The sequence below is a fragment of the Paraburkholderia sp. FW306-2-2C-D06C genome (assembly GCF_058781505.1).
In genome coordinates this window covers 1-57,671 of sequence record NZ_JBYSWU010000019.1, presented here as the reverse complement: position 1 = coordinate 57,671, position 57,671 = coordinate 1, and the positions used below count along the sequence as shown (strand labels likewise).

General features: G+C 61.4%; 51 protein-coding genes and 2 pseudogenes (1 of these 53 running past the window's edge). 10 read left to right on the top strand and 43 right to left on the bottom strand.

What is annotated here, in order from left to right; genetic code table 11:
* The 11 genes from AC3WLT_RS16550 to AC3WLT_RS16500 all read right to left on the bottom strand — a co-directional run.
* On the bottom strand, positions 1–380 hold the 5' portion of the coding sequence (locus tag AC3WLT_RS16550) for an enoyl-CoA hydratase/isomerase family protein (protein ID WP_492592780.1). The gene continues 400 nt to the left of window position 1, outside the view; 380 of the gene's 780 nt are visible here — the first part of the coding sequence; its start codon is at positions 378–380; the stop codon falls past the left edge of the window.
* 64 nt (positions 381–444) lie between these two features.
* The gene (locus AC3WLT_RS16545; protein WP_492592779.1) at positions 445–1,338 is read right to left on the bottom strand and encodes a crotonase/enoyl-CoA hydratase family protein; all 894 of its coding nucleotides are present in this window, start codon (positions 1,336–1,338) and stop codon (positions 445–447) included.
* Positions 1,339–1,380: 42 nt separating this feature from the next.
* The gene (locus tag AC3WLT_RS16540; protein ID WP_492592778.1) at positions 1,381–2,913 is read right to left on the bottom strand and encodes a class I adenylate-forming enzyme family protein; all 1,533 of its coding nucleotides are present in this window, start codon (positions 2,911–2,913) and stop codon (positions 1,381–1,383) included.
* Between the two features lie 35 nt (positions 2,914–2,948).
* Complete coding sequence (locus AC3WLT_RS16535; protein WP_492592777.1) at positions 2,949–3,752, bottom strand: 2-oxo acid dehydrogenase subunit E2; 804 nt, start codon at positions 3,750–3,752, stop codon at positions 2,949–2,951.
* A gap of 51 nt (positions 3,753–3,803) precedes the next feature.
* On the bottom strand, positions 3,804–4,034 hold the full coding sequence (locus AC3WLT_RS16530; RefSeq protein WP_154558364.1) for a biotin/lipoyl-containing protein: 231 nt from the start codon (positions 4,032–4,034) through the stop codon (positions 3,804–3,806).
* A gap of 20 nt (positions 4,035–4,054) precedes the next feature.
* A complete protein-coding gene (locus AC3WLT_RS16525) occupies positions 4,055–5,077 on the bottom strand; it encodes an alpha-ketoacid dehydrogenase subunit beta (protein WP_492592776.1) in 1,023 nt (340 codons plus the stop codon).
* Complete coding sequence (locus tag AC3WLT_RS16520; protein WP_492592775.1) at positions 5,074–6,060, bottom strand: thiamine pyrophosphate-dependent dehydrogenase E1 component subunit alpha; 987 nt, start codon at positions 6,058–6,060, stop codon at positions 5,074–5,076. The genes AC3WLT_RS16525 and AC3WLT_RS16520 overlap by 4 nt, the downstream gene beginning before the upstream one ends.
* A gap of 17 nt (positions 6,061–6,077) precedes the next feature.
* A complete protein-coding gene (locus tag AC3WLT_RS16515) occupies positions 6,078–7,784 on the bottom strand; it encodes an FAD-dependent oxidoreductase (protein ID WP_492592774.1) in 1,707 nt (568 codons plus the stop codon).
* Between the two features lie 2 nt (positions 7,785–7,786).
* Positions 7,787–9,145 (bottom strand): aromatic ring-hydroxylating oxygenase subunit alpha, encoded by a 1,359-nt coding sequence (locus AC3WLT_RS16510; protein ID WP_492592773.1) that lies wholly within the window; start codon positions 9,143–9,145, stop codon positions 7,787–7,789.
* Positions 9,146–9,303: 158 nt separating this feature from the next.
* Positions 9,304–10,233: an electron transfer flavoprotein subunit alpha/FixB family protein gene (locus AC3WLT_RS16505; RefSeq protein WP_492592772.1), complete on the bottom strand. Its 930-nt coding sequence runs from the start codon at positions 10,231–10,233 to the stop codon at positions 9,304–9,306.
* A gap of 2 nt (positions 10,234–10,235) precedes the next feature.
* On the bottom strand, positions 10,236–10,985 hold the full coding sequence (locus AC3WLT_RS16500; protein ID WP_492592771.1) for an electron transfer flavoprotein subunit beta/FixA family protein: 750 nt from the start codon (positions 10,983–10,985) through the stop codon (positions 10,236–10,238).
* A 346-nt stretch (positions 10,986–11,331) separates the two neighbouring features.
* Here AC3WLT_RS16500 and AC3WLT_RS16495 point away from each other — a divergent pair, with 346 nt between their 5' ends.
* On the top strand, positions 11,332–12,126 hold the full coding sequence (locus tag AC3WLT_RS16495; RefSeq protein ID WP_492592770.1) for a glucose 1-dehydrogenase: 795 nt from the start codon (positions 11,332–11,334) through the stop codon (positions 12,124–12,126).
* Positions 12,127–12,205: 79 nt separating this feature from the next.
* Here AC3WLT_RS16495 and AC3WLT_RS16490 read toward each other — a convergent pair whose 3' ends face one another.
* The 19 genes from AC3WLT_RS16490 to AC3WLT_RS16400 all read right to left on the bottom strand — a co-directional run bounded on the left by AC3WLT_RS16490 (position 12,206) and on the right by AC3WLT_RS16400 (position 34,965).
* A complete protein-coding gene (locus AC3WLT_RS16490) occupies positions 12,206–14,674 on the bottom strand; it encodes an efflux RND transporter permease subunit (protein ID WP_492592769.1) in 2,469 nt (822 codons plus the stop codon).
* Between the two features lie 21 nt (positions 14,675–14,695).
* On the bottom strand, positions 14,696–15,772 hold the full coding sequence (locus AC3WLT_RS16485; RefSeq protein WP_172160963.1) for a WD40/YVTN/BNR-like repeat-containing protein: 1,077 nt from the start codon (positions 15,770–15,772) through the stop codon (positions 14,696–14,698).
* A 99-nt stretch (positions 15,773–15,871) separates the two neighbouring features.
* Positions 15,872–17,233, bottom strand: coding sequence for a DUF1329 domain-containing protein (locus AC3WLT_RS16480; RefSeq protein WP_172160961.1), 1,362 nt, complete (start codon positions 17,231–17,233; stop codon positions 15,872–15,874).
* Positions 17,234–17,272: 39 nt separating this feature from the next.
* Complete coding sequence (locus AC3WLT_RS16475; protein ID WP_172160959.1) at positions 17,273–18,916, bottom strand: DUF1302 family protein; 1,644 nt, start codon at positions 18,914–18,916, stop codon at positions 17,273–17,275.
* 467 nt (positions 18,917–19,383) lie between these two features.
* The gene (locus AC3WLT_RS16470) at positions 19,384–20,610 is read right to left on the bottom strand and encodes a cytochrome P450 (RefSeq protein ID WP_492592768.1); all 1,227 of its coding nucleotides are present in this window, start codon (positions 20,608–20,610) and stop codon (positions 19,384–19,386) included.
* Positions 20,611–20,921: 311 nt separating this feature from the next.
* Positions 20,922–22,055: an acyl-CoA dehydrogenase family protein gene (locus AC3WLT_RS16465; RefSeq protein WP_492592767.1), complete on the bottom strand. Its 1,134-nt coding sequence runs from the start codon at positions 22,053–22,055 to the stop codon at positions 20,922–20,924.
* A 9-nt stretch (positions 22,056–22,064) separates the two neighbouring features.
* Complete coding sequence (locus AC3WLT_RS16460; protein ID WP_492592766.1) at positions 22,065–23,282, bottom strand: acyl-CoA dehydrogenase family protein; 1,218 nt, start codon at positions 23,280–23,282, stop codon at positions 22,065–22,067.
* A 53-nt stretch (positions 23,283–23,335) separates the two neighbouring features.
* Positions 23,336–24,205: a MaoC/PaaZ C-terminal domain-containing protein gene (locus AC3WLT_RS16455; RefSeq protein ID WP_492592765.1), complete on the bottom strand. Its 870-nt coding sequence runs from the start codon at positions 24,203–24,205 to the stop codon at positions 23,336–23,338.
* Between the two features lie 19 nt (positions 24,206–24,224).
* Positions 24,225–25,031: an enoyl-CoA hydratase gene (locus AC3WLT_RS16450; RefSeq protein WP_492592764.1), complete on the bottom strand. Its 807-nt coding sequence runs from the start codon at positions 25,029–25,031 to the stop codon at positions 24,225–24,227.
* A 27-nt stretch (positions 25,032–25,058) separates the two neighbouring features.
* The gene (locus AC3WLT_RS16445) at positions 25,059–26,225 is read right to left on the bottom strand and encodes an acyl-CoA dehydrogenase family protein (protein ID WP_172160947.1); all 1,167 of its coding nucleotides are present in this window, start codon (positions 26,223–26,225) and stop codon (positions 25,059–25,061) included.
* Between the two features lie 35 nt (positions 26,226–26,260).
* The gene (locus AC3WLT_RS16440; RefSeq protein ID WP_492592763.1) at positions 26,261–27,415 is read right to left on the bottom strand and encodes an acyl-CoA dehydrogenase family protein; all 1,155 of its coding nucleotides are present in this window, start codon (positions 27,413–27,415) and stop codon (positions 26,261–26,263) included.
* A gap of 31 nt (positions 27,416–27,446) precedes the next feature.
* On the bottom strand, positions 27,447–28,646 hold the full coding sequence (locus AC3WLT_RS16435) for an acyl-CoA dehydrogenase family protein (RefSeq protein WP_492592762.1): 1,200 nt from the start codon (positions 28,644–28,646) through the stop codon (positions 27,447–27,449).
* A 71-nt stretch (positions 28,647–28,717) separates the two neighbouring features.
* The gene (locus tag AC3WLT_RS16430) at positions 28,718–29,860 is read right to left on the bottom strand and encodes a CaiB/BaiF CoA transferase family protein (protein WP_172160941.1); all 1,143 of its coding nucleotides are present in this window, start codon (positions 29,858–29,860) and stop codon (positions 28,718–28,720) included.
* A gap of 2 nt (positions 29,861–29,862) precedes the next feature.
* Positions 29,863–30,717 (bottom strand): SDR family oxidoreductase, encoded by an 855-nt coding sequence (locus AC3WLT_RS16425; RefSeq protein ID WP_172160939.1) that lies wholly within the window; start codon positions 30,715–30,717, stop codon positions 29,863–29,865.
* 99 nt (positions 30,718–30,816) lie between these two features.
* Positions 30,817–31,668 carry an enoyl-CoA hydratase/isomerase family protein gene (locus AC3WLT_RS16420; protein WP_172160937.1) on the bottom strand — a complete coding sequence of 284 codons (852 nt, stop codon included), beginning with the start codon at positions 31,666–31,668 and terminating at the stop codon, positions 30,817–30,819.
* Between the two features lie 17 nt (positions 31,669–31,685).
* Complete coding sequence (locus AC3WLT_RS16415) at positions 31,686–32,492, bottom strand: enoyl-CoA hydratase/isomerase family protein (RefSeq protein WP_492592761.1); 807 nt, start codon at positions 32,490–32,492, stop codon at positions 31,686–31,688.
* Between the two features lie 12 nt (positions 32,493–32,504).
* On the bottom strand, positions 32,505–33,305 hold the full coding sequence (locus tag AC3WLT_RS16410; protein WP_492592760.1) for an enoyl-CoA hydratase/isomerase family protein: 801 nt from the start codon (positions 33,303–33,305) through the stop codon (positions 32,505–32,507).
* Between the two features lie 82 nt (positions 33,306–33,387).
* Complete coding sequence (locus AC3WLT_RS16405; protein WP_492592759.1) at positions 33,388–34,539, bottom strand: thiolase family protein; 1,152 nt, start codon at positions 34,537–34,539, stop codon at positions 33,388–33,390.
* 60 nt (positions 34,540–34,599) lie between these two features.
* Complete coding sequence (locus tag AC3WLT_RS16400) at positions 34,600–34,965, bottom strand: Zn-ribbon domain-containing OB-fold protein (protein ID WP_492592758.1); 366 nt, start codon at positions 34,963–34,965, stop codon at positions 34,600–34,602.
* 397 nt (positions 34,966–35,362) lie between these two features.
* On the opposite strand from AC3WLT_RS16400, the gene AC3WLT_RS16395 reads away from it, so the two are divergent.
* From AC3WLT_RS16395 to AC3WLT_RS16375, 5 genes are read left to right on the top strand one after another with little or no spacing between them, the layout of a single operon-like run.
* The gene (locus AC3WLT_RS16395) at positions 35,363–36,526 is read left to right on the top strand and encodes an acyl-CoA dehydrogenase family protein (RefSeq protein ID WP_492592757.1); all 1,164 of its coding nucleotides are present in this window, start codon (positions 35,363–35,365) and stop codon (positions 36,524–36,526) included.
* A gap of 54 nt (positions 36,527–36,580) precedes the next feature.
* The gene (locus AC3WLT_RS16390) at positions 36,581–37,057 is read left to right on the top strand and encodes a MaoC family dehydratase (protein WP_492592756.1); all 477 of its coding nucleotides are present in this window, start codon (positions 36,581–36,583) and stop codon (positions 37,055–37,057) included.
* Between the two features lie 2 nt (positions 37,058–37,059).
* Positions 37,060–38,313: a CaiB/BaiF CoA transferase family protein gene (locus AC3WLT_RS16385; protein ID WP_492592842.1), complete on the top strand. Its 1,254-nt coding sequence runs from the start codon at positions 37,060–37,062 to the stop codon at positions 38,311–38,313.
* 43 nt (positions 38,314–38,356) lie between these two features.
* Positions 38,357–39,121 (top strand): SDR family oxidoreductase, encoded by a 765-nt coding sequence (locus tag AC3WLT_RS16380; RefSeq protein ID WP_492592755.1) that lies wholly within the window; start codon positions 38,357–38,359, stop codon positions 39,119–39,121.
* A 42-nt stretch (positions 39,122–39,163) separates the two neighbouring features.
* Complete coding sequence (locus tag AC3WLT_RS16375) at positions 39,164–39,940, top strand: enoyl-CoA hydratase-related protein (RefSeq protein ID WP_492592754.1); 777 nt, start codon at positions 39,164–39,166, stop codon at positions 39,938–39,940.
* A 160-nt stretch (positions 39,941–40,100) separates the two neighbouring features.
* Here the strand turns inward: AC3WLT_RS16375 and AC3WLT_RS16370 are convergent, their stop codons facing one another.
* The 5 genes from AC3WLT_RS16370 to AC3WLT_RS16350 all read right to left on the bottom strand — a co-directional run bounded on the left by AC3WLT_RS16370 (position 40,101) and on the right by AC3WLT_RS16350 (position 46,020).
* A complete protein-coding gene (locus AC3WLT_RS16370) occupies positions 40,101–41,261 on the bottom strand; it encodes an acyl-CoA dehydrogenase family protein (RefSeq protein WP_492592753.1) in 1,161 nt (386 codons plus the stop codon).
* A 77-nt stretch (positions 41,262–41,338) separates the two neighbouring features.
* Positions 41,339–42,550 carry an acyl-CoA dehydrogenase family protein gene (locus AC3WLT_RS16365; protein WP_492592752.1) on the bottom strand — a complete coding sequence of 404 codons (1,212 nt, stop codon included), beginning with the start codon at positions 42,548–42,550 and terminating at the stop codon, positions 41,339–41,341.
* Between the two features lie 26 nt (positions 42,551–42,576).
* A complete protein-coding gene (locus AC3WLT_RS16360) occupies positions 42,577–44,490 on the bottom strand; it encodes an AMP-binding protein (RefSeq protein ID WP_492592751.1) in 1,914 nt (637 codons plus the stop codon).
* A gap of 90 nt (positions 44,491–44,580) precedes the next feature.
* The gene (locus AC3WLT_RS16355; RefSeq protein ID WP_492592841.1) at positions 44,581–44,994 is read right to left on the bottom strand and encodes a carboxymuconolactone decarboxylase family protein; all 414 of its coding nucleotides are present in this window, start codon (positions 44,992–44,994) and stop codon (positions 44,581–44,583) included.
* A gap of 24 nt (positions 44,995–45,018) precedes the next feature.
* Positions 45,019–46,020, bottom strand: coding sequence for an NAD(P)H-dependent flavin oxidoreductase (locus AC3WLT_RS16350; RefSeq protein WP_492592750.1), 1,002 nt, complete (start codon positions 46,018–46,020; stop codon positions 45,019–45,021).
* A gap of 251 nt (positions 46,021–46,271) precedes the next feature.
* Between AC3WLT_RS16350 and folE the strand changes: the two genes are divergently transcribed.
* Positions 46,272–46,904, top strand: coding sequence for a GTP cyclohydrolase I FolE (gene folE / locus AC3WLT_RS16345; RefSeq protein WP_492592840.1), 633 nt, complete (start codon positions 46,272–46,274; stop codon positions 46,902–46,904).
* Positions 46,905–47,188: 284 nt separating this feature from the next.
* Here folE and AC3WLT_RS16340 read toward each other — a convergent pair whose 3' ends face one another.
* The 7 genes from AC3WLT_RS16340 to AC3WLT_RS16310 form a co-directional block, all read right to left on the bottom strand.
* Positions 47,189–47,494: a hypothetical protein gene (locus tag AC3WLT_RS16340; protein WP_492592749.1), complete on the bottom strand. Its 306-nt coding sequence runs from the start codon at positions 47,492–47,494 to the stop codon at positions 47,189–47,191.
* 633 nt (positions 47,495–48,127) lie between these two features.
* The gene (locus AC3WLT_RS16335) at positions 48,128–48,916 is read right to left on the bottom strand and encodes an SDR family NAD(P)-dependent oxidoreductase (RefSeq protein ID WP_492592748.1); all 789 of its coding nucleotides are present in this window, start codon (positions 48,914–48,916) and stop codon (positions 48,128–48,130) included.
* Between the two features lie 300 nt (positions 48,917–49,216).
* Positions 49,217–50,116, bottom strand: a complete 900-nt coding sequence (locus tag AC3WLT_RS16330; protein ID WP_492592839.1) for a LysR family transcriptional regulator — start codon at positions 50,114–50,116, stop codon at positions 49,217–49,219.
* A gap of 875 nt (positions 50,117–50,991) precedes the next feature.
* Positions 50,992–51,726 (bottom strand): IS6 family transposase, encoded by a 735-nt coding sequence (locus AC3WLT_RS16325; RefSeq protein WP_492592747.1) that lies wholly within the window; start codon positions 51,724–51,726, stop codon positions 50,992–50,994.
* A 177-nt stretch (positions 51,727–51,903) separates the two neighbouring features.
* Positions 51,904–52,623, bottom strand: coding sequence for an IS6 family transposase (locus AC3WLT_RS16320; RefSeq protein WP_492592838.1), 720 nt, complete (start codon positions 52,621–52,623; stop codon positions 51,904–51,906).
* Positions 52,624–52,785: 162 nt separating this feature from the next.
* Positions 52,786–53,421 carry a 2OG-Fe(II) oxygenase gene (locus AC3WLT_RS16315; protein ID WP_492592746.1) on the bottom strand — a complete coding sequence of 212 codons (636 nt, stop codon included), beginning with the start codon at positions 53,419–53,421 and terminating at the stop codon, positions 52,786–52,788.
* An 84-nt stretch (positions 53,422–53,505) separates the two neighbouring features.
* Entirely contained in the window at positions 53,506–53,931 is a 426-nt protein-coding gene (locus AC3WLT_RS16310) for a tetratricopeptide repeat protein (protein ID WP_492592745.1), read from the bottom strand.
* 133 nt (positions 53,932–54,064) lie between these two features.
* On the opposite strand from AC3WLT_RS16310, the gene AC3WLT_RS16305 reads away from it, so the two are divergent.
* Positions 54,065–54,388, top strand: a complete 324-nt coding sequence (locus tag AC3WLT_RS16305) for a hypothetical protein (protein ID WP_492592744.1) — start codon at positions 54,065–54,067, stop codon at positions 54,386–54,388.
* Between the two features lie 408 nt (positions 54,389–54,796).
* On the opposite strand, the pseudogene AC3WLT_RS16300 reads toward AC3WLT_RS16305, so the two are convergent.
* Positions 54,797–55,677, bottom strand: a pseudogene (locus AC3WLT_RS16300) (LysR family transcriptional regulator).
* Between the two features lie 150 nt (positions 55,678–55,827).
* Here AC3WLT_RS16300 and AC3WLT_RS16295 point away from each other — a divergent pair.
* Complete coding sequence (locus AC3WLT_RS16295) at positions 55,828–56,859, top strand: NAD(P)H-quinone oxidoreductase (RefSeq protein ID WP_492592743.1); 1,032 nt, start codon at positions 55,828–55,830, stop codon at positions 56,857–56,859.
* Between the two features lie 489 nt (positions 56,860–57,348).
* Positions 57,349–57,671, top strand: a pseudogene (locus AC3WLT_RS16290) (hypothetical protein); the annotation flags it as partial.

Genomic DNA, 57,671 nt, shown 5'->3' with positions numbered 1-57,671 from the left:
GTGTCCGACACCAGAAGCTGGTCGGCGCACAGCGCAAAACTCCATGCAATGCCGACCGCGACGCCTCGCACCGCCGCGACCACCGGCTTATTGAGGTTGTAGAGCTTCAGGGCAACCTGCTGATAAACAGCCATCGATTGGCGCGCGTGCGACACGCTCATCGGCGGCGGCGCTGCGCCACTGCCCTTGATGTCCGCTCCGGCGCAAAAGGCCCGCCCTGCACCCGTCAGAATAACCGCACGGATTTCCGGATCACGTTCGATGCGATCAAGATGCTCGATCAGCATGCTCAGCATGTCGGGCGTCAACGCGTTGAGCTTCTCCGGACGATTCAGACAGAGCGTGGCAACCGCGTCCTTCACTGAAAGTTCGACATCCATGGTTTTCATGTCTTAAGTGAGTCAGCCAGATGGCTCCGGGTCCCCCGCATGGCGCGGGGACGTTTCATTCGCCGCGTGCACGCAGCTTGATCATGCCGTCGCCGAACGGCTCGTCGCGGCGCTTGAGCGCTTCCTTCAGACCATTGGCTTCCATATCGGCCTTGAATTGCGCGCGGCGTGGCCCCTGGCTCTGATGGGCACGCGCGTCGTTCTCGACAGCGAGGCGTTGAAGCGTGCGCGCGCCTGCCAGTTCAAGCCCGAGATTCACAATCCGTTTGTTCGCGGAGAGCAGATCGGCATCGACAAACGACAGTCGGCGCGCGAGTTCCGCAACCTCAGCTTCAAGCTCTTCGACAGGTACGGCGTCCATCACGAGACCGATCTTTGCGGCGTCGCGGCCGGTCAGCGAATCCCCGGACAACAACAGGCGCTTCGCCCACTGCGGCCCAACGTGATAGAACCACATGTGCGCCGGCGGCGAGCCGTTGGCGCGCGTCGCAGGAAAGCCGATCCGTGCGTTGTCCGCGGCCAGCACCATGTCGCAGGCCAGTGCGAGGTCGGTGCCGCCCGCAAGGCAGTTGCCGTGCACCTGCGCGATGATCGGCTTGTGCACGTCCGCCATGACGTTCACGGTTTCCGCCTGCCGTTCCATCGACCAGCAGTCGTCATCGAAGCTGCGCACCGTGCCCCGGTATTCACCCGCATCGACCTGCTCCGCCGCGCGGTCCGAATAGGTGGTGACGAGGTCGTAACCGGCACAGAAATCCTTGCCGGCGCCGCGCAGGACAATCACGTTCACCGACTTCAGATCGTCCGCCTCGAGCAGCGCCTCTTTCAGTTCGCGCAACAGGACACCGTTAATCGCATTACGTTTGTCCGGGCGATTCAGCGTGATTCGCGCCACGCGCTCGGTGACCTCGAACTGAACGCATTCCGTGCTTTGGAGCCATTTGCTCATGATTCACTCTCATTCGAAGAAGGCGGCATGGCTGCCACGCGTTCAGCGGCCGAACCGCTGGCGCAATACAACCTTGCTGATCTTTCCGGTAGGCAGCCGCGGGAGTTCGTCGACGAATTCAACCGATTTCGGGCATTTGTAGCCGGCGATCAGCTCACGGCAAAACGCGATCAGCTCAGCCTCCTGTACCGTCTCGCCCGACCGGAGCACAACAATGGCTTTCACACATTCACCCCATTTTTCATGGGGTGCGCCGATCACTGCCGCGTCGATCACGAACGGATGCTGAAGCAAGGCGTTCTCCACTTCGCGGCTGTAGATGTTTTCACCGCCTGAGATAATCATGTCCTTCTTGCGGTCTACCAGGAAGACATAACCGCTGCTGTCCTGAAAGCCCATGTCGCCGCTGCGATACCAGCCGTCGCGCAAGGCGTCGACTGTCGCCACGCTGTTGTTCCAGTAGCCGGCCAGTTGGGTCGCAGAGCGCAGCCACACTTCGCCGGTCTGGCCCTGCGGCAGGTCAAGGCCGCTATCGTCCACAATGCGCAATTCGATCCCGGGACAGGGATGGCCGACCGACGCCAGACGCCGGACTTCTTCCTCTGTGCCATCTGGCCGCACTTCATGAGAAGGCAACCAGCAGGCGTTGCTCTCGGTCATGCCATACTGGACCGAGAACACCGGGCCCAGCACTTCGATGCCGCGCTCGAGGAGCGGCACCGGCACCGGCGCCGCTGCAGTTGTGATGTTCTCGATACTCGACAGATCGTACGAGGACAATTCGGGCACATCCAGTAACGCCTGCAGCATGGCGGAGACAAGGAACGTGAACGTGATGCGCTCGGCCTGGATCGTCTCCAGCATCGCCTTCGGCTCGAAACTGCGATGCAGTACGGTCGCCCCGCCCAGCCATGCAACCGCGTTCACAAAGCCAATGCCACCCACGTGAAACGCCGGTGTGGTCTGCAGCACCCTCGAGTGTCCGGAAAATTCGGTGACCAGCGCACAGCTTTCCGCCGTGGCGCACATTGCGCGATGCGTGCGGACTACCCCCTTCGGGTGCCCGGTTGTGCCGCTCGTGTAGATCAGATACGCGAAGTCGTCGGGCTGTGAGCGAATCGGCGGCCCGCCAGGCGAGCCGGCTTCCATCGCGGATTCGAATGATGTCGCCCACGCCGGCGCGTCGCCGATGCAGATATAGCATTCAACATCGGGCATCTGCGGACGCAGGGCGTCCACCAGCGCAGCATATTGCGCTTCGAAGACGAGCGCTTTCGGCGCCGCGTCCTTTACGATGTGCAGGATTTCCGCAGGCGCGAGGCGGAAGTTGACCGTGGCGAGCAGAAAGCCAGCCCATTCGCAGGCACGGTAGGTCTCGTAGTACTCGGCGCAGTTCATCGCCAGCACCGCGACCCGGTCCTGCCGACGCAACCCTAGCCGATACAACGCATCCGACAAACGGCGAGCGCGCTCCGCCATTTCGCCGTGAGTCACACGCCGGTCGCCAAACACCAACGCTTCCCTGTCCGTATAGAAACGCGCATTGCGCTCTATCATCTCCCCAAGCGTTTTCATCTCGATCCTGTCGTTGTCGGTTGGGTGTCTGCGGTTCAGGCCGCAAGTGCCTGAGGGTCGGCGAGCAGCGTAGCGATCAAGGCCGTGAAGCGCGCCGCATCCGCACCGTTGATGACCCGGTGGTCGTAGCTCAGTGAAAGCGGCAGGGTCTTGCGCCAATCCACGCCCCCATCGTCCGAAGCTTGAGGCATCAGCCGGGTTTTCGTCACCCCGAGAATAGCCACTTCAGGGGCGTTGATGATCGGCGTGAAACCCGTGCCGCCAATTCCTCCGAGCGAACTGATCGAAAAGCAGCCGCCCGACATCTCCGCCATCGAAAGACCTTTCTCACGCGCCTTCGACGACACCGCCGTCAGTTCTCCCGCCAGCTCCAGAATGCTCTTTTTGTCGCAATCGCGCAGCACCGGCACCAGCAGGCCGAAGCGCGTATCCACCGCCACGCCGATGTGAAAGTACTTCTTCAGCACAAGGTTCTTGCCGTCGCCGTCCAGCGAAGCATTGAACTGCGGAAATGCCTGCAGCGCGCGCACTGCCGCCTTGATCAGGAACACCAGCGGCGTCAGCTTCACCGTCGCGCCACCGTCGTTGTACGCCTTGCGGAAAACCTCGAGATTCGTGATATCCGCGTCATCCTGGTGCGTCACGTGCGGAATCGTCAGCCAGTTGCGCGACAAAAATGCACCAGTCAGCTTCTGGACGCGAGAAACAGGCTTGACCTCGATCTCGCCGAACTCGGCGAAATCGACCTGCGGCCATGGCGGCAGATGCGCACCGATCGGACCGGTCACTGCGGCAGGCGCTGCAACGGGTGCTGGGGAGGAAACGGATTCGACACTCATTGCAGATGCCTCGCTAGACTGTTTCGACCAGGATGAATGACAGGTGCCGGCTCAGACGATTTCCGCCAGCACCGTGCCGACCGGATACACCTCGCCTATCTGGGCGACGATCCGCAACGTTCCCGACGCCGGCGACTCGACTTCCTGCACCGATTTGTCGCTCTCCAGCGCATAGAGGGCCTGGCCTTCGGCGACTGTCGCGCCGTCCTCCAGGAGCCATTCGGTCAGCGTGCCTTCGTTCATCGAAAAGCCCAGCTTCGGAAGCAAAACCTGTGTGGTCATAAGTGCTCTCTTCAGGATATTTAAAGTCCGGATACGGCGCGCGAACCCGTGTCGTCGAGCGTTGCGCGAATCGCGGTCTCGATCTGTGCTGCGCCGGGTACAAAGGCGTCTTCGAGCGGCTTCGAAAACGGCACCGGGCAAAACTGCGAGCCGACCCGCTGCACGGGCGCCTTGAGCTCCCGAAACAGCGATTCATAAATGCGCGAAGCTATTTCCGCGCCGACACCGAACGGCTTGACCGCTTCGTGCACGACAACGGCGCGGCCCGTTTTGGCCACCGAGGTCAGGATCGTCTCCATATCGAGCGGGGAAATCGTGCGCAGATCGATCACTTCGCACGAGATTCCGGCCGTACCGAGCTGTTCCGCTACGCCCAGCACGTCGTGCACGCGGCGGCTATAGGTGATGACCGTCACGTCCGTGCCGTCGCGCACCACGTTGGCCTTGCCAAGCGGAATGCGCACACCGCGCTCCGGCGCCTTGCCCGGGTTCCAGTAGCTTGGCAGGTTCTCGATGAAGAGGCACGGGTCGTCGTCTTCGATACACGAAAGCATCAGCCCATAAGCATCCGCGGGCGTGGACGGCGCGACCACCTTGATGCCCGCGACGTGCGCGAACCACGCCTCCAGATAGTCGGCGTGCTGGCCGCCCGTACCGAAACCGGCACCGGTCATTGTGCGGATCACGAGCGGCACATGCGTCTGGCCGCCCGACATAAAGCGCAACTTCGCCGCGTGGTTGACGATCATGTCCATCGCGACCGTCGTAAAGTTCATCAGCATGATCTCGGCTACCGGACGCATGCCGACGATTGCCGCGCCGATCGCCGCCCCGATGATGGCCTGCTCCGAAATGGGCGTGGACCTGACACGCGACGTGCCATATTTCGACGACAGCCCTTTGGTCACGCCGACAATGCCGCCTTCCTGGCCGTCAGCCACGTCTTCGCCGAGAACGATGACGTTGGCGTCGGCAGCCATCGCATCGTCAAGCGCGAGGTTGACGGCCTGAATCGTATTGATGTCAGTCTGTGTCTGGTTCATGCCGGCACCTCGTCCTTAAAGATGTCGCGCCGCAGTTCGGCAACATCCGGATAGGCGCTCGTCAGCGCGAATTCGACCGCCGCGTCGATTTCGGCGCTGTGCGCTGCTTCCATCTCCGCCAGTTGCGCTTCAGTTGCATGTTTCGCCGCGATCAACCATGCGCGAAACAGCGGCACCGGATCTTTCGCCATCCACGCTGCTTTCTCGTGCTCGTCCATGTAGGCATCCGGGTCGCCGAACACGTGGCCGTGGAAGCGAAACGTATTCGCTTCGATCAGCGTAGGGCCGCCGCCGTCGCGGGCCCGTTCGATGGCCTCGCGCGCCACCCGATGCATCGCAATGGGATCGTTGCCGTCGACCGTGATGCCGGGCATCTGATACGCCACGGCGCGCTGTGCAATGTTCGGTACCGATGTCCCGTATGCGTATTTCGTGTGTTCGGCATAGCCGTTGTTCTGGCAGACGAAAACAACCGGCAGTTTCCAGACCGACGCCATATTCAGCGACTCGTGAAAAGCGCCGATGTTGGCCGCGCCGTCGCCGAAATAGGCGACAGCCACGCGCGGTTCACCCCGAATCTGCGCGGCCAGAGCCAGGCCGTTCGCGATGGGCATCGAACTGCCCACAATGCCGGTCGTCACCATCACGCCGGACGCAGGATGGGTGACATGCATCGGGCCGCCCTTGCCTTTACAGGTGCCGGTGACACGCCCCCCGAGTTCGGCCCAGAGATCCTTGAGCGGCACGCCCTTGGCGATCATGTCATGCACGCCCCGATAGATCGTGCAGATGTAGTCGTCATTGCTCAGGCAGACGGACACCGCCGAAGGAATCGCCTCCTGGCCGCGCGGCGAGTAATAAGGCATGACCAGCTTGCCGGACTTGATCACTGCGCGAAAACGCTCGTCGTTCTGCTTGATGAGTGTCATCCGCCGATAGATATCGATCAGCACTTCACTGCTGGGCGGTTGCTGGACTTTCATGCGAAGGTCTCCTTCGATCACCAGATCGTTTGGGCGCCGCTGGCATGCAGCGCGGCGATGTAACCGAATACGAACGACGCGCCGATGCTGCTGCCCGCGCCGGGATAGCAGCGACCCACCACGGACGCCGTGCAGTTGCCCGTCGCGTAGAGCCCTGGAATCAGCGAACCGTCTTCTTTCAGCACGCGGGCATACTCGTCCGTCACGAGCCCACCGGCCGTGCCGACGTCGCCAGGGTACATACGGACCGCGTAAAACGGCGCCTGTTCGATCGGGCCGAGATTCGGATTCGGCTTGATCGTCGGGTCGCCGTGACAGCGGTCGAAGGCTCGCGAGCCGCGTCCGTAGTCGCTGTCCACCCCCGTCTCGCAGAAACCGTTGAAACGCGTCACGGTGGCCTGCAAGCCGGCCGCGTCGATACCGCATTTCGCCGCCAGCTCTTCGATCGATCCGGCCTTGATCATGTAACCGCTATCGAGCCATTGCTGCGGAATCTGTCCCTGCATCGCCGAACCCCAGGGGTAATACTTGCGCTGACGGCTGTCCATGACGACCCACGCGGGAACGGCTTTACCCGTCTCCTTCTGACGCCGGTACATGCGTTGCCCGATCTCCATGTAGGCGCCGGCTTCGTCGCAAAAGCGCTGGCCGTCCTGGTCGACCATGATCGAAAACGGCAGCGACAGATCGAGGTGATGCATGAAGGGAAGCGGCGAGCCGTCCGGCGCGCGCGCGCCCTCGGGCAAGGTCTCATTGGGACCGAGCGAAGTCACGACCCACCATGCCTCTTCCATGCAATCGACGGCTGCGCCGAGACCCACCGCGGCTTCCAGCACTTCGCCGGTGTCGCCCGGATTGGCGTTCGTCCAATTGCTCGACGACGGTTGCGGCTGATATTTGCGGCGCATTTCGGCGTTATGTGAAAAACCGCCGGTGTTCAACAGCACGCCCTCACGCGCACGCACGCGCATTTCGCGCCCGCTGCGCATGGCGATCACACCCGTGACCCGGCCATCCTCAACGATCAGCTCGCGCACCGGTGTATCGGTCCAGATCGGAATATCGGCCCGCAGCGCCATTTGCAGCATGCGCCCCTGGATCGCCGCGCCGTTCGACACCAGCTCTTTACCCGTGACCTTCTGATAGAGCATGCGACCGGCGAGTTGCATCGCCTTGCGTTTGCCACCCCACGTGCGCTTTAACAGGAACAACTCGGGAAACTCGTTGGAGTTGGCGGGAATCGACGGACCCTTGTAACGCGAGAGCTTCGGCGCCCACTCGCCCAGTTCCTTGATGTCGAACAGTTTCGCCAGCAAAGACCGGCCACGCGGTTCGCCACCGGGCAGCGTGTCGTAGTAGTCCGACCAGCCATCTGCATAGACAAACTGCATGCCCTGCTTCTCCAGAAACTCGGCCATCTTCGGAGCGGTGCGCAAATACGCCTCGCGACGCGCCGGCGATGCGCCTGGACCCTGATAGGTAACCGCGGCATCGAAATATTGCCGCGCGCGTTCGTAGGAGTCGTTCACGCCGTGGCGCTTCATCACGTGGTTGTTCGGCAGCCACCAGACGCCACCCGAATACCCCGTCGAGCCGCCTACCTTGTCCTGCTTCTCGATGATGACAGCCTCTTTGCCAGCGGCCTTGCACGCAAGCGCAGCGCACATCGAACCGCCGCCGCTGCCGACCACCACGAAGTCATAGCTTGCATCCCAGGCAGCCATGTTCAATCCCCCTGCGCAATGAATTCCCGCAGCGCGCGGTGGAAATTGGACACCGATGTCTCCTGCAGCGGGTTCGTACGTGCCCCCTTGAAACCGCGCGATTTCATGCCCTGCTGCACGTTCGTCATGTTCTGGAAGTCCTGCCACAGGATCAGACCGAAATTCTCCAGCGCGTTCTGCTTCCAGTCGTCGACGCCGTGATAGAGCTCGCGCTTGAGAGGCGGCTCCGCACCCGGCGCATAGCGGACCAGCGACCAGATGTCGTAAATGCAGGAATCCGGATTGTCGCCGTCGGGCCGCGCACGGTAGAACAGCGCACCGTCCGGGTAAGGCAGGAAAATCAGATTCGGGAACACGTGCCAGTCGGCGCCCGCACGCCCCATCTGCTCGAACGAGATGTCAGGCCAGCCCGCCCCTTCGGCAACGGCCGCTTCGCGCTGGAACTCCATGGCCTTCGCCAGGACCTCGAACTGGTTGCCGCTTGGCGCCATCTCGGTCAGCAGACGTTTGGAAGCTTCATAGTCGCGCGCCGAGTTGATCGCTTTCAGCGTGTCTTCCATCACCTTGAAGAAACTGACGAGACCTTGCCGCACGTCTTCGGGCATCGGCTTGCCGGTACGCGGCGAGGGAGCGCCGATGAAACGCGTGGCCGTCGCGTAACCGAACATGCCGTGGCGTCCATAGGGAAAGCTGCGAGTCACATCGTCGCCGGCGACATCGAGCAGTTGCGGGTGGGTGGCCGAGACGTGATAGCCCTCATTGAACGCCTCCAGCGCGACCTTCCAGTTGCACGGCAGCCGGATCGACTTGTACCAGCGGTAGCGCATCTTTTCGAACTCGAAGCAGTCCGTGATTTCCGGTACCGGTTCGAGAAATCTGGCGAGCGGCTCCGCGTCGGTATCCATGTTGATGAACACGAATCCGCCCCAAGTGTCCACCCGCACTTCCTGAAGCCGCAGATCGCTATCGGCCATGTCGGGGCAGCCTTCCCAATCGCCGCGATCGAGTACGCGTGCGATGCTGCCATCAAGGTTCCACTGCCAGCCGTGGAAGTTGCAATGAAACTTCGCCGCCTTGCCGCAACCGTTTGTCAGACGCCGGCCACGATGCTGACAAACGTTGTAGTAGGCCTTGATCCGGTCGGCCGCCGTGCGCACCACGATGATCGACTCACCGATCACATCGAACGTGACATAGTCGCCTACCGTGGGAATCTCCTCGAGCCGGCACGCCACCTGCCACACGCGCGGCCACAGGTTGCGCGTTTCCTGGTCGAGGAACTGCTTCGACAGGTAGCTATCCTTGGGGACAAAATCGAGGCGGACCGGATGCTCACCCGAACCGGAATTCGTGTCACGCATTGATATCTCCTTCATGGTTTCGTCGGCTCACACACCGATTCTGGTTTCTTCTTGCCGGCTCACCGCCCATGGGGGCCAGGCGACGCACCGGTCGGTATATATGAACGCCGTTCAAAATACTAGGCTGACGGCGAGAACCTTGTCAATCCGGTCCAACGTCAGCCCAGCGCCGCTGTCAGCGCCGGTACGGCCTCAAAAAGATCGGCGGCGAGGCCGTAGTCGGCAACCTGGAAAATCGGCGCCTCGCTGTCCTTGTTGATCGCGACGATGACCTTCGAATCTTTCATCCCGGCCAGATGCTGGATCGCGCCAGAAATGCCGACGGCGATGTAAAGCTGCGGTGCGACGATCTTGCCCGTTTGCCCGACCTGGTAGTCGTTCGGCGCGAATCCCGCGTCCACCGCGGCGCGCGATGCACCGACTGCCGCACCGAGTTTGTCGGCGAGCGCATCGAGCAATCTGAAGTTATCGCCGTTCTGCATCCCACGGCCGCCTGACACCACGATGCCGGCGGCCGCCAGTTCCGGCCGGCTCGATCTGGTCAACTGCTGGTCGACGAAACGCGCCCGTTCATAAGCTGGCGCGGCCAGCGCCGACTCGACCGGCGCGCTGCCCTGCAATGGTGCAGCATCGAAGGCGGTCGTGCGCACCGTCAGCACCTTCAGCGGATCGGCCGACCTGACGGTGGCGAGCGCATTGCCGGCATAGATCGGCCGCACGAACGTATCGGCCGCCTTGATGGCGACGACTTCGGAAATCTGCGCACAGTCGAGCAACGCAGCAACGCGCGGCATGAAATTTTTGCCGACAGCCGTCGCTGCGGCAATCACATGGCTGTACGGCTGAGCGAGCGACTGCACCAGCAACGCGAGATTTTCGGGGAGCGGATGCGCGTAGGCGGCGGCGTCGACGTGCAATACCTTGCTTACTCCGCTGACTTTCGCTGCATCGGCCACCGCTCCCGCCGCTTCATGACCGGCTACCAGCAAATGAACCTCGCCGCCGATCTGCATCGCGGCAGTGACGGCGTTGAGCGTCGCGCGATGGAGCGTCGCATTGTCGTGTTCAGCAATAACAAGGATGGACATGATCAGATCACCTTGGCTTCGTTGCGCAGTTTTTCGATCAGCGTCTGAACGTCGGGCACCATCATTCCGCTCCTGCGCGCCGGTGGCTCGGTCACTTCCAGTACCGTAAGACGTGGCGTGACATCGACACCGAGTACTTCAGGCGTCAGTGTATCGAGCGGTTTCTTTTTCGCTTTCATGATGTTGGGCAGCGTCACATAGCGCGGACTGTTCAGACGCAGATCCGTCGTTACCACTGCGGGCAGATCGAGCGCGACGCGTTCAAGCCCACCGTCGATTTCACGCGTCACGGTCAGCACACCGTCGGCGACTTCGGTCTTGAAGGCGAATGTCGCTTGCGGCCAGCCGAGCAGGCCAGCGAGTTTCTGACCCGTCTGGCCGGCATCGTTATCGATGGCCTGCTTGCCGAGCAGCACCAGTTGCGGCGCTTCACGCTCGACGATCGCTGCCATGAGCTTCGCGACCGCCAGCGGCTGCAGCTCCGTTGCGGTCTCGATCAGGATCGCCCGGTCGGCGCCCATGGCAAGAGCGGTGCGCAAGACTTCCTGCGACTGCGCGGTGCCAGCGGAAATCACCACGATCTCGGTGGCGACCCCTGCTTCCTTTAGCCGTACCGCCTCCTCCACCGCGATTTCATCGAACGGATTCATGGCCATCTTGACGTTGGCAAGATCGACGCCGGAGCCGTCGGATTTGACCCGGGGCTTCACGTTGTAGTCGATCACACGCTTTACTGCGACCAGTATTTTCAATTGACGCTCCAGACGCTTTTATGAACAATGTTCTATATTCTGAACCTGTTCTTTTGCTGCTGTCAACGACTCCGACGTGCCGGATGCGCTGCGTCACCTCGAAAGCCAGCGCCATTTCCGCAAGATTCTGGTCCGGCACGGCTAGCGGTTGCCGGCCGGATGATCGGCGGCCTGCTGTTTCGAACGTGGCCTTTCCGGACCCTGCCCCGCGTATACCCCATTTCACGGCCGTCAGAATATATCCATAATTTAGAACATCGTTCGCATTTCAAAATTCTCCGCGGATCGACTGACTGCGTGCTCTGTCGCAGGATCGTCGGCAGCGGCTCCCGTTGAAAACTCGTCCATGAAAATGTTCTCTCTCGGTGGTCAGGTTGCGCTCGTCACGGGCGCCTCGCGCGGCCTCGGGCTGGCGATGGCCAGCGCGCTTGCGTGCGCCGGCGCGACGGTGGTGCTCGCCGCCCGCTCGCGTGCCAGTCTCGACACTGCCGCTGCGTCCATTCGTGCGGTCAGCGGCGGTAGCGGCGGCGCGATCGATGTCGAGCCATTCGATCTCACCGATCAGGCCGCCATCGAGGCCGCCGTGCAGAACGTTCTCGCGCGTCACGGAAGGATCGACATTCTGCTGAACAACGCCGGTATCTGCGAGTGGAGCGATTTCCTGAAATCGACGCCGCAGATGTGGCGCCGCACCATGGACACCAACGTCACCGCGGCGTACCTGCTCGCGCAACAAGCTTCCCCGCCGATGATCGAACGCGGACACGGCCGCATCATCAATGTCGGCTCGTACGTTTCCGTACTCGGGCGCGAAAAGCTGCAGGCCTATGTAGCGAGCAAGCACGCAGTGGCGGGTCTCACCAAGTCGCTCGGCGCCGAACTGGGGCGCTACGGAATCCGCTGCAACGGCATTTGTCCAGGCTATTTCATGACCGATATGGCCGAGCCGGTCACGTCGAATGCGCAAATGAAAGAGATCGTCCGTTCGCACATTTCCGTCGGACGCTGGGGGCGCCCTGAAGAACTCGGCGGCGCCGCCGTATTCCTCGCCTCCGACGCCAGTTCCTATATGAACGGCCAAATGCTGATGGTCGACGGCGGTGTCTCGGAGATCCTGAGCTTCCCGATGTCGGTGCTCTAGCCACAGTCAGCGCCGCAGCGTGGCCGGCGCCCGCTTTTTACGCGCCCTTCTTACGCGCCTATTGCGCTCAGCCAGATCATCACGCTCCTTTCGAATTCTCGGCGAGTGCGATCGCGCTGCGTAACTCCGCGTGCCCAGGTCTGGACGACACCTTGCGCAACAGAAAGTGGGACAGTGACGGGATCAGAATCAGCGCGCCGATCATGTTTGTGACGAACATGAAAGTCAGCAGAATGCCCATGTCGGCCTGAAACTTGATCGGCGACCATGCCCACGTGACGACCCCCGCGGCCAGCGTGACGCCCACCAGCGCCACCACCTTGCCGGTGAACTGGACCGCTCGACGGTAGGCGTCCCGCAGCGGCAAGCCGGCGCGCTGATAGTTGAGCTGCACGGACAGCAGATAGAGCGCGTAATCGACACCGATGCCCACGCCAAGGGCGATCACAGGCAAGGTCGCCACCTTCACGCCGATGCCCAGCATCACCATCAACGCCTGGCATAACACCGATGTGATGACGAGCGGCACCAGTGCGACGACCGCGGCGCGCCAGCTACGGAACGTGATCAGGCAGAGCAGGACAACGGCCGCGTAGACCAGCAGCAACATGCGCTCATTCGCTTCCTTGACGACGATATTGGTCGCGGCATCGATACCTGCCGATCCCGCGGCCAGAAGAAATTGATGGTTCGGATCCTTGTGCGCATCCGCGAAACGTTGCGCCGCGTCGAGCACGCGGTTCAGCGTGGCCGCCTTATGATCGGTCAGGTAAGCGATGATCGGCATCGTGTTGCAGGCCGCGCTGATCAGATCGGGACGATCAAGTAAAACCTGGAAGAGCGAGCGATTCAGGATCGACGGCGTGCGATTGATCGTGAACCACTTCGGATAGCCTTCGTAAGCGCCGGACGTAACGAGCCGGGTGAGGGACGCGGCCGAACTCGTGGTCTGCACGCCGCTCAGGTTCTGCAATGCGATCTCGAGGCGATCGACATCGGCCAGCATCTGATAATGATCCGCGTCGCAATTGGGCAGTGACGATTTGCCGATCACCACGAACATGTCGCTCGACAGGCCATAGTGCGCGTTGATGAAGGCATTGTCACGGTTGTAGACCGAGTCCGCCCGCAATTCGGGCGCCCCCGCATCGAGATCGCCGATCTGCAGACGCTGGCTGACCGCAAAACCGGTCACCGCCAGCAGCAAGGTCACGACGATCGCTCCCGACGCCCAGCGCCGTTCGGTGAAACGATCCAGCCAGTCCCACAGGCTCGCGACGCGCGAGCGGCTGCCCGCTTCGGCGGCCTCTTCAATCAGCGTGCGCTGCGCGGCGGCAGGACTCACGCCGACATACGACAGCAGTACCGGCAGTAGCAGCAGATTGGTGAAGACCAGCACGCCCACGCCGATGCTGGCTGTCAGCGCCAGATCCTTGATGACCGGGATATCGATGATCGTCAGGACAGCGAAGCCCACCATGTCGGCCATGAGCGCGGTGAGACCCGCGAGAAAGAGCCTGCGGAAGGTGTAGCGCGCCGCCACGTACTTATGTGTGCCACGCCCCACGTCCTGCAGGATGCCGTTCATTTTCTGCGCGCCATGCGACACGCCGATGGCGAATACCAGGAACGGCACCAGAACCGAATACGGGTCGATGACGAGACCCAGCGCCGTGACGATGCCGAGTTGCCACAGGACCGCGACCAGCGAACATGCGACCACCAGAAACGTGCTGCGCGGACAGCGCGTATAAAAGAAAATCACGCCGAGCGCGATGGTCGCCGCAATACCGAAATACGTCATCACCTGCTTCAGGCCGTCGATCAGGTCACCGATCAGTTTGGCGAAGCCGACCACATGGATGCGAATGTTGCCGTGCTGCTGCGTGCGCACCATGTCGTCGAGCAGATGCGAGAAGTGGGCATAGTTGATCGGATTGCCCGCCGCGTCGCGTTCGAGCAGCGGCACCACGATCATGCTCGACTTCAGATCGTTGGCGACCAGCGAACCGGTGATGCCCGCGCGCGCGATATTGGTTCGCAACGCGTCGATCGCCGCGGGCGAGCCGTTGTACGTCGACGGCATGACCGGGCCACCCGCGTAGCCTTTCTCGGTCACGATATTCCAGCGCACCGCCGGCATCCAGATCGATTTGACCCACGGCCGGTCGACACCGGGCATGAGGAACACCGCATCGTTGATCTTTCTCAGCGCTTCCAGATACGCGGGATCGTAAATGTTGCCCTGCGTGTTCTCGACCACGATCCGCAAGCTGTTGCCGAGCCCCTTCAGGTCGCCCTTGTTCGCCAGGTAGTTGCGGATGTACGCGTTCGACTGCGGAATCATCTTTTCGAAACTGGCGTTGATCTGCAGCCCGATCGCCACCTTGATGCCGAAAAAGACCGACAGCACCGCGCACAGCAGGATCAGGACAAGTCGATGATTGAAAACCAGTCGCTCCAGCGCATTGCCGGAATTCGAGTCGAACGCGCTGCGCTCCCGAACCACGGGCATCGAACTGATCTGCTCATTGCTCTTACCGGCCATCTTGTGCTCCCTATCCCGCAATCACTTGAGTACCGCGATGTTTTTTACGCCGCCGGCGCCCACCACCACAATGCCGCCGCGAGCGAGGCTCGTGCCGTCCCAGAGCGACCAGGGTTGACCCGCCGCATTCGCCGCACTGAAGCTGGCGCCGCCGTCCGTGCTGATCAGCACGCGTCCATCCTGGCTGAACAGCGCGAGCCGCCCGTCGGCCAGGCGCGCACCGCCGAGCAGACTCGCTTCGCCGGGAATGCCGACCTTGGTCCAGGTCTGCCCGCCGTCCGCGCTGCGCAACGCATTGCCACGCAGGCCGTAGAGAATCAGGTTTTCAGGCGTGCCGAAAATGCCGAAAAAGCTGCCCTTGTACGGCACCGGAACCTTGACGAACTGTTGTGAGGTCTCGTCGAGGCGCATGACCAGCCCCTGTTCGCCGACCACGTACAACGCATTGCCGATTCTGCGTATCGCATGCAGGTTCAGAGCATCCTGTTCGTTTTCGGTGTGGTCGAACCACGGTGTCCAACTGACCCCGCCATCCTCGGTTTTGAAGATGATGTTGAATGAACCGATGATGAAGCCCGTGCGTTCGTTATCGAACCAGACCGATAGAAATGGCCGCCCCGGGCCGTCGTTGACAAAGCGCCGCGCTTCCTCGAGTCCGGCTGCGACCTTCGGGTTCGACTGGTCCTGCTTCTGGTAATAGGCCAACATCGAGGCGGCCGCCGACCGGCCGTCGAGCTGCCTGGTCCACGTTGCCCCGCCGTCCGCGGTGTGCAATACGATGCCGTCCTGACCGGTCGCCCAGCCCGCGCGCGGCGAAACGAAATACACCGCGACCAGGTCCGAGCTCACCGGTGCGGGAACCTGGCGCCAGGTCTCGCCATTGTCGTCGGAGAGGACGATCAGTCCGCGCAAGCCGACCGCGACCAGCCGGTCTCCGGCATGGGCCACGGCAAGCAGCGGCGCTGTCTGTGCATGGGGGTTGGTCGTGGCCGGCGTGTCGATCGGATCGGCGAACGCGGCAAGCGCCGGCTGCGAAACGGTCAGCGCGAGGGTCAGCGCGAATGCCGACACTGCCGCGTTCATACAGGTGCTCAGCATTACGTCTCCTTATGCCCGCCCGATACTCGATGGCCGCAGCGGACGAAACCCGCTGCGGCCCTGCCTCTCCAGGCTATGCTGCCGGCAACGCGCGAGGCGTCAGCGGATGCCGGTCGATTGCATTCGTTCAGGCGTGAAGAATCCGTTGGGGAAGTCCACGTTGAAGAAAATACCGGCGGTCTCCGCAGGATGACTGCCCAGTAGATACACGCCGCTGTTGAAGTCGAAGAACCAGTTGCCGAGTGAATACGGGACCTTGGTGTCGTAGGCCGGTACCGTGTCGGCAAAGCCGCCTCGATACAGTTTGCCCGCCTGATCATAGGCATCCATCATGCCACCGCCCAGATCCTCGTCCGTATAGATGATCTTTTTGCTGTAGAGGTGCCGGGCACCGGGTTTGAGCGTCAATTCAAGTATGCGCACGCGGTGCAGCTCCCAGCGGATCAGGTTGGCATTGGGGAAATGCGGTGTCAGCATGTCCTTGTCCGGCGTTGCGTATTGCCACTTGTATCCGTTGTACGGAATGTACATTTCCTTGGTGCCGAGCATCTTGACCTTCCAGCGATCGAGCTTGCCGTACATCAGCTGGATATCGTCCATTGTGATCACGCCCGAGTAGCCGGGGTTAGGCGTATCGTAAGAGAGGTCAGGGGCGACGCGTGTGCGACGCTGGCCCGGCGAATATGCCCAGCCCGGCCAGTCACGCGAACTCGCGGTGTAGTCCCAGAACAGAGATGTTTCGCCCTTCAGGCGTGCGGGCGCGGCGTAATCATTTTGCACCTGGTACCAGACGCCATCCGACTTCTTGAACCCGTCCCGGCCGAGAGTGGGATCGTAGTACGGAAAATAGATGCTGCTTTTGAACGAACCCGTCAGCACCGGGCTGCCTGAGCTGTCCATCAGCCAGGTATTCACGAAGTTCTTTTGCTTGGTGCCGACGTAGCGCATGATGTAATTCCAGAGCGCTTCCTCGCCGGTCTTCGGAATCGGGAAAGGAATACAGCCAAAGGCGCCTTCGATATCCTGTCCGCCGTTCGTCAGCTTGGCCTGCACCGCATTGATCTTGCAATTTTCACCATACCAGTCCGGAAACGACGCGCTGCGATGGGTCGGATAGACCATCATCTTGTAATCGGGAAAGCGCTTGAACAGTTCCTTGGACGACTCGCTCAGCTTGTCCGCGTATTCTTGCCAGTTCTGCGCCGTGATCGTCAGAACCGCCTTTTCGCCGGCAAACGGGTCCATCCACTTGCCGCTATTAGGCTTGAACTCCGCAGGCGCCTTGGCGATGCCGCCCGTGTATGCCGGAATCTGACCGTCCGTGCTGGCTGCGGCGTCCGCGCCGAATAATGTGAGCGTCGTGCCAAGCCTGGCGGCTTCTTCGGTCGATACCGCCGAGTGCACGGTGGAACCATAGGTGGCGGCGATCAACACAGCCGTCAGTAACTTTGGGATGTTCATTTGCGAATGTCCTCTGAGGTACCAGATAGTCGGCTTTGGTTAAAGCGTGGTCTGATAAGTAATCCCGATCCAGCCTTTGTCGGAATACGGTGCGCCGTTCACATTGGTCGCTGTTTTCTTCCAGTTGGTATAACCGGTGTAGGTGAGATTCACAATGTGCTTGTTGTAGATCGTGAATTTCAGTCCTACCTGGTAGATGTTGCTGCCCTGGTTGCCGCCGTCGACAGTCGGCGTATTGCCGTGGATGTTCCATTGTACGAACATCGGCAGGTCGAGATCGACACCGGGAAACACCTGATTCCAGTGCGGTGTGAACGACACGCCGAAGGTATAGAAATTCTTCGTCGAACAACCCAGTGCGACCGCATCGGCAGCCTTCGTGCAGGCGGCGGAGTAACCGGGAGAATTGAAGTTCTGCGCGCCCGACGTCACCTTGATCAGGTGGGCCGCCGCGATTTCCATCGCGAGCGGCGCCTCGTTCCAGAGGAACGACTTGCCGAGGTAGGTGGTCGTGTTGATCAGTGCGTGCAACGTATCGCCGCGCGCGCCTTCGAGCGTGCCCGGCGTGCCGCTGCCGGCGGAAGCCAAAGGCGTATTGCGGCGATACGACACTTCGGCGCCGACCGCCGTGCCGGCAATCGTGCTGTTCACGCCGAGGCCCAGCAGCTGAACCTTGTTCGCGTATATATCCTCGGTTGTGAAATTGTTCGCATTGAACTGAGCAAACCAGGGAGTCTTGTAGCTGAAGCGGCGATAGGTCAACTCCACTGTGCTCGAGAATTTTTCGAAGCGGTACTTGGTTTCGACACCGATATCCCCGATCTTCCCTTGCGGTCCCTTGACGTTGTGGATCGCGAAGTTCGGCCCTGCATACGCGGAAATCGGCGGCCCATAGTCGATGGAGTCCGACCCACCGAAATAGGTGCCGCCTTCCGGATAGCGGTCGTGCGCCCATTCGAATGTGTAGTAGCCGCTCAATTGCATCCGGTCGGTCAGCTGGGCCGACATGGCGACCTGCCCTGTCGGCAGCGACAGTTCCTTCAGCGATGCCCCGGGGCTTTGCGTCGCGGCGATCAGGTTTTGCGGAGCCTGCGACACCGCGACCGAGTTCACGCCGCCCACGCTGCCGATCAGCGATTGACCCCAGATTTGCGCGAGGCGCCCTACCTTGATGTCGATTGGAACGGGGCCCGCATTGACGGTGGTGAATCCGAACGCGTCGCGCACCTCGGCCGATGGTCCGATGTAATACTTTTTGATGTAGCTGGTGTAGTTATTCCCCGGGTAGTTCGCGACACTTGCCAGGCCCGGCCCGCTCTTGTCCTTTCCCGAATAGGCGGCGTCATACCAGCCAGCGACGCTGAACCGGAAGCCTGTCGTCCCCTTGTACTTGAAGTCGAATTCGCTCGTCACGTCGAGCCGCGCAAGTATGGTCTGGTAGCGCCTGAAGGTGTTGTCGCCTTCGTCATAGCTCGGGTTGTTACCGATCGCCGGGTCGATGCCCTGTAGCCGTAACCCGTAGTTCGCGCGAACCGTCGTATCCAGATCCATCTCGATGTCTGGATTGGGCGTAGTAAACGTGAACGCCTGCACTCCGTTCGCAAAACTGCCGCAAACACCAGCCAGCAGCATCACTTCAATACGACGCCGGTAAACGGCCCCGCCTCTGAAAATCCGATTCATTTCTGTCTCCTCCGCGAGGACCTTCACACGAGTTCTATTCGTTGTATTTTTCGAGCCGGCCTGCTTCCCACATTTCAAGCTCAGCCAACAACATGAATGCTGTTCAAAATGGTAAACATCGCACCGTGGGGTGTCAATAGTGTTTTCCAGTAGGGACCTGGACCCTTTCGCACAGGTCGACCGAGGTTCGACCGGCCGATTGAGACGTCAGGAAACCGTCTAAAGTCCCACGAATACGGAATCGATTCGCGCGGCTGGCGAATGCTGATGCCGGCCGCGGCAGCCCCGTCACAACGGGACAAACGGACCTGCCGCGGCCGCCCACCTGGGGATGCCTGACGAAATACCGTGACGAAGGCCGTCGCGCCTGTCAGCGCGAACGCGAGGATCCATGCGCTGCGCCGCTTTTCTTGCGGTGACGGCTGATCCTGACGATCGGGCAGCCGCCGATCGTCAGCCTGTGCTGTTCACTTCACGTCCCAGACCAGCGGCAAATGGTAGAGCGTGCCGTTGACACCGCCATGCACGCCCGCTCTGGCGCCGGGCCTGAGAGAAAAATCGGGGATGCGTTTGAGCCACTCCTGGAGGAACACCTTGATCTCGACGCGGGCGAGGAACGAGCCCGGACAACGATGTGCCCCATTGCCAAAGGTGGAATGAATCGGTGTCGGACGGGTGAAGTCGACTTCGAGCGGGTTCTGGAACTTGCGCTCGTCCAGACCGTGCAAGGTTGTCGGTATGACGATCATGTCGCCGGCCTTCATCTGCACGCCCTGATATTCGAAGTCATGCGCTACCTGGCGTCCCTGGTTGACCACTGGAAAGCGGCGTAACAACTCGTCTACCGCTTTCTGCGTCAACTCCGGGTGGTCGATCAGTTGTTTGCGATGCGCGGGACTTTTCGCTAGGAAGTTGGCAATGAAACCCATCGCGGAGGCGACCGTATCGAGACCACCGATCAGGACGAGCCCGCACAGCCCTTTAAGCTCCTGGTCGCTAAGCTCACGACCGTCAATCGTCGATTGAACGATCCGGCTGATCAGATCGTCTCCCGGGTTCGCACGGCGCTCGGCGATTTTCACGCCAAGGTATTCAAAGATCGCGCCGAGCGCTTCAAGCTTCTGCCCGGCGGAGGCAGGCCGCACCATCTTGTCTGCAAGGCCTAGCAGATAGTCGCGATCTTCCGCGGGCAGCGCCACCATGTTCATGAAAATACCAATGGGCAGGTGCTGCGCAAACTCGGAGACGAACTCACACTCGCCCCGCGGATAAAAGCCTTCGATCAGCTCGATTGCCATTTCACGCGCCTTTTCTTCGAGCTTGCTGATCGCTTGCGGCATGAAGGCGGGCGCGATCAACGCGCGGTAGGCGGTGTGATCGGGCGGGTCGAAAAATATCGGCGGCAGCGGCGCATGACTGACCAACGGCACCGTCAACTGGCGTGACGAAAAATGCTCGTAGTCCTTGAAGATGCGGTAGATGTCGTCGCCGCGCGTCGCGATCCAGTGGCCGCCGTTGCGCGGCGTCCAGAAGATGTCGGGCACGGCGTCGTCGTGGAGCTTCTTGAGCGCGAGATGATAGTCGTCGGCGGCGCCGGGCGGATTGTATATGTCGAAGTCGACCACCAGTTCCGGCGGTACATGCGCGGGAATCGGCGCCGCTTCAGGCGTCGTGCGTTGAGTGGTCTCTGACATTCGATGTCTCCTTCGTGATTCCGGGCCAGCTGGCAGTTCACAAAACCGTCGCGCCAACATGTTTATGAATGACGTTCACATATGTATCATATATTTTCTGCTGCACGAATGACGTCGGCCAGACAAAATATTTTCTATCGCCCAGGAATCGACGTGGAGAGGTTTCGCACCGCATGTGGCAGTCGCGCCATTGCCTGGCAGCGGGAACTCGCTGGACCCGCGATTCTGCTGGAACGACAAGGAAGCGGGTCGATGGGCGAAGCTAAACGGAAGCGCGCGGCTTCGCGCGCGGGACGTATCACGGCGCCGCGTTACAGGTATGTCCCGTAGCGTTCCAGATGGTGCTCGGCGTCACCCCATGTCATGTCAATGCAGGTCAGCCGCTTGAAGTACCACCCGATCGGAAGTTCGTCGGTCATGCCCATTCCGCCGTGCAACTGCACCGCCTGCTGGCCCACGAACCGGCCGCACCGGCCAATCAGGTTCTTGGCGGCGGACACCGCCCGGCGCCGTTCGTCGGCATCCGCCCCGGCCACCCGCGATGCGGCGAAGTACAGCACCGAGCGGGCCTGCTCGACCGCCGTCAGGATGTCTGCCGCGCGGTGCTGAAGCGCCTGGAACTCGCCGATGGGTCTGCCGAACTGAGTGCGCGTGCGCAGGTAGTCGTAGGTCATCTCGGCCAGCCTCGCCATGGTTCCGACCGCTTCCGCGCATAGCGCGAACAGCCCGTGGTCGACGGTCCATTCAAGCAGCGGATGGCCGTCGCCGATTGCGCCTAGCACTGCGTCGGAGCCGACCGGCACGCCCGAGAAGCACACTTCGGCGACCCGCTGCCCGTCCAGCGTAGGAAAGGCCCTGAGCGTGACGCCCGGTGTCTTTGGGTCGATCGCGAACAGCGTAATGCCGGCCGTGTCGGTCTGAGCGCCGGATGTCCGCGCCGACACCAGCAGCAGGTCGGCGCTATCGCCGTGCAAGACCACCCCTTTGCGACCATCGACGACGAAACCCTGGTTCGACGGTCTGGCGGTCGTCGTTATGTTCGACAGATCGAACCGCGCACCGGGCTCGAGGGTGGCCAACGCCGTTTTCAGGCGGCCAGCCGCAAGCTCGGGCAGCCAGCGGTCCTTTTGCGCGTCGGTGCCGGCCTCGCTGATCAACCGTGCGCCAAGCACCGCGGCCGAGAGGTAGGGCTCCAGTACCAGAGCGCGACCCAACGCCTCCATCACGATCATGGTCTCTGCCACGCTCGCGTTCATTCCGCCGTATGCGTCCGGAACGTTGAGCGCGAGGAGGCCCATATCGGCTAAAGTGCCCCAATGCTGTTCGGACCAGCCGCGCGGTGTCGCCGATAGCTTGCGCCGCGCCTCGAATGAATACTCCTTCTCCACGAAGCGGCCCACCAGGTCGGCTAGCATCTGCTGCTCTTCAACGAGCGTGAAATCCATGACGTGTCCTCAGATGCCAAGCACCAGTTTGGCGATGATGTTTTTCTGAATCTCAGTCGAACCGCCGTAGATCGAGATCTTGCGCCAGTCCAGATAGTGCGGCGCCAGCGCGTTGAGCAGTTCGCCGTGCGCCGTGACCTCCGCGTCCTCGGCCCAATCCGGCTCGAGTGCCTGGGGCACGAACGGCACCGCGTAAGGCCCCGCGCATGCCATGATCAGCTCGGTCAGTTCCTGCTGAATTTCCGAACCTCGGATTTTCAGCACCGACGCCTCGGGCCCCAGCGGACGACCGGCTGACTCAGCGGAAATGACCCGCAACAACGACCACTCGTGCGCGATGAGATCAATCTCGACCTTCGCGATCCGGTCGCGAAAGCGGATATCGTCGATCAGCGGCTTGCCGTGCTTCTGTTCGGTCCGCGCGATTTCCTTCAGCCGCAGCATGAAGCGTTTGCAGTTGCCAAGCCCCGCAATATTGGTGCGCTCATGGCCGAGCAGATATTTGGCGATCGCCCAGCCGCGATGCTCCTCACCGACAAGATTGCAAATCGGCACTTCGACGTTCTCGAAGAACACCTCGTTGACGTCATGGCCGCCGTCGAGCGTCTTGATCGGCCGCACGGTAATGCCGGGCGTTTTCATGTCGATCAGAAGGAATGAAATGCCTTCCTGCGGACGGCCATCGCTGTGGGTACGCACGAGACAGAAGATCCAGTTGGCCCACTGTGCAAACGACGTCCATATCTTCTGGCCGTTGACGATATAGAACGGTTCGCCGTCTCGCGGAATGCACTCGGCGCGGGTCTTCAGCGAAGCCAGATCGGAACCGGCGCCGGGCTCCGAATAACCCTGACACCACCAGTCCTCCATCGACACGATGCGAGGCAAAAAATAGTCACGTTGCGCCGGTGTGCCGAATTTCTGCAGCACCGGCCCGACCATCGACGGACCGAACGGCATCTGGCGCGGCGCACCCGCGGTGAAGCATTCCTCATCGAAGATATTGCGCTGCGCAGCGTTCCACCCTGCCCCGCCGTATTCGATTGGCCATGCAGGCGCACCCCAGCCATTGGCCGCGAGGATGCGCTGCCAGCGCACGTAATCTTCGCGCGGCAGATGGCGGAAATTCAGCACGCGATCGCGGATATCCGCGGGCAACTGGGCAGTCACAAATTCCCGCACCGATGCACGAAAGGCCTTGTCTTCGAGACTTTCTCGTAAATCCATACCTACACTCCTTTGACCTTACGCCTGCGCAGGACAAACACCGGGTCCCGTGTTCAGCCGATTTCGACGATGCCGTTGTTCAACACCACCACATCGCGCGCGTCGACTCGCGCACGCAAATACAAACGGGTGCCACTGTCGCGCCAGAACTGGAAACGGATGACTTCGCCCGGATAGACCGGTGAAGTGAGGCGAAGCGCAAGCCGCTTTAGCCGTGCGGCATCATTTCCCGCGCAGGTTCGAATCGCCGCGTACCCGGCGATCCCGTAGGTCGCGAGACCGTGCAGTATGGGTTGTTTAAAGCCAGCCTTCGCGGCCACTTCGGGGTCGGCATGCAGTGGATTCGAATCGCCGGACAGGCGGTAAATCAACGCGGCCTGCGTCGAGGTCCCGAACTCGAATTCGCTGTCGGGCGCGCGCTCGGGAACAGCGGGCAATGCTTCGGGCGGCGCATCGCTCACGCCTGATTCCGCGCTGAAGCCGCCGTCGCCGCGCAGGAACGACACCTGCCGCACTTCAGCGAGCCGCTCGCCGCTTGACGCCTCGATCAGATCGCGCTTGAGCTCGACGATTGCGCCCTTGTCCGCGCCCTTGTCCGAAACAAGGCTCACACGCGTCTTGCTGACGAGAGTGGCGGCAGTCGGCATCGGGCGGAGGAAGCGGACGTCCTGTTCGCCATGCACGACCTTCAGATAGTCGACGCCCGCACGGGGATCGCGCATCCAGGACCGGGGCCACGCAAACGCGGCGGCGCAGGTCGGCATCGCCTGCAGATCCTTCTCGTAGACGTAGCGAAGTTGCGCCGCGTCCAGCGGATCGCCGCCGATGCCAAGACCAAGCGCGTACAGCATGACATCGCGTTCGGTGTACGCCTGGGTGACGTCTTCGATCGGCCAGTTCTTGATGACTTCGTACTTCAGCATGACTTTGCCTCGCAACGTATCAATCGTCGGTGAAATTCGGCTTGCGCTTCTCAAGAAAGCTTGCGATGCCCTCTTGGTAGTCGGCGCATTGATTGGCGATCGGCATGTCCAGCCCGGCAGACATGATCGCTTCATGCGGTGTCTGGAACGGCACCTCCCATAGCTGCGCTTTCATGATGCGCATCGAGCGCGGGGAGCAGTTCTCCGCCAGGTCGCGCGCATAGGCATAGGTCTCGTCCGCCAATGTGCTGGATGGGAACGCGCGGTTCACGAGCCCCATGCGTTCTGCCTCGCCGCCCTTGATCTTGCGTGCGGACAGCAGCAAATCGAGCGCCCGTGCGTGCCCGACGTGATGCGAGAGGATCCACGCCATGCCGTACTCAGCAGTCAACCCGCGACGCGCGAAGGCGGTGGTGATCGTGGCGTCCTCGGCCGCGAAGCGGATATCGCAGAACAGCGCATGGATCAGGCCGATGCCGACCGTCGCGCCGTTGAGCATCGCGATGACGGGTTTCGGTATCGCCGGATAGTACGAGCAGCGCGTCTGCCAGTCGGCACGCTTGCGCATGTCGAACGGACGCGGCAGCTTGGTCATCAGTGCGTTCGGATCGCCGCCAAAGCTATGAATGTCGCCACCCGCGCAGAACGCCTTGCCCGCACCGGTAAAGACGATGACGCGCACGCCGCGATCCGCGCCGGCGGCCTGCATGGCGTCGTAAACCTCGGTGGCCACCGTGTCGTTCCAGGTGTTCATCTGCTCAGGACGGTTCAGCGTGACCGTAGCGATCCGGTCCTTCACGTCATACAGAATGGTCTCGTAGCCCATGGATGTCTCCCTCAATTGGCGCGCCGCTCAAAACGATCGCGGCATGTCCAGCACGTGTTCGGCCACGTAGGACAGAATCAGATTGGTCGAGATAGGCGCCACCTGATAAAGGCGGGTTTCGCGGAATTTGCGCTCGACGTCGTATTCGCAGGCGAAGCCGAAGCCACCGTGCGTTTGCAGACACGCGTTAGCGGCCTTCCATGAAGCGGTTGCAGCCAGGTGCTTGGCCATGTTCGCCTCGGCGCCGCACGGCTCGCGGCTGTCGAACAGTTCGCACGCCTTGTAGCGCATCAGATCGGCGGCCCGCACATCGATATACGCTTCGGCAATAGGAAACTGCACGCCCTGATTCATACCAATGGGCCGGTCGAACACCTGGCGCTCGCTCGCGTACTTCGAGGCGCGATCGACGAACCAGTAACCGTCGCCGATACACTCAGCGGCAATCAACGCACGCTCGGCATTCAGACCGTCGAGGATGTACTTGAAGCCCTTGCCTTCCTCGCCGATCAGGTTCTCTTCGGGAATCTCGAGATTGTCGAAGAATAGTTCGTTGGTTTCGTGATTGACCATGTTCGGAATCGGCCGCACGGTCAGACCGTTGCCGATCGCCTGATGCAGGTCGACCAGAAAACATGACAGGCCTTCTGATTTCTTCTTTACATCGGCGAGCGGCGTGGTGCGGGCCAGCAGAATCATCAGGTCCGAATGCTGCACGCGGGAGATCCACACCTTCTGGCCGTTGACCACATAGCGGCCGTCTTTCTTCAGCGCCAGGGTTTTCAACTTGGTGGTGTCCGTGCCCGTGGTCGGTTCGGTCACGGCCATCGACTGCAGACGCAGTTCGCCGCTGGCGATCTTCGGCAGGTACGCCCGCTTTTGCGCTTCGGAGCCGTTGCGCAGCAGCGTATTCATGTTGTACATCTGGCCGTGGCAAAACCCGGAATTGCCGCCGTTGCGATTGATCTCTTCCATGATCACGGAAGCTTCGGTCAGTCCGAGCCCTGAGCCGCCGTATTCCTGTGGAATCAGCGCGGCCATCCAGCCAGCACGCGTCAAGGCATCGACGAACGCTTCCGGATAAACCCGCTCGTGGTCGATGCGGCGCCAGTATTCGTCAGGGTATTCTTTCGACAGATCGCGCAATGCGTCGCGCAGTTCCCGATGCGGATCAGAGGGGCTGGGTTTGCTCATTTGAAGGGTTCCGGTCACAAGATCCAGCGGCGCACTTAAGCAGCCGCGTCGATCAGTCCGCCCGCGCTGGCGAGCTGGGTCAAATGGTGTTCGGCAGCGCCAAACAGGATGTCGATCACGCTGAGGCGACGCAGGTAATGCCCCACCTTGCATTCCTCGGTCATGCCAATGCCGCCGTGCAGTTGCACGCCCTGCTGGCCGACAAAACGGCCGGCCTGGCCGATCTGCACCTTGGCAGCTGACATGCTGCGTTCGCGTTCCGCGACATCCTGCTCCGCGCTCATCATGGTGGCGAACAGCGCCATGCTGCGCGCCTGCTCGACCATGACCAGCATGTCCACGGCACGATGCTGTAACGCCTGAAACGAACCTATCGCGACGCCAAACTGCTTGCGCACCTTGAGGTATGCAACGGTTTCCTCATACGCGGCCGCCATCGAGCCGACCGCTTCGGCGCACAGCGCGGCAATCGCCTGCGCGACGACCGTTTCGATCAGCGGCAGCGCCTCGCCTGCCACGCCAATCACATCGTCGTCGGTCACGCGCACGCCCGACAGATCGATATCCGCGGCACGCAGTCTGTCTTGCATCAGATAGCCGCGGCGTGTGAGACCCGGCGCGTTCGCGTCAACCAGAAACAGCGCGATGCCGGCGCGGTCGCGGCGCGCACCCGAGACGCGTGCCGACACGATCAGCCGGTCCGCACTGCCGCCGTGAATGACGACGCGCTTTGCACCGTCCAGTAACCAACCCTTTGCATCGCGTCGCGCGCTGGCGGCCACATCAGCGAGGTCGTAGCGCGACTGCGGCTCGGCGTGTGCGAAGGCCATCAGCAATGAACCGTCGGCGATGTGCGGCAGAATCGCTTCGCGCTGGGCAACACTGCCGCCAAGCCGGATACAGCTGCCGCCGAGCACCACCGTCGCCAGATAGGGCTCGGCAACCAGCCCGCGGCCGAACGCCTCCATCACAATCATCGTTTCGACCGGGCCGCAGCCGCTGCCGCCGAACGCTTCGTCGAACGTCAGGCCCAGCAAGCCCATGCTCGCGTAGCGGGCCCACTGTGCGCAACTAAAGCCTTCCGGCTCCGCCAGGTACCGCGCACGCTGTTCAAAGCTGTACTCGTCCTTCACGAGCCGCTCGACGCTGTCCTTGAGCATGCGTTGCTCGTCGGTGAGATCAAAATCCATGGCCGATGCTTCTCCTCGTTTCGATTGGCGCTCAAAGCCCGAGAACGGACTTGGCGAGGATGTTTTTCTGGATCTCGTTCGATCCGCCCACAATCGAAACGTGACGCGCGAAATAATGATTCGGCGCGATGGTCAGCGCCCAGTCCGGCTCGCGGATCGGCTCGCCCAGGCCACGCAGGAAGTCGAGATCGAGCGGTAGCGCGTCGGGGCCGGCCACTTCCAGAAGAAGTTCGGCCGAGCGTTGCTGCAACTCCGAACCCTTGATCTTCAGGATCGACGTCTTCGGGTCCGGCACATGGCTGCCCCGTGCCGAGCTTTCGGCGATCACCCGCATCTGGGTGATTTCCAGCGCCTTGAGTTCGACTTCGATCGCCGCCACGCGCTCGCGGAACTGCGGCTGATCCCACAGCACGCCATCGCCGCACGGCGTGCGTTTCGCGAGGTCTTTGGCGTGCCGGATTCGCATCTTCGACACCCCCACGCGGGCGATTCCGCTGCGCTCGTTACCGAGCAGATACTTGGCGTAGTCCCAACCCTTGTTTTCTTCGCCGATCCGGTTCGCCACCGGTACGCGCACGTTATCGAAGAACACCTCGTTGGTTTCGTGATGGCCGTCGATGGTGATGATGGGGCGCACGGTCAAACCGGGCGTCTTCATATCGATCAGCAAATACGTGATGCCTTGCTGCTTCTTCGCACTCGCGTCGGTCCTCACAAGGCAGAACATCCAGTCCGCGTGATGCGCCGTGGAGGTCCACAGCTTCTGGCCATTGATCACATAATGGTCGCCTTCGCGAACGGCCTGGGTGCGCAGCGCGGCCAGATCCGAGCCGGCGCCTGGCTCCGAAAAGCCCTGACAGAACCAGTATTCGAGACTCGCGATTTGCGGCAGAAAAGCGCGTTTCTGCTCGTCGCTGCCGAACGCAATCAGCACCGGCCCGATCATGTTGACGTTGAACGACAGCGGCTCCGGCGCGGGCGCCATATGCAGCTCTTCCTTGAAGATGTACTGCTGCACCGCGCTCCAGCCCGTTCCGCCCCATGCCTTGTCCCACGCGGGCGTCGCCCAGCCGCGCTGGTACAGAATGCGCTGCCAGCGGCGCAGGTCGGCGGCGGAGTAGCGCTGACCCAGCGCTGCCTTGCGACGGATGTCTTCCGGCAACGCTTCCTTGAAAAAGGCTCTCACCTCGTCGCGGAAGGCCAGCTCTTCATCGGTGTATCGCAGATCCATAAGTGTCTCGTCTCGATTCGTTGCGGCAGCGCGCTCGGCCGTCCATTCTTTTTGTCCCGCTCATCGGTCTCTCAGGCCAACGTCCCCGCTTGCTTCAGTTCGTTGATGGCGTGCGCGTCGAGCCAGACCGACAGCGCGGCATCCAGCGCCGCCGGATCAGGTGCTTCCGGCGGCGTCGGCGGCGCGGGCACAGTCGCCGAAAAACGCGGCGCGGGCGCCGGCTGCACGATTCCATCCACTTCAATGAACGTTCCGCGCGCTTTCAGATGCGGATGCTCAGGCGCTTCGCACCACGACAGGACCGGCGCGAAACACGCATCGGAATGCTCGAGCAGGGTGGTCCACTGGGCGCGGCTGCGAGTCTTGAACTTCAGCGCGAACAAGGCGCGCGCGGCCGGCCAGTTGTGCTGATCGAGCTGGGCGCCCAGCGTGTCCGGCGCGATCTCGAGCAAACCCAGCAGTTGCAGATAGAACTTGTCTTCGATCGGACCCACCGTTATCCACTTGCCGTCGGCGCATTCGTAGACATCGTAGAAATGCGAGCCTGAATCGGTGATATTGGTGCCGCGCTGGTCGCGCCAGATACCCGCCGCCTGCATGCCGAAAAAGGTCGTGGCGAGATTCGCCGTGCCGTCGACGATCGCCGCATCCACTACCTGACCCCTGCCGCCATCGCGGGCATGAAGAATGGCGGCCAGCAGGCCCATCGCCAGATACAGCGAACCGCCCGCGTAGTCGCCAATCAGATTCAGCGGAATCGAGGGCGGCTGGTCGAAGCGGCCGATCGCGTTCAGCACACCCGTGATGGCGATGTAGTTCAGATCGTGACCCGCATACTGCGCAAGCGGCCCCTCCTGCCCCCAGCCGGTAATGCGCCCGTAGACCAGCTTCGGATTGCGCTTAAGACACACTTGCGGCCCGAGTCCCAGACGCTCGGTCACGCCAGGGCGAAAGCCTTCGATCAAGGCGTCGGCATTTTCCACCAGCGTCAGTACGAGTTCGATCGCGGCCGGATCCTTCAGATCGAGCGCAATCGTCTTGCGATTGCGCAGCAGCAGGTTGTAACGCAAAGGACGCTCGATACCCAGCTTGACCGGTTGCCGCCGGTCGATGCGCAGCACCGTCGCGCCGAGATCCGCGAGCAGCATTGCGCACATCGGGCCCGGTCCGATGCCGGCCAGTTCGATGATCTTGACGCCTGCGAGCGGCCCCATACTCAGCTCTTCCTCGCGTGAGCACGCATGGCGTCCCACTGTTCGTCGCTCCAGTCCTGCATGGCGCGGAAGGTGGGGCCGCCTACGCCCTGCATCCACCGGCCGCCGTCGATCACGATCATGTCGCCGGTGATGTAGCCGGAGCCATCCGAGGCCAGGTACGCGTACAGATCGGCCAGTTCGGCATGCTCGCCGAAGCGCCGCAACGGTACGCTGCGATCCTGCGGTTCGACCTGTGAGCCCGGTGGATAGAGTTGTTCCCAAGCCCCTTCGGTCGGAAAGAGACCCGGCGCCACGGCGTTCAGGCGTATCCCCTTCGGCCCCCATTCGACCGCGAGACTGCGCGTCATCGCGAGCACGCCGGCCTTGGCCGCCGCCGACGGGGCAGTGAAAGCCGAACCCGTTATGGTCGGTGTGGAAACCGTGCTGATCACGTTGCCTTTGCGGCCGGCCTCGATCCAGCGCTTGCCCGCCGCGATCGTGCAATAAAAACTGCCGTGCAGCACGATGTCGAGCACCGCATCCACCGCGCGCGCCGAGAGCGTTTCGGTACGCGCGATGAAGTTGGCGGCGGCGTTGTTGAGCAGCAGATCAAGCGGGCTGGACTGCCAGATGGTGTCCATCATCGCTTCGACCGACTCGGCGCTGCGCACGTCGGCGGTGATCGTCGTGACCTGCGCACCGCTGATAGCGGCGCGAAATTCGTCGGCGGTGGCCTCGAGCACTTCCTTGCGGCGCCCGCAAATCACCAGCTCCGCGCCGAGTTCGAGATAGCGCCGGCCAATACTCTTACCGAGACCGGTGCCGCCGCCGGTGATCAGAATCTTTTTGTTCTTGAGCAGATCGGGTGTGAACATGGTCGGTGTACTTCCGTAAAATCCAGTGGCCGGAAACAAGGGGCGACACAACGAACGCAAAGGCGAAACGGCGCACCCGCCGGGACGCTCAGGTGCCGCTCAGGTGCCGGTAAAAACGGGGTTGCGCTTCTCCATGAACGCGGCCACAGCTTCTGTGTGGTCGCCAGTCTGACGCGTCAACGGGTTCAAATCGACTTCCAGCCGCCACGCGTCTTCGATCGAGTTGCCTGCGTTGACGAGGCTCGCCTTCAACAGCGCCAGCGTAACGGGCGGATAGCTGGCGAAGCGCGCAGCCTGCTGGATTGCCGCGTCGAGCGCGCCGCCCGCCTCGGTGGTCTGGTTGACCAGGCCGATGCGCAACGCCGTCGCCGCATCGATCACCTGCGCTTTCAACATCAATTCGCGCGCCTTGCCACCGCCGACCTTCTGCGGCAACGTCCAAAGCAGCCCGGTGTCAGGCAGCAAGCCCACCATGGCGAAGGCGCAGCAATATTTAGCCTCATTGCTGCTCACGGCGAGATCGCACGCGGCAGCCAGTGATAGCCCGGCGCCGAAGCAGGTGCCCTCGACCGCAGCGACGACCGGCTTGGTGCCGGTGTAGATCAATCGGAACAGACGCACGCCCACGGCAATGCGTTCGCGCAGTTCAAGCAGCGTAGGCGTGAGAGCCTGCATTTCGGACAGGTCGCCGCCTGCGCAGAAATGGCCGCCCGCGCCGGTCAGTACGATCGCGCGCGTCGCGGCGTCTTCATGCATGAGGTGCTGGAAGACGTCGATCAGCGCAACGCGCATCTTCATCGAGAACGCATTGCGGCGTTGCGGATAGTTCATTGTGACGACCGCCACATCGCCCTCGTGGCGCACCTGCACGATGTCTTTCAGATCGTCCGTGCCCGGCTGGTCGCCCGCGCCGCTTGCGCCGCCCAGTGCTTCATTTAGCTCGATACTCATAGGAGCCTCCGCAAGCTTCATTGACCGGTAAAGACCGGCGTGCTCTTGTCGAAAAACGCCTGGCATGCGTCCTGGTGGTCTTTGGACTGGCGCAGCACTGGCTGATAGTCGACCTCGGCACGCAACGCCGCATCCATCGTGGTGGCGCCGTCGGTCAGCGCCGCCTTGAGCAGCGCCACGCCAAGCGGCGGATGAGCGGCTAGGCCGCGGGCCACTTCGACCGCGGCAGCGAGTGCCGCGCCCGCCTCGACGACCTCGTTCGCGAGACCCATCTCACCGGCCCTGACGCCATCGATCTCCGCCGCGAGCGACAGCATCTCTCTGGCACGCGCCATGCCGATTTTTTCGGGGAGCGTCCACAGAATGCCGGTGTCGGGAATCAGCCCGATCCGCAGAAAAGCCGCGCAAAAGCGCGCATTCGAGGCCGCCACCACGTAATCGGTGGCCACCGCCAGCGACAGGCCCGCGCCAAACGCCACGCCTTCGACGGCGGCCACGACCGGCTTCGCGCCCGCCAGCATGTCGCGCACCACGACGCACGATTCGGCCAGAATCTCGCGGCTTTGCATGATGGTCCGCTGCGTCATTTCAGAGATATCGGCGCCGGCGCAGAAATGCTCGCCCGCACCGGTGAGCACGATCGCGCGCGAGTCGGGATCGGCCGTCAGCAGGCAGTGCATCGTGTCGCGCAGCGACTGACGCATCTGCCGCCCCATCGCATTGCGGCGGCCGGGATTGTTCAGCGTGACAATCGCCACCGAGCCATCCCGGGTCACTTCGATCGACGCGGACGCGTTGCTCTTATCCGGATGCTTTTCGCTCATGATGTGCGTCCCCTAGTCGGCCACGAATACCGGTTTGCGCTTTTCCATGAAGGCGCTGACGGCCTCGCGATGTTCACGGCTACGGCGCAGGATGGGCTGCAGATTGACCTCGGTTTCGATCGCTTCGTCGAGCGTGCGGATACCGGTCGCCAGCGCCGCCTTGAGATGCGCCGTGGCCACCGCCGGCAGCGCGGCATACAGGCGGGCGACGTCCAGCGCCGCACCAAGCGTCTGCCCGGGCTCGGCGACCTGATTGGCGAAGCCGATCTGCAAGGCTTCCGTGCCGTTGAATTCGCGGGCGCTCAGCATCAGCTCGCGCGCCCGTCCGCCGCCGATGCGTTGCGCGAGAGACCAGTAAAGGCCTGTATCCGGCATCAATCCGACCTTGACGAACGCGCTCGAATAGCGCGCTGCTGATGAGCTGACCACCATGTCGCATGCGGCGGCGAGCGAAAGGCCCGCGCCAAACGCAAAACCCTCGACCGCCGCGACGATGGCCTTCGGCCCTGACACCATCAGCTTGAAGATCTCGAGCGGCAGCTGGTTGCGCTCACGGTATTCGAGCACCTTGCGCGGCTTCATCTCCGAGATGTCGCCGCCCGCGCAGAACGTGTTGCCGGCACCTGTCAGCACGATCGCCCGGCACCCCTCATCGTGGTGCATCAGGTAATGCAGACGGTCGTACAACGTCTCGCGCATTTTCAGCGAAAACGCGTTGCGCCGTTCGAGGTAGTTCAGGGTGACGATTGCGATCGCACCGTCATGCTGGACCTGCACGATCTGTGTCGCGTCGCCGGTGACCTGTTCGCTCATCTGTCTGTCTCCTGTTGACCCGGACTGCTGGGTCGGTGCGCTGCTGACTCCATGGCGCAGGGCACGGGCCCGCTGGCGCCGGTCACAACGTTTCTTCGGTGCCGAGAATCACGGTAGCCTGACTCGACAATACGCCGCCATTGCCATGCGCGACGGCAAGCCGCGCGCCCGGCACCTGGCGCTCTCCAGCACGACCTGTCAGCTGCCGCAGCGCTTCTTCGATCAGAAACAAGCCGTACATGCCTGGATGCACGCATGACAAGCCACCGCCGTTCGTGTTGACCGCCAGACGGCCGCCAGGCGCGATCCCACCATCGGAGACGAAACGGCCGCCCTCGCCCTTCGGACAAAAGCCAAGATCCTCGAGGAAGAGAATCGTGTTGATCGTAAATGCGTCGTACAGCATCGCGACGTCGATCTCGCTGGCGCTGACGCCCGCCATCTCATAGGCGCGTCGCCCTGATTCATTGGCCGCCGTCACGGTCAGGTCGGGCATGTTCGCGATCTCGCGATGCGATGTGGCTGAAGCTGCGCCCAGCAGATACACCGGCTTGTCAGTCAGGTCGCGCGCCCGTTCGGCGCGCACCATCACGACCGCCGCCGCGCCATCGGTTACGAGGCAACAGTCGCGCACGGAAAGCGGGTCGGATACGAGGCGCGCGCCTAGCACATCGTCGACCGACAACGGGGTACGCACGAAGGCTTCAGGGTTGAGTTGGGCCCACTTGCGCGCTGCGACCGCCACCTCGGCAAGATCCCTGCGGGTTGTGCCGTACTGGTGCATATGGCGGGCTGCGGCGAGCGCATACGACGACACAGGGTTCATCGGCTTATAGGGGCTCTCCCACGGCGAAGGGCGGGATGATTGCACCAGTTTGCCCGACGCGCTGCGCTGATTGCTGCCATAAGCAATCAGCGCGACGTCGATCTGGCCGGTGACCAGTGCCATAGCGGCCGTGTGCGCGTAGATTTCGAATGCCGAGCCGCCGCTGCGGTTGTTGTCGGTGAACCTGGGGTGGATGCCGAGATACTCAGCGAATGTCAGGCCCGACAACATGTCGTCGGGCGTGCAGACGAACAGGCCGTCGACATCGCCGGGCGACAGCCCGACTTGTGCCAGCGCATCGACCGACGCCCGCGCCGCGAGATCCAGCGACGACATCCCCGGCGCCTCGCCGATTCCGTATGTCGTGCCTGCCACCAGCGCGGTACGTCCACGTAAGTTGAATTCCATGCGATCTGTCTCTCGTCGATGCAGCCGCTGCCTTGCGCGCATGCTGCCGGTTAGCTGCCCTTAGGCTGGCTCGAAGACGAGCAGCGGCGCGTCGTTCCTATATACGATCTTTGCCTGAACGGGCATGCCAATGCGCACCGCATCCGGCTCGACCCCTTCGACGCAACTGATCATCCGCACCCCTTCGTCGAGGTCGATCAGCGCGACGTTGTAACTCGGCGTGGGTGCCTTCTGCCTCACCACCGTGGTCGAGTAAACCGTGCCGCGTCCGCAGGCTTCGATCCATTCGAGATCGAGCGCGCCCGTGACCGGCTCGGCCACCCGTGGATAGAACACGTGACGGCCGCTGCCGCGACTGCGCTGGATCATCAAGCGGCCTTCGGCCAGAAACCTCTGATAGTCGACTTCGGGACAAACAGACTCCATTTCCCGCTCCTCCAATGAATTCCGCCACGGGCCTTGATGCCGAACCCAGCCGTCACACCAGTTTTCAACCGCAAAAAATCAAATACCCGAACGATGTTCCACATTTTAAACACGCTGAAACCGTCATGTCAATCTCGGCGAACGGCCCTGGCGCGCCGCCTGACAAGGCTCTCACTACAACTGAACCGCGCCCGCGACGCACTACGGGCAAACCCCTGCCCGTTCGATATCGCGCTTGACGAGCCCCAGGTCATCGTTTACTTTATCGAACATTGTTCAGTATGTTGAAGCAAGCAACTAGCATCCGGGAAACGGCTTGAGCGCGCGTTGCATCAATACGCGCCTTCGAAAGCTTTTTACGTGTCGGGCCTCGCACCATTCGCAAGAGACTTACAACGTGACTTATCAACTGACAGACGATCAGATTCAGATCCGCGATCTGATACGGCGCGTCGCAACGGAACGGGTCGCGCCGCGCGCGGACGCAATCGACCGCAGCGCCGAGTATCCGCACGACATGTATGCGTTGCTCAAGGAACTGGGCCTTTTCACGCTGCCGTTTCCCGAAGCGTACGGCGGCGCCGGCAGCGTGATGTCAGCCTGCATCGCTGTCGAGGAATTCGGGCGGGTTTGCTACAACACGGGTTATCTGCTGGTCGTTCAATGGACGCCGTTCGGCGCGATTCTGGAAGGCGGCACCGAAGAGCAGAAGGCGCGCCTGCTGCCTGGGCTTGCGTCAGGCGAACTGCGTGGCGCACTTTCCATCACCGAATCGCAGAGCGGCTCGGACGTCTCGGGCATCCGCACCACCGCACGCCGCCACCAGGACGGCTACGTGCTGAACGGCGCGAAGATCTGGTGCACCAATTCGCACATCGCCGATTTCATGCTGGTAGCGGCGAAAACGCTCGATGAAGAGGGCAAGCCGCTCGGCATCAACCTGTTCATCGTCGATCGCGAGACACCCGGCCTCACGATCGGCCGCGAGGAAGACAAGATGGGCGCGCGCGGTGTCGCTTCCTGCCCGCTCTTCTTCGACGACGCTCTTATCAGCGCCGACAACCGGCTCGGCCCCGAAGGCGGGCAAGGCTTCAAGGTGGCGATGGAAGCGCTCAACACCAGCCGTCCGATCGTGGCGGCACGCGCGGTGGGCATCGCGCAGGGCGCGATCGATCACACCATCCGTTTCATTCAGGACCGCGTCGCGTTCGGGCAAACCATCAGCAACTTCCAGGGCGTGCGCTGGATGGTAGCCGACATGGTCACGCAGACCGAAGCCGCGCGCCAGCTCGTTTATCGCACGGCATCTCTGGTGGACGCTGGCGTGACCGGGAGCGAGCTGGCCCCGATGGCGGCGATGGCGAAGCTGTTCGCCTCCGACGTCGCGATGAAAGTCGCCACCGACGCCGTGCAGTTGTTCGGTGCAGCGGGGATCTCGAACGAATACCCGATCAACCGCTATTTCCGCGACGCCAAGGTGGTTCAGATCATCGAGGGAACCAATCAGATCCAGCGAAACATCGTCGCGGACAGCGTCCTCGGACGCGTCAATAAAAACTGACCAACGCGTCCTGACCCTAACGGCGCGCGACAACGAGAGAAAGAGGACAGGCAAATGGAAGAGATCGAAACAGTTGGCTTGGGGATTCATTGGGAAGATCTGCCCGTCGGCCGCAGATTCAGGACCGTTGGTCGTACGGTGACCGAAGCGGATGTCGTCAATTTCGTTTCAGTAACGGGCATGCTCGAAGTGCTGTTCACCAACACTGAATTTCTGAAAGAGACATCCGCCATCAAAGGCCGGGTTGCACCGGGCGCACTAGTGTTTACGTTTATCGAAGGACTGCTCACGCAGGCGACGATGCAAGGCGTGGGCTTTGCATTCCTGAACATGGAACTCGATATCAAGGGTCCGACCTTCGTGGGCGACACGGTTCATGCCGAATGCGAGGTGATCGAATGCCGCGCCAGCAATGGGCGCCCAGGACTGGGACTGGTGCGCACGCGCAACCGGGTGTTCAAGCAGGACGGCTCGGAAGTCTTGGTCTATACCCCCCTGCGGCTGGTGAAGGGAAAAAATTACAAGGCCTGACCATGCACACGCCACAGCAACCTCTGGATCTGCCAACTGGCCCGCTGACCGGTGTGCGCGTGATCGATCTGACAATTAATGTGCTGGGGCCCGTCGCCACGCAGTTGCTGGGTGACATGGGCGCGGACGTCATCAAGATCGAGCCGCCGGAGGGCGACCAGAACCGCAAGAACGGCCCTGGCCGCAACCCCGATATGGCGGTGTTCTACACGATCATGAACCGCAACAAGCGGAGCGTGTCGCTGAACCTGAAGCTGGCCGAGTGTCGAGAAGCACTGCTGCGCCTCGCCGAGACCGCGGACGTCTTCATTCACAGCATGCGGCCCAGCGCGGCGAAGCGTCTCGGGATCGATTACGAAAGCGTCAAGGCACGCAATCCACGCATCATTTATGCGTCGGGACCGGGCTACCGTCCGGACGGCCCCTACAAGGATCGCCCAGCTTTCGACGATGTCATCCAGGGCGAAACCGGCATCGCCGCCATGAATCGTGATGCGGATGGCTCGCCGCGTTATTTCCCCACCGTGATCGTCGACAAGTTCTGCGGCTATGTGCTGGCCTCGTCAGTGAGCATGGCGCTGTACCACCGCGAACGCACGGGTCTCGGCCAGTGCGTGCAAGTGCCGATGTTCGAAACGATGCTGCAGTTCAACCTGTTCGAACATCTGTGGGAAGGCGCGCTGGGGTCGGCCGACGGCAAGGGCCTCGGTTATACGCGGATGTTCTCGCCCCACCGCCGGCCCTATGCGACCAAGGACGGCCATATCTGCCTGCTGGCGGTCAACAACGATCAATGGCGGCGTGTGCTATGCGCGATCGACGCAGCCCATCTGCTCGAAGACCCCCGCTTTGGCCGCATGGCTGACCGCATGCGCAATATCAACGAGCTATACCGCGTCGTCAGCGACGCAATCCGGACCCGCACCACGGCCGAGTGGAACGCCATCTTCGCGGCGGCCGACGTGCCGCACGGTCCGGTGCGCGAGCTGAACGACCTGATGCAGGACGAGTACATCAAGGCGACGGGGTTCTTCCAGCACTACGAGCACCCGACGGAAGGCGACATGGTCATGACGTCGATCCCTGTGCACTTCTCCGAGTCGCCGGGCAATGTGCGCTACCTGCCGCCGAACCTGGGCGAGCACAGCATCGAAATCCTCCTTGAGGCCGGATATACCCCAAGCGAGGCCGCAAAGCTGAGTGGCCGCATGCCGGTCGAAACGACAACCACTCCTGAAACTATCACCAAGGCTTGACGGGCGCCGAAGCGCCCCGCTACATCCTGCGAGGAATCCGAAAATGAAAGGTCTGAAGAACAAGGTCGTGGTAGTCACGGGTGGTGCGGGCGGCATCGGCACCGCCATCTGCAAACGCTTTGGCGAAGAAGGCTCCATCGTCGCGCTGTTCGACCTGAATACCGAAAGTGCCGGGCGGGTGGTGACCGAGATCGAATCCGCCGGCGGCAAGGCTCGCGCGTATCGTGTCGACATCACCGACCACGCAGGCGTGAATGCGGCTGTCGCGCATGTCGAAGCAGAACTCGGTCCGATCGAGATGCTCGTCAACAACGCGGGCTGGGACATGGGCGCCTTTTTCCTCCAGACTGAAAAGCCGTTCTGGGACAAGGTGGTCGCCATCAATCTGTACGGCCCGCTCAATATGCATCACGCCGTGCTCAAGCGCATGACCGAACGCGGCCGCGGGAAGGTCGTGAATATCTCGTCGGATGCCGGCCGCGTCGGCTCGTCGATGGAGGCGGTGTACTCGTTCTGCAAGGGCGGCATCATCGCCTTTTCGAAGACCATGGCGCGCGAAATGGCGAGGCAACAGATTCCCATCAACGTCGTATGTCCCGGCCCCACTGCCACCGCGCTGCTCGACAACCTGGCGCAGGGTGAAAAAGGCGAACGCATCAAGGCCGCGCTGGTGAAAGCCGTGCCGTTCGGGCGCATGGGCGAACCGGGCGATATCGCCGGAACGGTCGCCTTCCTCTCCAGCGACGATGCCGCTTTCATCACCGGTCAGGTGATCAGCATCTCCGGCGGTCTGACGATGGCAGGCTGAACGCCGCATTCCGCTTATTCAACCCGCAACCGGACCATCCACATGGAATTTCAGGACATTCTCTATCGCGAAGCCGACGGCGTCGCGACGATCACCCTCAACCGCCCGAAGGTCTACAACGCGTTCAACGCCAATACCTGCGAGGAACTGATCAAGGCATTCGGCAAAGCGGGGTGGAACAAGGATATCGGCGTCGTCGTGTTGACCGGCGCGGGTGAAAAAGCCTTCTGCACGGGTGGCGACCAGTCCGGCGATGGTTATGGCGGCCGCGGCACGGTCGGGCTGCCCATCGAAGAACTGCAGAGCATTATTCGCGACATTCCCAAACCGGTTATCGCACGCGTGAACGGCTATGCGATCGGTGGGGGCAATGTGCTCGTCACGATCTGCGACCTCGCTATCGCATCAGACACAGCGATTTTCGGCCAGGTCGGCCCCAAGGTCGGATCGGTCGACCCGGGCTTCGGCACGGCGTACCTTGCACGCATCATCGGCGAAAAGCGCGCGCGAGAGATCTGGTATCTGTGCCGCAAATACAGCGCGAAAGAAGCGCTCGAATGGGGCTTGATCAACGCGGCTGTGCCGCCGGACCAGCTCGATGCCGAAACGAAGAAATGGTGTGACGAGATCTTGCAGATGAGCCCGACCGCCATCGCGCTTGCCAAGCGGTCGTTCAATATCGATAGCGAAAACATCCGCGGTATCGGTGCTTTCGCGATGCAGGCGCTGGCGCTTTACTACGACACCGACGAATCGAAGGAAGGCGGCAATGCGTTCCGTGAGAAGCGCAAGCCGGAGTTTCGCAAATATGTGAAGTAAGGGTTGTTCGACGTATTGAGGGCGGTGGTCAGCGACACCGCCTTCATGCCTTGCCGATCCGGAACCGAACGCCTGCGCGACAGGCAGCCCGTGTGCAGCGTGGTGTTTGACCGGCGTCAACGGCGGTCAAACATTGGCATACACCGCCTCAGCCTTGCGGTTATGCAACCAGGGTGCGTGCTTCCTCCTGAATCCGCCGGGCATATCGGTTCAGGTGATACTCCATGTTGCCGAACAAGACATCGACGATCAGCATGCGCCGGTAGTGATGGCCGACCTTGTACTCATCGGTAATGCCATAACCGCCGTGCAGTTGAATGCCCTGCTGGGTGACGAATTTCCCGCTCCGGATAGTTTGGGCTTTGCAACCCGACACCTCCACACTGCGCGTTTCGCCATCCGCGGTCAGCGCGCGTAGCGCCCGATGCAACGTTGCCCTCGCCTGCATGGCATCGATTGCCATATCGGCAATCCGGTGCTGCAGTGCCTGAAAGCTGCCAATGGGAACGCCGAACTGCTTACGCGTCTTCAGGTATTCCGCTGTAAGGTCGACCGTATCGTCGATATCACCTACCAGCTCGGCACAACTCGCGACGATGGCTTCGTCGACGGCTGCCTGCAGGCCCGCCAGCACCGAACCGGGTGTGCCCAATACCGCTGTTGCATCAACGCTCACGTTGGCGAGGAGCAGATCGGCGGCAGGTGTGCCGTCGAGCAAACGATACGGCTCGAGCGTCACACCAGGCGCACGCGAATCGACGATGAAGAGCGCGAGGCCGGAATCATCGCGCACGCCGCCAGCGACACGTGCAACGACGATCAGGCGATCCGCCGCCGGCGCGCCGACCACCAGGGTCTTGTGGCCATCGAGACGCCATGCACCATCCGCCATGAGCCGTGCTGTCGCGGCCACATGCGACACGACGCCTCTCGCTTCACGCTCGCTGTGCGCGACCGCAATCACCGTTTCGCCCGAGATAATCTCTGCCAGCAACGCGTCGCGTTGTTTGCCGCTCGCGCAACGGGTCACCAGCGCTGCGGGGAAGACGCCGCACATGACATAAGGCTCCAGTACCAGAGCACGCCCAAGCTGCTCTGCGATGAGCGCGCTTTCCACCTGCGTAAAGCCAGGACCACCGAATGCTTCGGGTACCGCGACGCCGAGCCAACCCATCTCGCCAAATGTGCGCCACATGTCGCGCGAAAAACCGTTTCCATGCGCCACCAGTTTGCGGCGATGCTCAAACGTATAGTCCTTTTGCACGAAGCGCTGTACGCTGTCCTGCAACATCTGCTGTTCGCCGCTCAGATCAAAGTTCATGCCGCTTCCTTTCCTGCCAGCCAGAGAAGTAATGTCGCGCCGATAAAGTCACCCGCGCTAGTGCATCCAGTCAGCCGTCACAGCCCGAACAGCCCCTTAGCGATGATGTTGCGCTGGATTTCGGCCGTACCGCCATAGATCGTGCAGGCGCGCCGGTAGAACACTTCAGCAGCAAGACCCGGCGCGTAATCCGGTCCCACGAAGGTTTGCTCCCGCAGCGCGTGTTCTTCGTTCGGATCGGCATAGAACACCGCGCCGTAATCGCCGATCACTTCAAGCAGCATCTCGGTCAACTTCTGATGCAACTCGGAACCACGCACCTTGAGCATCGAGCCGATGGCCATGCCGCCGCTACGCTCGTCCAGACCCTGATGCAGGATTTTCTGCACCGCCATGTCGATGGCAAGCACTTCGAGTTCGTATTGCGCGAGCCTCGCCGCGAACGTCAGATCTTCGATCAGGGGCGCGCCGCCTGCACACTCACGCATCGCGTAGTGACGAATCTTGCGCAGATAGCGCTTCAGTGCCGGCGCTTCGGCGCCCAGGAAAGCGCGCTCATTGAACAGCAGGAACTTCGTGTAACCCCAGCCCTTGTTTTCTTCACCGATCAGGTTTTCCGCCGGCACGCGCACGTTGTCGTAGAACACTTCGGCGAGGTGGTTGCAACCGTCGAGGGTCGCAATCGGCCGGACAGTCACGCCCGGTGACTTCATATCGAGGAGCAGAAAGGAAATGCCCTTCTGCGGCTTGGCCTCTGAATCGGTGCGGACCAGCACGAAGTTCCACTGACCGTAGCCGCCAAAGCTGGTCCAGATTTTCTGACCGTTGACGACGTAGTGATCGCCGTCGCGAACGGCCGTCGTGCGCAGCGATGCAAGGTCGGAACCCGAGCCGGGCTCGGAAAAGCCCTGGGTCCAAAACACCTCGCCACGCTGGATCGGCGGCAGGAAACGACGCTTCTGCTCTTCGTTACCGAATTCGCAGATCACCGGCCCGACCAGCGACACACCCGCCTGATTCTGCGCAGGTGCGCCCGCCAGATAACACTCTTCCTCAAAGATATAGCGTTGGGCGGCAGTCCATTCCGTACCGCCGACGTCGGCCGGCCAGTGCGGCACGGACCAGCCGCGCGTTTCGTACAGGATACGGGTCCAGCGCAACGCATCGTCGTCACCCGCTAGAAAGCCTTGCTGGCCGCGCCAGGCGAGATCAGAAGGCAAATGCGCCTTCAGAAAATCCTGCACCTCTTTGCGGAAGGCTTTGTCCGCGGGATCGACGTGAAAATCCATCGTGTGGCTTCCTGTGGTTCAGTTCGTCAGGACTGGCTAGCCGCGCTCGCAGAGCGTGCGCTTCGCGCCACCAGCGTGCGCGGCGTCGGGACGGCCTCATACAGCTCAGCCACCACGTCGCGCCTCCGCGTGAGGACGTTGGCCTGACTGATGGCCCCCTTTGCGCTCAATTCACCGTTGTCGAGCGTCGGTGGCTCGCTTTCGAGCGCGATCCGCACGATCCGGCTCGAGCTGCCGCCTGGACGTGTCGCCAGCGTATCGAGCCCGTTCTGGAAATGCGCACGCACGCCCGCGCTGATGACGATCTGCTCCGCGTCCAGCGTTGGGTCAGACAGGTCGTCACACAATGCGCGGCACGCTTCCAGATCAGGAAACACCAGTGCAGTGAGAAAATCGCGATCATGACCGGCGATCACGACGTCACGCGCGTACGGTGACAACACGTTCAAGGCAGCGAGACGCAGTTCGGCCACGTTCACCCAGGTGCCAGAGGACAGTTTGAAGTTTTCGGCGAGGCGGCCGTCGAAGCGCAGGCCCTTCTCCGGATGCTGCGGATCGATGAACGTGCCGGCGTCGCCTGAACAGAAATAGCCCTCCTCATCAAACGACGCGCGGGTCCGCTCAGGATCCTTCCAGTACCCTGGCGTCACACAATCGCCTGCATAGCGAATCTCCAGCTTCGCGCCCACCGGTACCACCTTGACCTTGACGCCGGGAACCGGAAGCCCGGCAATCGCTTCCCGCCTCGGGTCCCACGCTGCCGACATCGGCGTCGGGCCAGCTTCGGTGCCGCCCAGCCCTGACATGATCAGCACGCGCTGGCCGATCGTCTCCACAGCAAGCTCGTCGAACGCGGCCCAGATGTATTCCGGGAGACTGGCGCCGCCGTAGTAGATCAACGCCAGCTTGCTGAAGAAGTTCCGCCGCAACGCATCGTCGGCGCGCAGATGCGGAATCAGCGCCGCCAGCCCTTGAGGCGTATTCAGGTAGATGACCGGCGCGATTTCCCGCAATGCTTCAACCGTCGGACCAATCTGCTCAGGAGTGGGCTTGCCGGGATCCATGTAGTACGTCCCGCCGCCGTAGAGCACCATGCCGAAGTTATGCGTGCCGCCAAAGGTGTGATGCCACGGAAGCCAGTCGACCAGCATGGGTGGTGCATCCTGAAGAAAGGCGAAGGTCTGTGCGACCTGCTGCCGGTTGCTGCACAACATACGCTGCGAGTAAATTACGCCCTTCGGCGCTCCGGTCGTACCGGACGTGAACATGATCTTGCCCACCGTATCGGGGCCGACGTTGGCGAACGCCTCATCGACCGCAGCGGTAACGGGCGTCGCAAGCCAGTCGGAAAAGCGTGAGGCGGCGCGTCCTTCCGGCAGCGTGCCGCTCACCAGGCATTCGACCTCGCCGAACACTTCGCGCAGCGCCCGGCCGTAAAGCGCGCCATCGTCCGCAAACACCAGGCCCGGCGTGCACACCGCTGCGAGATGTTTCAGCTTGGAGAAGTCCTCGGACAGCAACGAATACGCTGACGTAACCGGGACATAGGGCACGCCGACATGCAGCGCGGCCAGCGCGAGAAGCGCATGTTCGAAACCGCGATCCGAGAGGATCATCAGCGGCTTGTTCGGCGACAGACCCCGGGCGAGCAACGCCTCGCCCAGCGCCCGTGCGCCGTCGAGCGCCTGCCGGTACGTCAAATACTCCCAGCTGGCGCCAGCGGCTGAGCGTCGCGCAAGCAGTGGCCGCTCAGGTGCGAGCGCGGCCCAATGCACCAACCGCTCAGTCAGACGTGTCGGATAGGGCTCCAGTGCTTCCTCCAGCTCGTAGACCACGCTCCCGTCAGGACGCTGTTCAATGGTTGCCTTTGTCGCGCCAAGGCGGAGCGGTCGAAATGGCATGTCCATCCAAGGGTCGTGTGAAGGTCGTCCTGCATTCATCTCCGTCATCCCGTCGTTAGCTTGTCCTGCTCGTGGGCTCACTACTCTATGCGCCATTTTCGAACTTCGTCGCGCCGCCCCTGATGCCCGCTACTCCTGAACAGTCGCGACCCGTTCACCCAGCACATCCTTGCAAGCCTTAAGCGCGATGCTCACTGCAGGAAAGCCGACGTACGGAATGGCATGCAGGACCACCTCTTCCAGTTCCTTCTCCGTCAAACCGTTCGCAAGTCCGATGCGGACATGATTGCTGAACTCCCAAGGCGTACGTTGTGCGATCAGCATGCCCAGCGTGACGAGGCTTCGCGAGCGGCGATCGAGGCCCGGCCGCGCCCATGCATCGCCAAACGCATTTTCAAGGGCGAGCGACGCCGCGTCGGCACCGAAGCCGCCGGATGCGGCGGCGGCATCCATTGCACCCAGAAATTCCTCCCCCAACATTTCACGAACCACCTGACGTCCCTTCTCACGACTTTCTGACACGATCTGCTCCTTGTTCGTCACCAAAAGTTGTACTCAACTCTCCCTTCAAGCTGCGCGCGCCGTTTCGCTACCAGCCTTGTCCATCATCGCGGCAAGCCGCGAGTGAATCAGATCGCGCGCCTGCGCAACCATGCGGGTCACGAGTTCCTCGCAGGTCGGAATATCGTGAATCAGGCCAATGGCCAGGCTCGCGGGAAACGTTCCATCGTCGGTGTCGCCGGTTTCGTAGACGCGCTTGCCGCGCTCGCCGCTCACGAGCGGCTTCAAGTCTGCGAAGGTCGTGCCCTGCTGGCTCTCCAGCTCGAGCACCTGTTCCGCCACGGCGTTACGGAAAATGCGCGACGTATTCTTAAGCGAGCGGAAAATCAGCGCGGTCTTGCGTTCATCATGCTCCGTCAACTGGCGCTTGACGTTGTCGTGGATCGGGGCTTCGCGCGTCGCCATGAAGCGCGTGCCCATATTGATGCCGTCCGCGCCGAGCGCGAGCGCCGCGACCATCCCGCGCGCATCGGCAATGCCGCCCGACGCGAGCATCGGAATGCGAAGCTGCGCCGCCGCAGCCGGCAGTAAGACAAGGTTCGGCACGTCGTCTTCGCCAGGGTGTCCCGCACATTCGAAACCGTCGACGCTGACTGCGTCGCAGCCAATCGCTTCCGCCTTCAAGGCATGACGCACTGACGTGCACTTGTGGATCACCTTGATACCGGCGGCCTTGAAAGCAGGCATATAGGGCTCAGGATTGCGTCCCGCCGTCTCGACGATTTTGACCCCGCTCTCGACAATGGCTTGCACATACTCGTCATACGGAACCGGCTTGATGGTCGGCAGGATAGTCAGGTTGACGGCAAAGGGTTCGCCTGTCATCGACCTTACGCGCCTGATCTCGGCGCGTAAGGCGTCGGGCGTCGGCTGTGTCAGCGCGGTGATGGTGCCGAGCGCGCCGGCATTCGATACCGCCGATGCCAGTTCGGCACGCCCCACCCACATCATGCCGCCCTGCACAATCGGATAGCGAATTCCCAGTAGCTCAGTGATGCGTGTCTTCATGCTCTAGCCTCCGTGAAGCGATCTCTTCCTCGCACGCCTACTGCTATCGGGCACAGAAAATCTGCCGAGGAGACACACGCCCAAACGTTTCTATTTACGAACGCCGTGCAATTATATACACTTTTCATCACCCTACCAACACTCGCCATGACGCGACCGGCCGTGACATGGCGATTCAACTTGGCTGTTGCTCTGCGGAGCATGGCTCGCGCCGGGAAACGTCAGGTCACGCACGGATTCAGGGAGGCTTAGTGAACAAGCGAGACGACATCGGCAACCCGCCAGTCTCTGCCAGGCCATCGCAGGCAGAAGCGGAAGAAGCAATTCGAACACTCATCAGATGGGCTGGGGACGATCCATTGCGGGAAGGACTCCTGCAAACGCCCGGGCGAGTCGCGCGTGCCTATACGGAGTTTTTTTCGGGTTATCTTTCGGACCCTATGGAGATCCTGGCCACGACGTTCTCCGAGGTCGATGGCTACGACGAGATGGTCGTGTTGAAGAACATCCGTTTCGAAAGCTATTGTGAGCATCACATGGTGCCGATCATTGGACGCGCCCATGTCGCGTATTTGCCAGACCATCGGGTGGTGGGTATTTCAAAGCTGGCAAGGCTCGTCGATACGTACGCGAAGCGGTTACAGATTCAGGAAAAGATGACCGTGCAGATCGCTGATGCGCTAGACACGGTATTGCAGCCCAAAGGCGTCGGCGTGATTCTGGAGGCTGCGCATCAATGCATGAGCACGCGTGGCGTACACAAGCCCGGAACCTCGCTGGTGACAAGCCGGATGCTCGGCGCGTTTCGCGAAGACCCGTCGACTCGCCGGGAATTTCTGTCGATCATTGGCAATAGCACGACGGCGCCGCTACCCAACGCCTGAATGACGATGTCGACCTGACGGGTCGACGCCGTGATTAAACACCATGGGATGCCGCGCCAACTGGTGCTCACGATGGTATCCGGAAGCCAAATCGACAAATTCATATGGAATGCAAACAAATGTGCCGTGTTCGTCGATCGCGTCAGCGATGATAGGCCGACAGCGTCAACTGCCGATCCATCCGGTCGACACCGCGGCAGTAGCGCTGAATGCAGTCGAGAATCGCCCGTCGGTCCAGCAGCTCCGGCAGTCTCTACGCCAGTTCCGGCGTCATGGTCCCGCGCTCAACTGAGCACCGCGATGAAGAATACGGCTGCGCCGATCAGCGCACCGAGAAAGCAATATCCCTCGTTCTGGCTGTCTTCAGCACGCTGCCCGCGTCGCACCAGGCAACTGATCACACCGAAGGACGCCGCACCGCCCAGCACGACGAAAGCCATGGCAACGTCGAAGATCGCCGAGCGGCCGAGTTCCTCCATCCGCCATTCGCGTATCAGCAGATAGACGGCTGCCGCGACGATAGACAGGAGTAGGAGCGGGAACATCACACGCCGCTCGTCACTGGAAAATTTGTGTGTAAGGCGAGTCATGGGTGTTCTCCTCCGAACGTATCTGCTGGACTCAACGTGCCGCCATTGAGTTGCCTGCTTCGCAAGCGAAGCACGCTGACCTTGCGAATCAGCGAGGTCAATCGCGAGGGTGCAGCGACTGCGGTGGTGGGACTCGCCTTGCAAAGGTCTTCGCATGGTGGCCCCGCGTCGACACGCTGGGCTTCAGAATCAAACGAGTAATCAGCGAGCGAGCCGCATAAATCGCTATACAGGAGATACATCGTTTGTCTCCAATCGGGCGGAGCCTGGTGGATGCTCATGAGGCACCTCTTGACGTTCATCGTAGGCGAGGACGTTCTGATATGCAACTATCCGTTCAATTATTCGCATCGGTGTTTTCACTACCTGTTTGCGTGCCGCCACGCGCGCAAAAACCACTTCAGCCCCTGCTCCGGCGCGGACCGGGATGCGTCTCACGCCGATGCTGGACGCCGCGCCCTCAGAGACAGCGCAACGATATTCGCACCACGTCGGCACATAAAAAATCCCCGGCGCCGTACTACCGGTTCCGGGGACGAACGGACACCATGCAAAGGTTTCACGTGCTGTTCACCACACGAATAACGTCGCCCGGACTATCGCGGCAGGCGTGACCGGTTACTCCGGCATCTTTCAGGAGACCTGGAACCCTCCGTCGACGGCGAGCAACTGCCCGGTGACATAATCGGCAGCAGGAGACGCGAAGAACAGCACGGCGCTTGCGATGTCAGCGGCCACGCCAATGCGGCCCAAGGGCATGCGCCCCGGCTGCGTGATCGGCCCGTGTGCCTGATGCACTTTCGTCGATGCCGCGGCGCCTTCGGTTGCAACGCCGCCCGGAAGCACGGCATTGACACGGATCCGGTCCGCCGCGAATTCGAGCGCGGCGACCTTCGTCAGATTGTTCACTCCGGCCTTTGACGCGCCGTAATCGCCATTGTCAAAAATCACTGGCTGCAGAGAGGCGACCGAAGAAATATTGATGATCGAACCGCCAGCCTTGCCTGCCTGCATCCGCTTGACAGCCTCGCGCATGCACAGGAACGTTCCACGCAGATTGACCCGCAATACCCGGTCCCATTTCTCCGCAGACGTATCGACGAAGCTCGTCTTCGGATAGATTCCCGCGTTGTTCACCAGCACGTCGAGCCGGCCGAGTCTGGCGTGCACTGTCTCGAACATCGCAACGATCGACGCTTCGTCACCGATATCGACGCCCACCGCGATCGCCTTACCCGATGCCTTTTCGATCTGCCCGACCGTTTGCTGAGCCCCTTCTTCATTCAGATCAGCCGCGACGACGAGCGCGCGTGCCGACGCCAGCAACAGCGCCGTTTCTCGCCCGATACCAGACCCTGCTCCGGTCACCAGCGCAACTCGCCCGTCCAAGTTAAACAGGCTCGCCACATTCAATGTATTCACTGCTCCTCCTATTGCCCGCGACGCGAACGGTTATTTTGTGAACGTCATTCACAAATGTAAACGCCTCATTCGATGTTGTCAATACAGAGGAAATCCCGGTGGGCGCACGACGGGCATGAGTTGGCCCGGCCTGGATGCACAGGTCTGGGATATGTCGCCTGTACGCGACCCAGGGGAGGAAGGGAGCCCGCGAGTCGATGCAGCGCGGACAAGGCGCAACCCGATGCTTGCGCTATGCACGGTCCCAGTGGCGACTAGAACCGTATATCGGCAGCGGTTCGTTCGGTCCGGACGAACCGCTCACGGTTGCGCGGTGTCCGACAGATCGCGAATGATATCGAGCATCGCGCGATGATAGGGTTTATGCGGACGATCGGTCCAGATCAGAGAAACTTCAGTATTGAATGTCGGCGATAGATCTTCGATATCGACGAAGGTCACGCCCTGCACTGGGAGATGCCTCGCCGAATCCAGCATCAGCCCAACGCCGAGCTCATTCGCCACGAGATTGAGCATCGTGTAAGGATGACGGGCTTGCTGCGTGATTTTGGGGGACACGTCGGCATCGCGCCGGGCAGCCTCGAGCGCGGCGAACACGGGCTGGGAGATCTGCTGCGGAAACATGATGAGTGGATACGCAGCGAGATCCGTCAGGCTGACTCGGGTCTGCTGTGCGAGCGGCCAGTTCGCGGGCACGGCGGCGACCATGCCTAAACGTTCGATGACGACGCTTTCCAGTTCCGCGACCTGGGCGACGCTGGTAACCACGACGCCAAGATCAATGCTCCCATTCTTCACACTGGCCGCGGTCAGCGCGCTGCCCCGCTCGAGCAGACGGACATCGACGCCGGGCCACTGCTTGTGAAGCGCGTGCATGGCGAGCGGCATGATGCGCATCGCACACATCGGCACGAACGCGATACTGAGGCTGGCCAGTTCATCCGCCGCTTGACGTACCCTTCGCTCGGCCAGATCCGCCTGGGCCAGCAGCGGCTTCGCCTCTGCCATCAACGCCGCGCCAGCGGCGGTCAGCGAGACCCCGCGTGGCGTACGCTCGAGCAATTTGATGCCGAGCGATTCCTCCAGACGCATGATGGACTGGCTGAGCGGCGGCTGGGCCATGCCAAGCCGTGCTGCCGCGCGACCAAAATGCTGGGTCTCGGCGACCGCGACGAAATGCCGGAGGTGACGCAATTCCATGGCGCGATATCGAGTCGATATGGGGAGTTGACGAAAGAATATCGCTTTTGCGGTTTCGCGGCGAGGTGCGATTGTGTCGTGGCACCGGCAGATGCCCCGCTCGAACAACGACGCTTCAACGTCTGCCGGGATGAGCCATCTCTCCCAGCGAGCGCACCCATATAATGCAACACATAGTTGCATTATTGCAGCCCTCGAACTAGGATAGTAATGAGCGATGAGCTCATATACGAACATCGCGGCGCCTGACGGAACACAGACCGGTGGCCTGCGGCAACGCAGAACTATGCAAACAGGAGACAGGATCGGCCCGCTTCGGCGAGTTTCCAGAACTCATTGAATCCGATTGTCTGACAGAAGAGCAGTCGCACTTTTCAGCGAGTCTCTACCGGTTCGCCAGCGACCAGCTGCAATGGTCTCCCCAGCCAATCCGCGAGCCTGACCGATCCTTCGATGGCATGACCACGCTGATGAGGCGTGCAGCGAGAGACGAAATTGGTTGAAGGAGAACGACATGCATACCGGTGAGAGGTCCCTGCGCGTATTGGTTGAAAAGTGGTTTTGGACCGATTCGGCAATGACAGTGCGCGTGATGGAATGCAGCCGCACTCCATCGGATCGCAGGCGCTACGTGCGCGTTGGTACATTTGGACCCCAAGGATATCTGGCCATCGTCTTCTTCCGACACGATGACGGATCGTGGAACGTTTTCCCACCAAACACGAACATGCCAGCGATGCGTGCTTGCCGGCTTGCGGCGTGAGCGGTTCATCGCCCACCTCAATACCGGCTACGATACCTGTTGCGCGTGAGTCAGGAGGGCGCTGTCACGTTGAAGCGTTCGCGACGCATTAGCGGAGAGGACGCGCATTTGCTCAGAAAGCGGACGGACCTTGGGTGATCTCAGTGAAACGATGCCAGGCGGCGAAGCGTGCCGCGAGCTGTTTGCGATAGAGCGAGGCGCGTAGCAGGTGTCGCTTGAGCGCGAAGTGCTGCCGGATCGGACCGAGGCTCGATAGGAAAGCCTGCGTGCGTTCAGGAACGCGGAAGCCACGCATGCGTCGCTCGCGTTCGCGCTTCGGCTGATGACTGTTTTCGGCCCGGTTATTGACCCGCGCGCTGGCTTTAACGAAGACGTGCTTGACGTGAACCAATTCGGGAATCTCGGCTTTCGCCGCCGGATAGCTGCGCAGTTGATCGGTCACGATCTTACGCGGTGCCTCAGCGCACGAGGCAAGCACGCGCTTGAAAAACCGCTTCGCTGCAGCTTTGTCGCGGCGCTTCTGTAGCAGGATATCGAGTTCAGCACCGTGTTGATCGACGGCGCGCCACAACAGGTAAGGCTTGCCGCGCAACGTCACAAACACTTCGTCAAGGTGCCATGTGGTGCCGGGCTTGCGACGCGTCGCTTTCACACGGTGTGCGAAGCACGCACCGAACTTATCGCACCAGCGTCGGACCGTTTCGTAACTGACGATAACCCCGCGCTCGAACAACAGTTCTTCGATATCACGCAGGCTGAGCTGAAACCTGAAATACCAACGCACCGCGCAACTGATGACCGCCGCCGGAAAGCGATGACCGTGGTAAAGCGATTTTGCATTTTTCATCACGCGATCTTACTCGACCATCTCGGCAACGTGACAGTGCCGTTGGAAGGTGTTCAACGTCGGCTGGACAAGACGCCTGATGCGATGACCGTGCGCAGGCGGACCGTCGAACATGTATTCGGGGCTCTGGTGCAAATAGCCGGTGGGGCGGAGATGTCTTCAATAAATAAGGATGCCTTATTTATTGAAGAGGACGGCATTCCAGATGGAGGGCGCTGCGGTATCCTTGATCCCGAGAGCACAGAGGTCGAACTGACCCTTGCGAATGCGATGCATCAACTCGATGCCTGAAATCGTGATCGCGGCATTGCTGAACCGTTTGAAGCCGAGCATCACGTTCGTTCTCGACTTGATGTTTCGATGGTCCTGTTCGATCAGGTTGTTCAGGTACTTCGAGCTCCGGACCTTCGTGTCCTCACGCAGCAGGCCATCGCCCTTCATCTCACGCACGGCCCGGTGCGAGGCAGCATACCCATCGAGCGTGATCGTCTCCGGTGGCTGGCCCTGTTGCTTGAGGGCCTTGCTGAAAAAGGCTTTGGCCGCAGTCACATCGCGCTTCGCCCTGAGCATGAAGTCCACTGTCTGGCCGGCCCGATCCACCGCCCGGTAAAGATAGGCCCATTTGCCACGAATCTTCAAATAGGTCTCGTCAACACGCCACGACTGTCTCGCAGGGGTTGCGAAACGGTTCCAGCGCTTGACGAACTCCGGCGTAAAGCGCTTCACCCAGCGCATGATTGTCGTATGAGCCAGCGACAAGCCCCGCTCGGCCATCATCTCGACAAGATCGCGCAGACTGAGCTTGTAGCGAAGATACCAGCGCACACACAGAACAATGATCTCACGATCAAAATGCCGACCGTCGAACACCCCCTCCAGACCTTTCCGCTTGCTCATCACCGGCCACCAGATTGCTTGAATCGCCACTTTAACCGATCCGTAGGCCGGTTTGCACCAGAACCATCGTACGTACCCTGACCGGGTGCGCCGGGCTACCCAGCGGGTAATCGCCAGCGTGAGCAGCACGAAAATCACGGTGCCCCGGAACGGCCTGGGAGATCACGAGCGGCGTCTAAACCATCCCGTGAGCGACATGCGGTCGCGCGTCGCGGGCAGTACTTCGTGCAGCATGTCGGCGGATAGAAACACTGCGAGCCGGCTGCCGACTGGCGAGATGTCCTGCGTGCTCAAGCCCTCAGGATGTAGCCGCAATGCACCGCCGTGCTCGGGCAGCCAGTCCGCATTCAGATAGACGATGACGGACACCGTGCGGCTATCGTCATCGAGAAATTGATCGCGGTGTCGCTGATACGAAGCGCCCGGGGCGTAGCATGCGAAGTGGCTTTCGTATTCTTCGAGTCCCAGAAAGAGCCCGCGATTCAACGCAATACGCAGCATTTCCATGATCGCGAGATACCGGTCTCGGGCTTCGGACTGGCCCGCCTCCAGCCACTGAATCCGGTCGCCGCGCACATCGGGCTGAAGAGAACGTGCCGCGCCCTGGCCGACAAGCGCCAATGTGAGCGTCCCGGCCGTCGCAAGCGCTGCACATTCCAACGCCAGCGCGAGCGTCAAATCCGGCGGAAAAAAATTGTCCTGTTCCGACCAGCCATGGTCATGAATGGCATTCACGATACGTCGATGCTGTTCATCTCCGGGTGCATCGAAACGCGCCGGCGAGTGTGATCGGGTCACTGCTTGTTCCTTCGAACGAAGGTGCTGGGTGGAAATTCGAACGGCCGTCAGAGGCGGGTATCGGCAAGGGGGCTTGATCTGAGCCTAAGATAGTAGCACCGACTTCTTTCGGGTCCTGTGGCCAGCTCGGAGCGCGCCTTGCTTGTCCCCTCGAAGTTCCTTGAGTCTTGCAAGGTTGTAGTGTGCGTCCGCGTAATCCGGCTCAATCGCGAGGCACTTGCCGTAGCCATTCAGCGCATCGTCGGCGCGGTCTAGCTCCTCCAGGGCAACGGCGCGGTTGAAGTGAAGCTGGCAGTCGTCCGGGAAGTATTCCAAAGCCCTGTCAAACACAGCCAGCGCTTCTTCGCAGCGCCCCTCTTCACACAGGAGAACGGCCAGGTTATCGGTGACGTTGCTCCGGTTCAAAACTGCGGGAGTTCCTTGGGCGGAACCGACTGGATAGGGGTATCGCCCAATGCGTATCAGCGCACAGAAAATCATTGGCAAATGGGTATTGTTGATCCACGGCATGGGGGAAGTTTTTGCCGTGGCCTGAACCGGGCGCGCTACCGCTCGTATAGATTGCAGCGCGCAATCGGACAGACGACCAATAATCACACGCCCGCTTTGACCGGCACGACAAAAATGAAACGGGGACCAAATCATGAAACATGAAACCCTCAAGGGCATCGCGCAGTTGCAGTCACGGCAGCGTGAGCGGCTGGCTGAAGACGCCACGCGCACCCTGCATGACAGGAACCTGACGCTCTCACAGCGCGAGCTGCTGGGTCGCATGCGCCTCGCGCTGATCGACATCGACGGAGGGACGGTGTTCGGACAGGATCAGGAGAACTACGTGTCGCGTTACGTGTACAACGCGGTTCAACAGGTGCTTAACGATATCCGGCTCGTGCTGCTCGAATACGGCTGTCCGCCGGAAGCTACAGTGACCGACTGGCTGCGCGAGCGGCTTGAGGCTACCAAATGAAAACCGACAGGTACAGCTTGGCGATTCTGTCGGTGCCAACCTGCGCGCGAAAATGCGCGTCGAGGTGCATTACCGAAGCGAACCGGTACGGCGCGAGCATCGGGCGCTGCGCAAGGTGTGTGACCGCGCACTGCTCCCGAAAAAGCTCACCTTATGGCCCGTAGAAACCGCTGGCGGGTCCGGGACACCCGGTCGGTATCACCCGAGCCCCGCGAGCGGTTTGCAGGCGTCTACCGGATGGCGGGAAGCGGCATTCGCGGCTCGGACCTTCCCGCCCATTACCAGCGACGACAACATCGTCGGATGGCTCCCCGCGCGGCATGCCCACTTCTGAGTTTTTTATCGGATTTGCGCCGCCATCCGCCGGTCACGACAGGCAACAAGCGGCCACTTCTAGGCCGTGCGTGCCTATTTTGTGTGGTTGGTATGATCTTCGAACGCGGAGACAATGCCCTCAATCATTGCCGCGATGCGCGCGGTATGCCGAAGGTCTTGATGCGTGACGAGCCAGATTTCGTAGACCGCCCCCCGTGCGGGTTCCGGCCATATCTGCACGAGGCCGTCGTGTTCAGCCAGATGTATCGGAAGCTCACCGATGCCGATGCCGGCCTTTACCGCGGTACGCAGAGGCTGGAATTGAAGGTCGATACGATGCGCCCCGCGTGTGTCGGTTCGCCAGCCAGAGCCGGTGATCGATTACCGGTCCAGTTTCCCTGATAGACGACAAGATCGTGGCCCGCGAATGCGGAGCCAGCGGCGGGCTTGCCGTGCTGCTCGAGATAGGCATTCGATGCAAAGAGCGCCATGGGCCAGCGAGCAAGGCGCCGCGCGATCAGATCGGGATTGTCCGGCCTGACTGACCGAACCGCGATATCCGCTTCACGCTTTGCCAGATTTAGCATGCGCGTCGACGTGTCCAGCAGGACGCGCACTTCGGGATGCGCAGCATGCAGGCGTTCGATGGCGGGAAGCAGGAATTCGAGCGCGATCGAGTCGGTGCTGGTGACTCTTACGTCCCCCGCCAGCCGTGTATCCGTACCTTGAGTTTGTCTGACGAGTTCGTGCGCGGAGTGTTCCATTTTCTCCGCTGATCTCAGCGCGGTTTCGCCTGCGGCGGTCAACGCGTAACCCTCAGAGGTGCGCAGGAAGAGCGTTGCGCGCAGGGCGTGCTCTAGTGCCGCAATCCGTCTGCCGACCGTCGCCTGATCGAGATTGAGCGTCCTGGCCGCTCCACGGAGCGTTTTTTCGCGCTCCACCGCGAGAAACACTCGCGCGTCGTCCCAGTTCATCGTGCCGCCCTCCTGATGCAAATTTGCATCGGACCACGTGAATAATGCCGCGCAGATTCATCAATGTCGACTCCTATACTGAGCGCAAGAGTTCCTCGTTCAGTGATCCGACCGGATCAATCGAGCCTCATCAATCGAAGGAGTGTATCCATGTCTGCTTCAACTTATCGTGTGCCGTCGTCCATGGTGGCCATTGAGATCAAACAGCCCGGCGGTCCTGAGGTCCTGGTGCCGACTACGCGCCCTGTGCCGATGCCGGCCGCCGATCAGGTTCTGATCCGCATCCACGCGGCTGCCGTGAACGGTCCAGACGTTTTCCAGCGTAAAGGGCTATATGATCCGCCCCCCGGCGCTTCGGACATTCCAGGGCTGGAAGTGGCAGGTCAAGTGGTTGCCGTCGGCTCCGACGTGTCGCAATTCCGGATCGGCGAACTGGTGTGTGCATTGATTCCCGGCGGTGGTTATGCAGAATATGCCGTCGCGTACGCCTGCAACACGATGCATATCCCCAAAGGCCTGACGTTGGTGGAAGCGGGGGCCATGCCCGAAACGTTTATGACGGTATGGCTGAACCTGTTCCAGCGCGGCAAGCTGGTTGCCGGCGAATCAGTGTTGATCCATGGTGGCGCGTCAGGTATCGGTACCACGGCGACCATGCTGGCGAAGGCATTCGGTGCTGCGAAAATCATCACGACAGTTGGCTCGCAGACGCATCGGGAGGCCAGCCTGGCGCTAGGCGCAGATCTCGCGATAGATTACCGCGAGGAAGATTTCGTCGTCGAAGCGAAGCGGTTTACCGATGGAAGAGGCGTCGACGTGATCCTCGACATCATTGCCGGCGACTATGTAGCCAGAAACTATGACGCCGCAGCCGTGGACGGACGGATCCTCCAGGTGGGCGTGATCAAGGGGCCGGCGAAGGATCTCAACATCTTGCCGATGTTGACGAAACGTTTAACGCATATGGGCTCAACATTGCGATCGCGCACATCCGCGGACAAGGCGACGATCATCAATGAACTTGAGCGGCAGGTGTGGCCGCACATCGAGAGCGGCAAGATCAAGCCGGTTGTCTACAAGACCTTTGCGCTTGCCGACGCTCGCGGCGCTCACGAACTGATCGATTCCGGCACACACTTTGGAAAGATTGTCCTTACGACAGGTGCCGATCTCATTGACTGAAACCTGGCTTGCCGCCAACGCGGCAGGCCTCTTGCCGGTTTCGTAATGGACGTGAAGAAAGAGCGTTACTTTTTCAAGGTCATGGACTGGCTCACGATCTGCTCGACGATCGGCCGAAATCGGTTCGGAAGCGGACGGAGGTAGATCGCGCCTGAATGACTCAGACGGGCCGTGTGCGGGAGTTCAGTTCCCGGGTTCTGCCGTCTCCTTCCATTCGATAATCGCTGTCGGTCGTAGAAAGCGAGTTTGCGAGAAGTCGATAATCGCTCGTCCGCACATCCTCCAGCCCTTGGCGTGGATCGATCCATCCGATATCCGGCAGCAGGGACGGCGGCACAAGCCGTGCCATTGCCGCCGCGCAAGCCGGGAACAAGCGAATAGCGCAGAATAGGATCGTGAGCACCTTCAAACGCGCGTGAGAGGAAGTGGCGCCCGACTTCGGTCATTAGGGCTAGGCGTTAGCGAGACAACTTTGCTGCAGAGAGACCAATGAAGAAAGGAAAGACAAAACTTACCCGCCATGATGCTGAGCGCCTTTTCGAGGGTCTGCCCGACGGGAAGGTGAGAGTATCGAGCCGGCCCGAGAACCCATTCGAAGCAGGGGTATTCGACGTGGTCGAGCGCGTCGACGACGAAACCAAACTCTGGAAAGACAACCTCATTACTCTTCCGATGTCGATCGAGTTGCCGGCCGGCTACGAGTCGGTCTCTCGCATGCGCGAGGCGATGGCGCGGGCATGGCGCGTGAAGTGGGTGAGGGAGGGTAAAAACGAGGTTGTCGCGGAGTTTCCTGAAGGATGGACCGCCGTTCG

What these genes read in the sequence shown, in the direction of transcription:
- AC3WLT_RS16525 (WP_492592776.1), bottom strand. Translation starts at nt 5,077, where the DNA reads ATGAACCAGACACAGACTGACATCAATACGATTCAGGCCGTCAACCTC.
- AC3WLT_RS16385 (WP_492592842.1), top strand. Translation starts at nt 37,060, where the DNA reads ATGCACACGCCACAGCAACCTCTGGATCTGCCAACTGGCCCGCTGACC.
- AC3WLT_RS16435 (WP_492592762.1), bottom strand. Translation starts at nt 28,646, where the DNA reads ATGGATCTGCGATACACCGATGAAGAGCTGGCCTTCCGCGACGAGGTG.
- AC3WLT_RS16480 (WP_172160961.1), bottom strand. Translation starts at nt 17,233, where the DNA reads ATGAACATCCCAAAGTTACTGACGGCTGTGTTGATCGCCGCCACCTAT.
- AC3WLT_RS16535 (WP_492592777.1), bottom strand. Translation starts at nt 3,752, where the DNA reads ATGAGTGTCGAATCCGTTTCCTCCCCAGCACCCGTTGCAGCGCCTGCC.
- AC3WLT_RS16390 (WP_492592756.1), top strand. Translation starts at nt 36,581, where the DNA reads ATGGAAGAGATCGAAACAGTTGGCTTGGGGATTCATTGGGAAGATCTG.
- AC3WLT_RS16485 (WP_172160963.1), bottom strand. Translation starts at nt 15,772, where the DNA reads ATGCTGAGCACCTGTATGAACGCGGCAGTGTCGGCATTCGCGCTGACC.
- AC3WLT_RS16405 (WP_492592759.1), bottom strand. Translation starts at nt 34,539, where the DNA reads ATGGAATTCAACTTACGTGGACGTACCGCGCTGGTGGCAGGCACGACA.
- AC3WLT_RS16350 (WP_492592750.1), bottom strand. Translation starts at nt 46,020, where the DNA reads ATGAAGACACGCATCACTGAGCTACTGGGAATTCGCTATCCGATTGTG.
- AC3WLT_RS16505 (WP_492592772.1), bottom strand. Translation starts at nt 10,233, where the DNA reads ATGTCCATCCTTGTTATTGCTGAACACGACAATGCGACGCTCCATCGC.
- AC3WLT_RS16530 (WP_154558364.1), bottom strand. Translation starts at nt 4,034, where the DNA reads ATGACCACACAGGTTTTGCTTCCGAAGCTGGGCTTTTCGATGAACGAA.
- AC3WLT_RS16455 (WP_492592765.1), bottom strand. Translation starts at nt 24,205, where the DNA reads ATGCTGAAGTACGAAGTCATCAAGAACTGGCCGATCGAAGACGTCACC.
- AC3WLT_RS16325 (WP_492592747.1), bottom strand. Translation starts at nt 51,726, where the DNA reads ATGAAAAATGCAAAATCGCTTTACCACGGTCATCGCTTTCCGGCGGCG.
- AC3WLT_RS16445 (WP_172160947.1), bottom strand. Translation starts at nt 26,225, where the DNA reads ATGAGCAAACCCAGCCCCTCTGATCCGCATCGGGAACTGCGCGACGCA.
- AC3WLT_RS16490 (WP_492592769.1), bottom strand. Translation starts at nt 14,674, where the DNA reads ATGGCCGGTAAGAGCAATGAGCAGATCAGTTCGATGCCCGTGGTTCGG.
- AC3WLT_RS16440 (WP_492592763.1), bottom strand. Translation starts at nt 27,415, where the DNA reads ATGGATTTTGATCTCACCGACGAGCAACGCATGCTCAAGGACAGCGTC.
- AC3WLT_RS16470 (WP_492592768.1), bottom strand. Translation starts at nt 20,610, where the DNA reads ATGTCAGAGACCACTCAACGCACGACGCCTGAAGCGGCGCCGATTCCC.
- AC3WLT_RS16465 (WP_492592767.1), bottom strand. Translation starts at nt 22,055, where the DNA reads ATGGATTTCACGCTCGTTGAAGAGCAGCAGATGCTAGCCGACCTGGTG.
- AC3WLT_RS16295 (WP_492592743.1), top strand. Translation starts at nt 55,828, where the DNA reads ATGTCTGCTTCAACTTATCGTGTGCCGTCGTCCATGGTGGCCATTGAG.
- AC3WLT_RS16360 (WP_492592751.1), bottom strand. Translation starts at nt 44,490, where the DNA reads ATGAATGCAGGACGACCTTCACACGACCCTTGGATGGACATGCCATTT.
- AC3WLT_RS16330 (WP_492592839.1), bottom strand. Translation starts at nt 50,116, where the DNA reads ATGGAATTGCGTCACCTCCGGCATTTCGTCGCGGTCGCCGAGACCCAG.
- AC3WLT_RS16410 (WP_492592760.1), bottom strand. Translation starts at nt 33,305, where the DNA reads ATGAGCGAACAGGTCACCGGCGACGCGACACAGATCGTGCAGGTCCAG.
- AC3WLT_RS16320 (WP_492592838.1), bottom strand. Translation starts at nt 52,623, where the DNA reads ATGAGCAAGCGGAAAGGTCTGGAGGGGGTGTTCGACGGTCGGCATTTT.
- AC3WLT_RS16400 (WP_492592758.1), bottom strand. Translation starts at nt 34,965, where the DNA reads ATGGAGTCTGTTTGTCCCGAAGTCGACTATCAGAGGTTTCTGGCCGAA.
- AC3WLT_RS16365 (WP_492592752.1), bottom strand. Translation starts at nt 42,550, where the DNA reads ATGGATTTTCACGTCGATCCCGCGGACAAAGCCTTCCGCAAAGAGGTG.
- AC3WLT_RS16375 (WP_492592754.1), top strand. Translation starts at nt 39,164, where the DNA reads ATGGAATTTCAGGACATTCTCTATCGCGAAGCCGACGGCGTCGCGACG.
- AC3WLT_RS16430 (WP_172160941.1), bottom strand. Translation starts at nt 29,860, where the DNA reads ATGGGGCCGCTCGCAGGCGTCAAGATCATCGAACTGGCCGGCATCGGA.
- AC3WLT_RS16460 (WP_492592766.1), bottom strand. Translation starts at nt 23,282, where the DNA reads ATGGATTTACGAGAAAGTCTCGAAGACAAGGCCTTTCGTGCATCGGTG.
- AC3WLT_RS16495 (WP_492592770.1), top strand. Translation starts at nt 11,332, where the DNA reads ATGAAAATGTTCTCTCTCGGTGGTCAGGTTGCGCTCGTCACGGGCGCC.
- AC3WLT_RS16420 (WP_172160937.1), bottom strand. Translation starts at nt 31,668, where the DNA reads ATGAGTATCGAGCTAAATGAAGCACTGGGCGGCGCAAGCGGCGCGGGC.
- AC3WLT_RS16545 (WP_492592779.1), bottom strand. Translation starts at nt 1,338, where the DNA reads ATGAGCAAATGGCTCCAAAGCACGGAATGCGTTCAGTTCGAGGTCACC.
- AC3WLT_RS16380 (WP_492592755.1), top strand. Translation starts at nt 38,357, where the DNA reads ATGAAAGGTCTGAAGAACAAGGTCGTGGTAGTCACGGGTGGTGCGGGC.
- AC3WLT_RS16450 (WP_492592764.1), bottom strand. Translation starts at nt 25,031, where the DNA reads ATGGGCTACGAGACCATTCTGTATGACGTGAAGGACCGGATCGCTACG.
- AC3WLT_RS16340 (WP_492592749.1), bottom strand. Translation starts at nt 47,494, where the DNA reads ATGACTCGCCTTACACACAAATTTTCCAGTGACGAGCGGCGTGTGATG.
- AC3WLT_RS16415 (WP_492592761.1), bottom strand. Translation starts at nt 32,492, where the DNA reads ATGAGCGAAAAGCATCCGGATAAGAGCAACGCGTCCGCGTCGATCGAA.
- AC3WLT_RS16305 (WP_492592744.1), top strand. Translation starts at nt 54,065, where the DNA reads ATGAAACATGAAACCCTCAAGGGCATCGCGCAGTTGCAGTCACGGCAG.
- AC3WLT_RS16515 (WP_492592774.1), bottom strand. Translation starts at nt 7,784, where the DNA reads ATGGCTGCCTGGGATGCAAGCTATGACTTCGTGGTGGTCGGCAGCGGC.
- AC3WLT_RS16540 (WP_492592778.1), bottom strand. Translation starts at nt 2,913, where the DNA reads ATGAAAACGCTTGGGGAGATGATAGAGCGCAATGCGCGTTTCTATACG.
- AC3WLT_RS16310 (WP_492592745.1), bottom strand. Translation starts at nt 53,931, where the DNA reads ATGCCGTGGATCAACAATACCCATTTGCCAATGATTTTCTGTGCGCTG.
- AC3WLT_RS16510 (WP_492592773.1), bottom strand. Translation starts at nt 9,145, where the DNA reads ATGCGTGACACGAATTCCGGTTCGGGTGAGCATCCGGTCCGCCTCGAT.
- AC3WLT_RS16520 (WP_492592775.1), bottom strand. Translation starts at nt 6,060, where the DNA reads ATGAAAGTCCAGCAACCGCCCAGCAGTGAAGTGCTGATCGATATCTAT.
- AC3WLT_RS16475 (WP_172160959.1), bottom strand. Translation starts at nt 18,916, where the DNA reads ATGAATCGGATTTTCAGAGGCGGGGCCGTTTACCGGCGTCGTATTGAA.
- AC3WLT_RS16370 (WP_492592753.1), bottom strand. Translation starts at nt 41,261, where the DNA reads ATGAACTTTGATCTGAGCGGCGAACAGCAGATGTTGCAGGACAGCGTA.
- AC3WLT_RS16425 (WP_172160939.1), bottom strand. Translation starts at nt 30,717, where the DNA reads ATGTTCACACCCGATCTGCTCAAGAACAAAAAGATTCTGATCACCGGC.